50 protein-coding genes and 2 tRNA genes (2 of these 52 only partly in view) are annotated in these 55,857 nt (G+C 72.6%); 20 read left to right on the top strand and 32 right to left on the bottom strand.

Annotated elements, in window-relative coordinates:
• On the top strand, positions 1 to 52 hold the final stretch of the coding sequence (locus ACIBR0_RS06900) for a hypothetical protein (RefSeq protein ID WP_396713061.1). The gene continues 386 nt to the left of window position 1, outside the view; only the last 52 of its 438 coding nucleotides appear in the window; its start codon lies off the left edge, out of view; it ends in the stop codon at positions 50 to 52.
• Positions 53 to 61: 9 nt separating this feature from the next.
• On the opposite strand, the gene ACIBR0_RS06895 is transcribed toward ACIBR0_RS06900, so the two are convergent.
• Together ACIBR0_RS06895 and ACIBR0_RS06890 are read right to left on the bottom strand one after the other, a co-directional pair.
• Positions 62 to 700, bottom strand: coding sequence for a PASTA domain-containing protein (locus ACIBR0_RS06895; protein ID WP_396713270.1), 639 nt, complete (start codon positions 698 to 700; stop codon positions 62 to 64).
• 257 nt (positions 701 to 957) lie between these two features.
• Entirely contained in the window at positions 958 to 1,635 is a 678-nt protein-coding gene (locus ACIBR0_RS06890) for a PASTA domain-containing protein (protein WP_396713060.1), read from the bottom strand.
• 111 nt (positions 1,636 to 1,746) lie between these two features.
• Here ACIBR0_RS06890 and ACIBR0_RS06885 point away from each other — a divergent pair, with 111 nt between their 5' ends.
• The gene (locus ACIBR0_RS06885; protein WP_396713059.1) at positions 1,747 to 3,045 is read left to right on the top strand and encodes a hypothetical protein; all 1,299 of its coding nucleotides are present in this window, start codon (positions 1,747 to 1,749) and stop codon (positions 3,043 to 3,045) included.
• 33 nt (positions 3,046 to 3,078) lie between these two features.
• Here ACIBR0_RS06885 and ACIBR0_RS06880 read toward each other — a convergent pair whose 3' ends face one another.
• Together ACIBR0_RS06880 and ACIBR0_RS06875 are read right to left on the bottom strand one after the other, a co-directional pair.
• Entirely contained in the window at positions 3,079 to 4,557 is a 1,479-nt protein-coding gene (locus tag ACIBR0_RS06880; protein WP_396713058.1) for a glutamate--cysteine ligase, read from the bottom strand.
• A gap of 297 nt (positions 4,558 to 4,854) precedes the next feature.
• Positions 4,855 to 5,433, bottom strand: coding sequence for a YceI family protein (locus tag ACIBR0_RS06875; protein ID WP_357032086.1), 579 nt, complete (start codon positions 5,431 to 5,433; stop codon positions 4,855 to 4,857).
• A 102-nt stretch (positions 5,434 to 5,535) separates the two neighbouring features.
• On the opposite strand from ACIBR0_RS06875, the gene ACIBR0_RS06870 reads away from it, so the two are divergent.
• Positions 5,536 to 6,045 (top strand): MarR family winged helix-turn-helix transcriptional regulator, encoded by a 510-nt coding sequence (locus ACIBR0_RS06870; RefSeq protein ID WP_396713057.1) that lies wholly within the window; start codon positions 5,536 to 5,538, stop codon positions 6,043 to 6,045.
• A gap of 201 nt (positions 6,046 to 6,246) precedes the next feature.
• On the opposite strand, the gene ACIBR0_RS06865 is transcribed toward ACIBR0_RS06870, so the two are convergent.
• The 3 genes from ACIBR0_RS06865 to ACIBR0_RS06855 form a co-directional block, all read right to left on the bottom strand.
• Entirely contained in the window at positions 6,247 to 8,853 is a 2,607-nt protein-coding gene (locus tag ACIBR0_RS06865) for an ATP-binding protein (protein WP_396713056.1), read from the bottom strand.
• A 134-nt stretch (positions 8,854 to 8,987) separates the two neighbouring features.
• Complete coding sequence (locus ACIBR0_RS06860) at positions 8,988 to 10,136, bottom strand: acyl-CoA dehydrogenase family protein (RefSeq protein WP_396713055.1); 1,149 nt, start codon at positions 10,134 to 10,136, stop codon at positions 8,988 to 8,990.
• A gap of 68 nt (positions 10,137 to 10,204) precedes the next feature.
• On the bottom strand, positions 10,205 to 11,737 hold the full coding sequence (locus tag ACIBR0_RS06855; RefSeq protein WP_396713054.1) for an acyl-CoA carboxylase subunit beta: 1,533 nt from the start codon (positions 11,735 to 11,737) through the stop codon (positions 10,205 to 10,207).
• Positions 11,738 to 11,932: 195 nt separating this feature from the next.
• Between ACIBR0_RS06855 and ACIBR0_RS06850 the strand changes: the two genes are divergently transcribed.
• Complete coding sequence (locus ACIBR0_RS06850) at positions 11,933 to 12,289, top strand: hypothetical protein (RefSeq protein WP_396713053.1); 357 nt, start codon at positions 11,933 to 11,935, stop codon at positions 12,287 to 12,289.
• A 30-nt stretch (positions 12,290 to 12,319) separates the two neighbouring features.
• On the opposite strand, the gene ACIBR0_RS06845 is transcribed toward ACIBR0_RS06850, so the two are convergent.
• The 5 genes from ACIBR0_RS06845 to ACIBR0_RS06825 form a co-directional block, all read right to left on the bottom strand.
• Positions 12,320 to 13,240 carry a hydroxymethylglutaryl-CoA lyase gene (locus ACIBR0_RS06845; protein WP_396713052.1) on the bottom strand — a complete coding sequence of 307 codons (921 nt, stop codon included), beginning with the start codon at positions 13,238 to 13,240 and terminating at the stop codon, positions 12,320 to 12,322.
• Between the two features lie 133 nt (positions 13,241 to 13,373).
• Entirely contained in the window at positions 13,374 to 14,711 is a 1,338-nt protein-coding gene (locus ACIBR0_RS06840) for an acetyl/propionyl/methylcrotonyl-CoA carboxylase subunit alpha (RefSeq protein WP_396713051.1), read from the bottom strand.
• 129 nt (positions 14,712 to 14,840) lie between these two features.
• A complete protein-coding gene (locus ACIBR0_RS06835; protein WP_396713050.1) occupies positions 14,841 to 15,455 on the bottom strand; it encodes a TetR/AcrR family transcriptional regulator in 615 nt (204 codons plus the stop codon).
• Between the two features lie 96 nt (positions 15,456 to 15,551).
• Positions 15,552 to 18,449, bottom strand: a complete 2,898-nt coding sequence (locus ACIBR0_RS06830; protein WP_396713049.1) for a hypothetical protein — start codon at positions 18,447 to 18,449, stop codon at positions 15,552 to 15,554.
• A 122-nt stretch (positions 18,450 to 18,571) separates the two neighbouring features.
• Positions 18,572 to 20,359 carry an HSP90 family protein gene (locus tag ACIBR0_RS06825; protein ID WP_396713048.1) on the bottom strand — a complete coding sequence of 596 codons (1,788 nt, stop codon included), beginning with the start codon at positions 20,357 to 20,359 and terminating at the stop codon, positions 18,572 to 18,574.
• Between the two features lie 150 nt (positions 20,360 to 20,509).
• On the opposite strand from ACIBR0_RS06825, the gene ACIBR0_RS06820 reads away from it, so the two are divergent.
• Positions 20,510 to 21,709 carry an MFS transporter gene (locus ACIBR0_RS06820; protein WP_396713047.1) on the top strand — a complete coding sequence of 400 codons (1,200 nt, stop codon included), beginning with the start codon at positions 20,510 to 20,512 and terminating at the stop codon, positions 21,707 to 21,709.
• Here the strand turns inward: ACIBR0_RS06820 and ACIBR0_RS06815 are convergent.
• Positions 21,666 to 22,862, bottom strand: coding sequence for an FAD-dependent monooxygenase (locus tag ACIBR0_RS06815; protein ID WP_396713046.1), 1,197 nt, complete (start codon positions 22,860 to 22,862; stop codon positions 21,666 to 21,668). The genes ACIBR0_RS06820 and ACIBR0_RS06815 overlap by 44 nt on opposite strands.
• Positions 22,863 to 22,969: 107 nt before the next feature.
• Here ACIBR0_RS06815 and ACIBR0_RS06810 point away from each other — a divergent pair, with 107 nt between their 5' ends.
• Positions 22,970 to 23,575 carry a TetR family transcriptional regulator gene (locus ACIBR0_RS06810; RefSeq protein ID WP_396713045.1) on the top strand — a complete coding sequence of 202 codons (606 nt, stop codon included), beginning with the start codon at positions 22,970 to 22,972 and terminating at the stop codon, positions 23,573 to 23,575.
• Positions 23,576 to 23,588: 13 nt separating this feature from the next.
• Here ACIBR0_RS06810 and ACIBR0_RS06805 read toward each other — a convergent pair whose 3' ends face one another.
• Positions 23,589 to 24,491, bottom strand: a complete 903-nt coding sequence (locus ACIBR0_RS06805) for a sulfurtransferase (protein ID WP_396713044.1) — start codon at positions 24,489 to 24,491, stop codon at positions 23,589 to 23,591.
• A gap of 99 nt (positions 24,492 to 24,590) precedes the next feature.
• On the opposite strand from ACIBR0_RS06805, the gene ACIBR0_RS06800 reads away from it, so the two are divergent.
• Together ACIBR0_RS06800 and ACIBR0_RS06795 are read left to right on the top strand one after the other, a co-directional pair.
• Positions 24,591 to 25,106, top strand: coding sequence for a SigE family RNA polymerase sigma factor (locus ACIBR0_RS06800; RefSeq protein WP_396713043.1), 516 nt, complete (start codon positions 24,591 to 24,593; stop codon positions 25,104 to 25,106).
• Positions 25,099 to 26,355 carry a WD40/YVTN/BNR-like repeat-containing protein gene (locus ACIBR0_RS06795; RefSeq protein ID WP_396713042.1) on the top strand — a complete coding sequence of 419 codons (1,257 nt, stop codon included), beginning with the start codon at positions 25,099 to 25,101 and terminating at the stop codon, positions 26,353 to 26,355. Before ACIBR0_RS06800 ends, ACIBR0_RS06795 begins: the two co-directional genes overlap by 8 nt.
• Before the next feature lie 69 nt (positions 26,356 to 26,424).
• On the opposite strand, the gene ACIBR0_RS06790 is transcribed toward ACIBR0_RS06795, so the two are convergent.
• The 3 genes from ACIBR0_RS06790 to ACIBR0_RS06780 all read right to left on the bottom strand — a co-directional run bounded on the left by ACIBR0_RS06790 (position 26,425) and on the right by ACIBR0_RS06780 (position 28,128).
• Positions 26,425 to 26,874 carry a hypothetical protein gene (locus ACIBR0_RS06790; protein ID WP_396713041.1) on the bottom strand — a complete coding sequence of 150 codons (450 nt, stop codon included), beginning with the start codon at positions 26,872 to 26,874 and terminating at the stop codon, positions 26,425 to 26,427.
• A gap of 2 nt (positions 26,875 to 26,876) precedes the next feature.
• The gene (locus ACIBR0_RS06785; RefSeq protein WP_357029587.1) at positions 26,877 to 27,644 is read right to left on the bottom strand and encodes a GDSL-type esterase/lipase family protein; all 768 of its coding nucleotides are present in this window, start codon (positions 27,642 to 27,644) and stop codon (positions 26,877 to 26,879) included.
• A gap of 130 nt (positions 27,645 to 27,774) precedes the next feature.
• Positions 27,775 to 28,128, bottom strand: a complete 354-nt coding sequence (locus ACIBR0_RS06780) for a hypothetical protein (RefSeq protein ID WP_396713040.1) — start codon at positions 28,126 to 28,128, stop codon at positions 27,775 to 27,777.
• A gap of 153 nt (positions 28,129 to 28,281) precedes the next feature.
• On the opposite strand from ACIBR0_RS06780, the gene ACIBR0_RS06775 reads away from it, so the two are divergent.
• The gene (locus ACIBR0_RS06775; protein WP_396713039.1) at positions 28,282 to 29,085 is read left to right on the top strand and encodes a helix-turn-helix domain-containing protein; all 804 of its coding nucleotides are present in this window, start codon (positions 28,282 to 28,284) and stop codon (positions 29,083 to 29,085) included.
• Complete coding sequence (locus ACIBR0_RS06770) at positions 29,076 to 29,258, top strand: DUF397 domain-containing protein (protein ID WP_396713038.1); 183 nt, start codon at positions 29,076 to 29,078, stop codon at positions 29,256 to 29,258. The genes ACIBR0_RS06775 and ACIBR0_RS06770 overlap by 10 nt, the downstream gene beginning before the upstream one ends.
• A gap of 217 nt (positions 29,259 to 29,475) precedes the next feature.
• Here the strand turns inward: ACIBR0_RS06770 and ACIBR0_RS06765 are convergent, their stop codons facing one another.
• Positions 29,476 to 32,181: a hypothetical protein gene (locus ACIBR0_RS06765; RefSeq protein WP_396713037.1), complete on the bottom strand. Its 2,706-nt coding sequence runs from the start codon at positions 32,179 to 32,181 to the stop codon at positions 29,476 to 29,478.
• A 211-nt stretch (positions 32,182 to 32,392) separates the two neighbouring features.
• The gene (locus tag ACIBR0_RS06760) at positions 32,393 to 35,464 is read right to left on the bottom strand and encodes an Ig-like domain-containing protein (RefSeq protein ID WP_396713036.1); all 3,072 of its coding nucleotides are present in this window, start codon (positions 35,462 to 35,464) and stop codon (positions 32,393 to 32,395) included.
• A gap of 408 nt (positions 35,465 to 35,872) precedes the next feature.
• Between ACIBR0_RS06760 and ACIBR0_RS06755 the strand changes: the two genes are divergently transcribed.
• The 4 genes from ACIBR0_RS06755 (at position 35,873) to ACIBR0_RS06740 (ending at position 39,304) form a co-directional block, all read left to right on the top strand.
• The gene (locus tag ACIBR0_RS06755) at positions 35,873 to 37,651 is read left to right on the top strand and encodes a proline--tRNA ligase (RefSeq protein ID WP_396713035.1); all 1,779 of its coding nucleotides are present in this window, start codon (positions 35,873 to 35,875) and stop codon (positions 37,649 to 37,651) included.
• A 44-nt stretch (positions 37,652 to 37,695) separates the two neighbouring features.
• The gene (locus tag ACIBR0_RS06750; protein WP_396713034.1) at positions 37,696 to 38,121 is read left to right on the top strand and encodes a CBS domain-containing protein; all 426 of its coding nucleotides are present in this window, start codon (positions 37,696 to 37,698) and stop codon (positions 38,119 to 38,121) included.
• 98 nt (positions 38,122 to 38,219) lie between these two features.
• The gene (locus ACIBR0_RS06745) at positions 38,220 to 38,648 is read left to right on the top strand and encodes a SufE family protein (protein ID WP_357029564.1); all 429 of its coding nucleotides are present in this window, start codon (positions 38,220 to 38,222) and stop codon (positions 38,646 to 38,648) included.
• 20 nt (positions 38,649 to 38,668) lie between these two features.
• On the top strand, positions 38,669 to 39,304 hold the full coding sequence (locus ACIBR0_RS06740) for a DsbA family protein (protein ID WP_396713268.1): 636 nt from the start codon (positions 38,669 to 38,671) through the stop codon (positions 39,302 to 39,304).
• Positions 39,305 to 39,364: 60 nt separating this feature from the next.
• Here the strand turns inward: ACIBR0_RS06740 and ACIBR0_RS06735 are convergent, their stop codons facing one another.
• The 3 genes from ACIBR0_RS06735 to ACIBR0_RS06725 all read right to left on the bottom strand — a co-directional run bounded on the left by ACIBR0_RS06735 (position 39,365) and on the right by ACIBR0_RS06725 (position 41,060).
• On the bottom strand, positions 39,365 to 39,913 hold the full coding sequence (locus ACIBR0_RS06735) for a YbaK/EbsC family protein (protein WP_396713266.1): 549 nt from the start codon (positions 39,911 to 39,913) through the stop codon (positions 39,365 to 39,367).
• A gap of 129 nt (positions 39,914 to 40,042) precedes the next feature.
• Positions 40,043 to 40,237 carry a hypothetical protein gene (locus tag ACIBR0_RS06730; protein WP_357029558.1) on the bottom strand — a complete coding sequence of 65 codons (195 nt, stop codon included), beginning with the start codon at positions 40,235 to 40,237 and terminating at the stop codon, positions 40,043 to 40,045.
• A 37-nt stretch (positions 40,238 to 40,274) separates the two neighbouring features.
• Positions 40,275 to 41,060: an SDR family oxidoreductase gene (locus ACIBR0_RS06725; protein WP_396713033.1), complete on the bottom strand. Its 786-nt coding sequence runs from the start codon at positions 41,058 to 41,060 to the stop codon at positions 40,275 to 40,277.
• Between the two features lie 262 nt (positions 41,061 to 41,322).
• On the opposite strand from ACIBR0_RS06725, the gene ACIBR0_RS06720 reads away from it, so the two are divergent.
• Positions 41,323 to 45,906 (top strand): HAD-IC family P-type ATPase, encoded by a 4,584-nt coding sequence (locus tag ACIBR0_RS06720; protein ID WP_396713032.1) that lies wholly within the window; start codon positions 41,323 to 41,325, stop codon positions 45,904 to 45,906.
• Positions 45,907 to 45,968: 62 nt separating this feature from the next.
• Entirely contained in the window at positions 45,969 to 46,760 is a 792-nt protein-coding gene (locus tag ACIBR0_RS06715; protein WP_396713031.1) for an MBL fold metallo-hydrolase, read from the top strand.
• Between the two features lie 62 nt (positions 46,761 to 46,822).
• On the opposite strand, the gene ACIBR0_RS06710 is transcribed toward ACIBR0_RS06715, so the two are convergent.
• From ACIBR0_RS06710 to ACIBR0_RS06700, 3 genes are all read right to left on the bottom strand, one after another.
• Positions 46,823 to 47,242, bottom strand: coding sequence for a CBS domain-containing protein (locus ACIBR0_RS06710; protein WP_396713030.1), 420 nt, complete (start codon positions 47,240 to 47,242; stop codon positions 46,823 to 46,825).
• Between the two features lie 78 nt (positions 47,243 to 47,320).
• Complete coding sequence (locus ACIBR0_RS06705) at positions 47,321 to 48,307, bottom strand: L-threonylcarbamoyladenylate synthase (protein ID WP_396713029.1); 987 nt, start codon at positions 48,305 to 48,307, stop codon at positions 47,321 to 47,323.
• A gap of 75 nt (positions 48,308 to 48,382) precedes the next feature.
• Positions 48,383 to 48,982, bottom strand: coding sequence for a poly-gamma-glutamate hydrolase family protein (locus ACIBR0_RS06700; RefSeq protein ID WP_396713028.1), 600 nt, complete (start codon positions 48,980 to 48,982; stop codon positions 48,383 to 48,385).
• Between ACIBR0_RS06700 and ACIBR0_RS06695 the strand changes: the two genes are divergently transcribed.
• Positions 48,901 to 49,584: a hypothetical protein gene (locus ACIBR0_RS06695; RefSeq protein WP_396713287.1), complete on the top strand. Its 684-nt coding sequence runs from the start codon at positions 48,901 to 48,903 to the stop codon at positions 49,582 to 49,584. The genes ACIBR0_RS06700 and ACIBR0_RS06695 overlap by 82 nt on opposite strands.
• Before the next feature lie 69 nt (positions 49,585 to 49,653).
• On the opposite strand, the gene ACIBR0_RS06690 is transcribed toward ACIBR0_RS06695, so the two are convergent.
• Together ACIBR0_RS06690 and ACIBR0_RS06685 are read right to left on the bottom strand one after the other, a co-directional pair.
• Positions 49,654 to 50,208, bottom strand: coding sequence for a hypothetical protein (locus ACIBR0_RS06690; protein ID WP_396713027.1), 555 nt, complete (start codon positions 50,206 to 50,208; stop codon positions 49,654 to 49,656).
• Between the two features lie 70 nt (positions 50,209 to 50,278).
• On the bottom strand, positions 50,279 to 50,677 hold the full coding sequence (locus tag ACIBR0_RS06685; RefSeq protein ID WP_396713026.1) for a winged helix-turn-helix transcriptional regulator: 399 nt from the start codon (positions 50,675 to 50,677) through the stop codon (positions 50,279 to 50,281).
• 84 nt (positions 50,678 to 50,761) lie between these two features.
• Here ACIBR0_RS06685 and ACIBR0_RS06680 point away from each other — a divergent pair, with 84 nt between their 5' ends.
• From ACIBR0_RS06680 to ACIBR0_RS06670, 3 genes are all read left to right on the top strand, one after another.
• A complete protein-coding gene (locus ACIBR0_RS06680; protein WP_396713025.1) occupies positions 50,762 to 51,700 on the top strand; it encodes an NADP-dependent oxidoreductase in 939 nt (312 codons plus the stop codon).
• A 118-nt stretch (positions 51,701 to 51,818) separates the two neighbouring features.
• On the top strand, positions 51,819 to 52,196 hold the full coding sequence (locus ACIBR0_RS06675) for a DUF4267 domain-containing protein (protein WP_396713024.1): 378 nt from the start codon (positions 51,819 to 51,821) through the stop codon (positions 52,194 to 52,196).
• 111 nt (positions 52,197 to 52,307) lie between these two features.
• Positions 52,308 to 52,775 (top strand): SAM-dependent methyltransferase, encoded by a 468-nt coding sequence (locus ACIBR0_RS06670; protein ID WP_396713023.1) that lies wholly within the window; start codon positions 52,308 to 52,310, stop codon positions 52,773 to 52,775.
• A 172-nt stretch (positions 52,776 to 52,947) separates the two neighbouring features.
• Here ACIBR0_RS06670 and ACIBR0_RS06665 read toward each other — a convergent pair.
• From ACIBR0_RS06665 to gyrA, 5 genes are all read right to left on the bottom strand, one after another.
• Positions 52,948 to 53,020, bottom strand: a tRNA-Ala gene (locus ACIBR0_RS06665).
• Positions 53,021 to 53,066: 46 nt separating this feature from the next.
• Positions 53,067 to 53,195 carry a DLW-39 family protein gene (locus ACIBR0_RS06660; RefSeq protein ID WP_357036825.1) on the bottom strand — a complete coding sequence of 43 codons (129 nt, stop codon included), beginning with the start codon at positions 53,193 to 53,195 and terminating at the stop codon, positions 53,067 to 53,069.
• Positions 53,196 to 53,240: 45 nt separating this feature from the next.
• Positions 53,241 to 53,314: transfer RNA gene (locus ACIBR0_RS06655), tRNA-Ile, on the bottom strand.
• A gap of 254 nt (positions 53,315 to 53,568) precedes the next feature.
• Positions 53,569 to 54,492, bottom strand: coding sequence for a DUF3566 domain-containing protein (locus tag ACIBR0_RS06650; RefSeq protein ID WP_396713022.1), 924 nt, complete (start codon positions 54,490 to 54,492; stop codon positions 53,569 to 53,571).
• 4 nt (positions 54,493 to 54,496) lie between these two features.
• Positions 54,497 to 55,857 carry the final stretch of an intein-containing DNA gyrase subunit A gene (gene gyrA, locus ACIBR0_RS06645; protein ID WP_396713021.1) on the bottom strand. It continues 2,419 nt past the right edge of the window, so only the last 1,361 of its 3,780 coding nucleotides appear in the window; its start codon lies off the right edge, out of view; its stop codon occupies positions 54,497 to 54,499.

The raw sequence follows: 55,857 nt of genomic DNA, 5'->3' as shown, positions 1-55,857 counted from the left end.
CATCTCGCTGGCCGGGCTGGGCCTGGTCGGCACCAGACGCCGGATGTGGTGACCCGGCCGCTCAGTCGGTGGGTGTCGGCTCCGCGCTCGGGGTCACCGTCGGGCTGGCCGGGGTGCGCTCGCCCCGGGAGACCACCAGCGTGACCTCCTCACCCTCGGACACCAGCTCGCCCGCCTCCGGGTCGGTCTCCAGAACGGTGCCGGCGGGGCGGCCGGAGGTCCGGTACTCCACCCGGTACGCGAGACCCGACCGGTCCAGAATCCCCTGCGCCGTCGCCAACGGCAGGTTCACCAACGGGGGCATCGGCACCTCCACCGCCTCGGTGGTCGGCGGCGCAGACGGGGAACTGCTCGTGGGGGCGGCGGACGTGGTCGGCGCCCCGGTGGTCGGCGATGCGCGGGTCGGGGATTGCGAAGGCGACGATGTCGGTGTCGGAGTCGTCGCGTCGTCGGCGGACCGGAGCGCCAGCCACAACCCGCCGCCGACGAGGGCGAGCAGCAGCAGCGCCAGCACGCCCCACAGGATGGGCAGCCACCAGGGCCGGCCGCCCGGCTCCTCGGCGTACCAGTCGGCCGGCTCGCGGTAGTCCGCCGGCCGTGGCCCCGGGACCTCCGCCCGGCCGGACCAGGCCGGCGGGGTCGACCGGTCCGGCGGCAGCGGCGCGGTGCGGTCCACCGGGGCGGTGCGGTCCGCGGGCATCGGCCGGGTCGCGTCCTCCGGCGCCGGTGGTCCCGCGGCGGTCCGGTCGGCCGGTCCGGGCAGCCGTTGCGTACGGTCGGCGGGCTCGTCCCCGCTCGGGCCGGTGGGCGGGAGCGGTCGGGTGCTGTCGTCGTACTCCCCGGGGTTGCGCTCGCTCATCGCACGTCCCTTCCCGGCCCGGCGCGCGCCTCGCGGCCCCTGCCCGTCAACCTAGCGGTCCGGCGACAGAACGGCCGGGAGCGGCGTGCCGCACCGCCTCAGGGGGTCGGTACGGCTGTCGGCGTCCCGGAGGCCGCGACCTCGCACCAGATCGACACGCGGTCGTTCCAGCGCGCTGTGCTGTCGGCGGCCGGCTCCTGGCGGTTGACCACGCCGGTCCTGCGCAGGCGGTAGGAGGGATAGAAGCCATCCTCGACGAGTTCGTCCGCCGCCTCCGAACAGCTCTCGCCGATCAGGTCGGGCACCGTGGCGGCGGGGGCCGGGCCACTGACGTAGAGGGTGACCGTCCGGCCCGGCGACACCTCCTGGCCGACCTCGGGGTACGCGCGCTCCACCGCGCGCCCGGTGCCCGAGCCGAAGATCAGCCGCCAACCGAGCCGCCGGTCACGAAGCTCCTCGCGGGCCTTCTCGAAGTCCATGCCCACCACCGGTGGGACGGTCGCCCCGTCGGTGCGGGCCGGCGCGGTGGTGCGCGGTGGCGTCGACCGGGGCCGCTCCGAGGAGGGGGCGGCGCTCGACCGGGCGGTGCTCGGGGAACTGCTCGCCGGGGCCGACGCCCGTCCGGTCGCCTCGTCGTCCGCGCCGGCCAGCAACCAGCCCCCGGTGGCGCCGATCGCCGCGAGCAGCGCGACGGCCAACCCGCCACCCAGCATCAGGGTCAGCCGGTCCGGCCCGGCGTCGCCGCCCGCACCGTGCTCCGTGTTTCCATCCGTCATACCGCCACCGCCTCGCTCACCGGCGACCGTACCGGGCACGACCAACCGCGCTGCGTCACGGGGCACCCGCACGACTCGCCGCGCCGGTCCCGGGGCGCTACGCTCCCCGGCATGGCCAGACGGGGCTGGGGAGGATCGATCGCGACCGCGGTCGGTGTCGCTGCGGGCGCCGGTGCCGCCCAACTGGGCTTCGGCTACGGCCTGGGCATCATCGACTGGGCCCCGCCCGAGGGCACCGCCGACGTGGCGAGCTGGGTGGCCGGCCTGATCTGGGCGACCTGGATCGCCGCCACCTCCACCGTCGCCGGTGCCGTCTGTGCCCGCTGGCTGCGGGACCGCGCCACCGATCCCGACGCTTCCGACACGCCCTCCGACACGCTCGGGTCGCTGGCACTGGCGGTGGCCGCCGTGCTCGGCGCGTCGATCACCGTCCTGCTGGTGGCCGTACCCGCGCGGGTGGCGGTGGCGCCGGAGACCTCGTCGCCCCGGACCGTCGCCGCGACGTACGCGACCGTCGGGCTGCTGCTCGGGGTGCTGACGGCCCTCTGGGCGCTGCGCTCCCGGGCCGCCGCCACCAACGTGCTCGCCACGGTCGGCTGGCTCTGGGCGCTCGCGGTGGTCGCGGTACTGGACGGCGTCCTCGCCGGGCGTGGCCTGACCACCGCGCAGCTCGGCATCTGGCAGCTCAGTGCGAACGACCCGGCCTACTGGATCCGGGACTGGTTCTACTGGCCCGGCGCGGTGTTGTCGCTCGGGTCCGCCCTGCTGATCGGCGCACTGGCGGCCCGGAGGGCCGCGCGCCACGCCGACCGCCGGATCGGTGCCGCCGCCTCCGGGGCGGCCGGGCCGCTGCTCGTGGCGACCGCGTACCTCGTGGCCGTGCCGGGGCTCACCACGATCGACCCGCAGCAGCTGTCGGCGCACCTGATCGCGCCGTACGCCGTGATCGTCGGCATCGGCGGCTCGGTCCTGGTGGCGGCGCTCGCCCAGCGGGCGTCCCGTCGGGCCGCCGCCCGTGCCGCGGTCCCGACGCAGCGCACCGGCGAGCCGTCGACCGCCGGTGAGACGCGCGGCGACGACGCCCGCACGCCGGACGACGGACGGACGGACCCGACCGGCGCGGACACCGGCCCCGACGGTTCCACTCCGGTCACCGACACCCGGCCCGGCACCGCGTCCCCGGCCAGCGGGACGTCGACGGTCGAGGTCACCCCGATCGTCATGGAGCCGCCGACGGCGAGCCCGGTCGGGCGGACACGGACCGAGCCGACACCCACCGAGCCGGCACCGACCGCGACGATCCCCGCGCAGCGGACCGGCGCGGAGCCGGCCACCGGGGACGGATCGGACACCACGCCCGAGGCCGCACCGCCGACGCGGCGTCCCCGCGCCCCGCGCCGCCCCCGCTGACCCGCCGGCCGGGAAGACCGCCGTGGCCGGCGCTCAGTCGACCGGCCAGGTGTGCACCGGCTCGTTGCCGCGTTGCAGTTCGGCGTAGCGCTGCACCATGTGGTGCAGGGCGGCGTTACGGTCCATGCCGCGGTGCCGCTCGGCCGCCCAGACCGTCTCGGTCTGCCACACCGCGCCGTTGCGGCCGGTACGGCAGCGCTGCTCGATGATGCCGAGCAGCCGGTCCCGCTCGACCGGCGACACCCCGAACCGGTCCAGGCCGGTCGCGGCCGTGGGCAGCAGGACGTCGAGGACCAGCTTGGTCACCGGCACCTCGCCGAGGCGGGGCCAGTGCAGGACGGCGTCCATCCCGCGCCGGGCGGCGGCGTGGAAGTTCTCCTCGGCGGAGCTGAAGGTGAGCTGGCTCCAGATCGGCCGATCCGCCTCGGCCAGTCCCCGGGCCAGCCCGAAGTAGAAGGCGGCGTTGGCCAGCATGTCGACCACGGTCGGCCCGGCGGGGAGCACCCGGTTCTCCACCCGCAGGTGCGGGCGGCCGTTCATGATGTCGTACACCGGGCGGTTCCAGCGGTAGACGGTGCCGTTGTGCAGGCGCAGCTCGCCCAGCTCCGGTACGCCGCCGGCGTGCAGCACCTCGACCGGGTCCTCCTCCTCGCAGATGGGCAGCAGCGGGGGGAAGTAGCGGACGTTCTCCTCGAACAGGTCGAAGATCGAGGTGATCCAGCGCTCCCCGAACCACACCCGGGGGCGTACGCCCTGCGCCTTGAGCTCGTCCGGGCGCGTGTCGGTGGCCTGCTGGAACAGCCCGATCCGGGTCTCCGCCCAGAGCTGCCGGCCGTAGAGGAACGGGGAGTTGGCCCCGACGGCCACCTGGACGCCGGCGATGGCCTGGGAGGCGTTCCAGTAGTCGGCGAAGCTGTCCGGTGCGACCTGGAGGTGGAACTGGAGACTCGTGCAGGCGGCCTCGGGGGCGATCGAGTCGGTGTGGGTCCGGAGCCGCTCGACGCCCCGGATGTCCAGCTCGATGTCCTCGCCCCGGGCACCGACGATCTGGTCGTTGAGCACCCGGTAGCGCTCGTTGGTGGACAGGTTGTCGGCGACCAGGTGGCGCTCGGTGAGGGTGGGCAGGATGCCGACCAGCACGATCTTGACGTCCGACTTCGCCGCCCGCTCGTCGGCTCGGGAGAGGCTGCTGCGCAGGTCCTGCTCGTAGTCGGCGAAACCGGCGCCCTCGATCAGCCGGGGCAGCGCGTTCAGCTCCAGGTTGAACTGCCCCAGTTCGGTCTGGAAGAGCGGGTCCGCGATGTCGGCGAGGATCTGTTCGTTGCGCATGGCCGGCTCGGCGGCGGAGTCGACCAGGTTCAGTTCGATCTCCAGCCCGGTCATCGGCCGGTCCGCGTCGAACCCGAAGTCGTCCAGCATCAGAGCGAAGACATCCAGACAACGCCGGACCTTCTGCCGGTAGCGGACCCGGTCCTCGCGGGAGAAGGCGCCCTGCTCGACGTCCCTGCCCATGTAGTCCTCCCGGCGCGTGGCGCGTCGAAACGGTGCCGTTCCGTAGCGCGTTGTGAACTATCCACGGTAAGAGCGGGCCCCTCGCCGGGACCAGAGGCCGCAATCGGTGATCGTACGGATCGATCCGGTGACCGGCGAGGGGCGCGTGTGCGCTGGGATCACTACCCAGGTCGGAGCCCTTCCACCGGCCGGAGAGGCGAACGGGTCGTGACAATTCGCACCCTGGGACGACGCGGTCCGCGTACGGGACCGGGCCCGCGCCTGGTGCGGCGCGGGCCCGGTTTCCGGTGCGAGGGATCAGGCCTGACGAACGGCCTCGCCCTCGATCTCGATCTTGATCTTCTTGCCGACCAGCACGCCGCCGGTCTCCAGGGCGACGTTCCAGGTCAGGCCGAAGTCCTCCCGGTCGATTTCGGTGGTGGCGGAGAAGCCGAAGATGTCCTGGCCGAAGGGGCTGCGGCCGACGCCCTCGAACACGACCTCCAGGTCGACCGTGCGGGTGACGCCCTTCACGGTCAGCTCACCGGAGAGGACGAACTCGTTGCCGTCCTGGGACTTCACGCCGGTGCTGCGGAACTCCAGCGTCGGGAACTGCTCGGCGTCCAGGAACTCGGCGCTGCGCAGGTGCGCGTCCCGGTCGGCCTGCTTGGTGTCGATGCTCGCGGCCTGGATCGTGGCGGTGACCGAGGACTGCAGCGGGTCCTCGGCGACGGTGATCGTCGCGGAGGCGTCGGCGAACTCGCCGCGTACCTTGCTGACCATCATGTGCCGGGCGACGAAGCCCACGCGCTTGTGCGCCGCGTCCAGCAGGTAGGTGCCGGCGGTGGGGATGGTGAGGCCGTCCCAGTCGCGGGTAACCGGTGCGGTGCTGGTCATGTGAACTGCCCTCCGAGAAGATTTGTTTAGTAGCCCAACGACTGCCTCAGCAACTATAGCGGGCGAAACATTCCCCGTGTCAAGGACTGTTAGGATGAGCGGGTGAACGAGAACGTGTTCGACGACCCCCGGATCACCGCTGTCGGCCTGCTCGTCGAGGCGCACGCCGGGCTGTCGGCCCGGTTCGCCGCCCAGTTCGAGGAACACGGCCTCTCACCCGTCGAGTTCGAGGTGCTCACCCGGCTCGCCCGTTCCCCGGGCAACCAACTCCGGATGACCGACCTGGCGGCCCAGACCTCCCTGTCGACCAGCGGCGTCACCCGGGTTGTCGACCGGATGGAGCGGGACGGGCTGCTCACCCGCCGCGCCTGCCCCTCCGACCGGCGCAGCTCGTATGCAGTGGTCACCGCCGCCGGCCTGCACCGTCTCGACAAGGTCCTCCCGGGCCACCTGCGGATCATCGAGCAGTGGTTCACCGGTCAGCTCGACCCCGAGTCGCTGCGCGCCCTGCTCGACGGGCTGCGCCGGGTGCGGGACGCCGTCCACCCCGGTGCCACCGCCGGCAGCACCGACCCCGCCCACAGCGAGGGTGCGGCCGCCTCCGGACGGTGAGCGACGCTGCCGCGACCACCGGCAGAAAGACCGGCAGAACCACCGCCCGCGTGGGAGGTACCTCTCAAACCGGACGGACACGCCGGATCGTGCTGGCTAGTCTTCGTGCAGCGGGGGGACGCACCGGGGGGACACGGCGCGAGCGATGAGCAAGGGGTAGCAAGAGGGGGCTTCTTCGCTCGCGCCACCTCCCGGCCCGCCCTACGGGGCAGCCCGCCGGGCCGCGACCAGCGCATAGAGCAGCCCGTCCTCCTGCGGCAGCAAACGCACACCACTTCCCCGGCACGCCTCGTCCAGGCGTTCCAGCACCGCCGGGTCACCCGTGCTGGCGGCCAGCCCCACCAACGCCTCGACCACGTCCCGCCGGTCCTGCCCGTCCACGCTGACGTCCGCCGCCGCCGCGAACCACTCCGCCGCCAGGTGCCGGTCGCCCCCGTGCAGGGCCAGGTTCCCCTGGATCAGCGCGTACACGCCGTCCGCCGGATCGCCACCGCGTGCCCCGGGGACCGGGTCGCGACCGTGGAGCCCGTCGGTCCGGTGGACCGGCGAGCCGGGCGGCCGCAGTTGGGTCAGCACCTCGGCCGCCTCCGCCGCCCGCCCGTCCTGGGCCAGCGCCAGCCCCACCGTGCCGAGCACCCGGCGGCGGTGTCCCGGATCACCCAGCCCGTCCAGCGCGCGCAGCACCCGGCGGCCCTGCTCGACCGCGTCGGCGTAACGGCCCTCCAGGCGGGACACCTCGGCAAGGTTGGCCTGGGCCAACGCCCGCAGCCGCCGGTCCGCGCACTGCGTGGCGAGCCGGTCCACCGCGGCCAGGCGCCGTCGCGCCGCGGCCAGGTCACCCACCCGGATCTCGTGCCAGGACAGGTTGTTCTGCGCCACCGCCATGTCCCGCGTACGCCCGGTGCGGGCGGCCAGCGTCAGCACCGTCTCGGCCTGGCCCCGGGCCTCGTCGTGGGCGCCGATGCCGATGAGCAGCGCGCACAGCACCGTCCGCGCCTCCCCCTCGCCGATCACGTCACCCGCCTCCCGGAACGCGGCGAGCGCCGTCCGCGCCGTCGAGATCTCCTCGGCGCCCGCGCCGTGCTCGGCGGCCAGCCGGGCCACCCCGACCGACGCCCAGGCCCGCAGCACCGGGTCGGCACCGGCCGTACGCGGATCGGCCAGCAACCGGCGTAGACACTGCCGGCCCGCGACGTCGCGCCCCCGGAACCGCCACCAACGGGCCAGCCCCGCCGCCAGACGCAGCGCGGTGTGCGGGTCGTCCACGGCCGCATGGGCGAGCGCCGAGCTGATGTCGCCACTCACCTCGTCCAGCCGGTGCGCCGCGGCGGTCAGGCGCACACCGACCAGGTCCGGCGCGGTCCGGATCACCAGCCGGGTCAGCACCTCGGCGTGCCGGCGACGGATCACCGTCCACTCCCCGGCTCCGGCGGCCTGCTCGGCGGCGAAGTCCCGGACGGCGTCCAGCAGCCGGAACCGGAACGGCCCCGTCCCCCGGACACTCAGCAGGCCCAGTTCCAGGAGCCGGTCCAGCAGCGGTACCGGGTCGACCACCACCGTGCCGTCGGTGTCGCCGTCGTCGGCGAGCATCTCCTCGGCCATCTCGACCGACCAGCGGTTGCCGTACGCCGCGAGCCGGCGCAGCGCCGTCCGCTCGTGCGGGGCCAGAAGCCGGTAGCTGGTCGCCACCGCGTCCCGCAGCGTCTCGGCCACCGCCGCACGTCCGCCGTCCGGTCCCACCGGCTCCGCCGGGTCCCAACCCGGCCGTTCCGCCGCACCCGACGACGTGGCCAGGTCGAGGACCCGGTCGCCGTACCGGTCGAGCAGTTCGTTGAGGTCGAGGATCCGGGCCCGCGCCGCCATCAGCTCGATGGCCAGCGGCAGTCCGCCGACGCGCCGGACCAGCGCGGCCAGCGCCGGCAACTCGTCCGGGGCAGGCGGCTCCCGGCGGACCTGGGCCAGCCGGGCGGTGAAGAGCGCCACCGCCGGGTAGTCGGCCAGGCCCGCACCGTCCGTCGGCGGTACGTCGAGCGGCGCGACCGGGCGGACCCGCTCGCCCGGCAGGCCGACCGGGTGGCGTCCAGTGACCAGCACCCGCAGCGACGGCGCCGCGCCGGTGAGCCGGCGTACGGTCTCGGCGACCGGGTCCGGCGCCCGCTCCACCGCGTCCATGATCAGCAGCGCGGGTCGGCCGTCGAGGTGGGCCGCCAGTTCCGGCAGGCGGGCCACGCCGAAGACCGCCAGCGAGGCGGCGAGGACGTCGGCGCTGTCCGACCCCGTACCGATCAGGACGCCGGCCACGCCCCCGGGATGCCGGTCGGCGACGGCGTGCGCCACCGCGAGGGCCAGTGCCGTCTTGCCGACGCCGGTCAGCCCGACCAGGCTCACCAGTCGGAGCGCGGAATCGGCGGTCAACATCCCGACCAGCTCCGCCACGTCCCGTTCCCGACCGACCAGGGTCACCGGGGGCGGGAGCGCCACCGTCGTACCGGCGGGCGGCTCCGTGCCTGCTGCCGGCTGGGCGGGTGGGGCCGTCCGGGGTGCCGGTACCGGGCCGCGCGCCGCGGCCAGGAAGGCCGACCGGGCCGGGTCGACCAGGCCGAGCGCACCGGCGAGCAGTTCGACGGTGGTGCGCTGCGGGCGCGATGCGCGACCCCGCTCCAGGTCGCGGACCGTCCGTACGCCCACGCCGGCCCGGGACGCCAGCTCGGCCTGCGTCAGGCCGGCAGCGAGCCGGTGCCCGCGGAGCAGATCGGCCAGTGCGGTGGGCAGACCCGGGCTCCGCCAACTCTCAAGATCGGGAGTCATGGGCACGAAGAGTACGGAGCACCTCCGACCGGCGGCAGCCGATCGTCGTCCTGCCGACGACCCGCTGCGGATATCCGACACCGCCGGAGGGACGGGGGGCCCGGGCACCGCGTGGCACGGGCCCCACCGGTACGTCACATACCGAGATCGCGCGCGATGATCATGCGCTGGACCTCGCTGGTGCCCTCGCCGATCTCCAGGATCTTCGAGTCCCGCCAGAAGCGGGCGACCGGGTACTCGTTCATGAAGCCGTAGCCGCCGTGGATCTGGGTGGCCTCGCGGGCGTTGTCCACCGCGACGGTGCTCGCGTGCAGCTTGGCGATCGCGGCCTGCCGCTTGAACGGCTCCCCGTCGAGCATCCGGGCGGCGGCGTCGTAGTAGGCCAGCCGGGCGGTGTGCGCCTTCATCTCCATGTCGGCGATCTTGAACTGGATCGCCTGGTAGTTGCCGATCGGCTGACCGAAGGCCTGGCGCTCCTTCGCATACTTGATCGACTCGTCGACGCAGCCCTGCGCCAGACCCACGGCCAGGGCGGCGATGGCGATCCGGCCCTCGTCGAGGATCCGCAGGAACTGGGCGAAGCCCCGGCCCCGCTCGCCGAGCAGGTTCGCCGCCGGCACCCGGCAGTCGTCGAAGGTCAGCTCGTGGGTGTCCGAGGCGTTCCAACCGACCTTGGAGTAGGCCGGCGCGACCGTGAAGCCCGGCGTACCGGACGGCACGATGATGGTGGACAGCTCCTTGGAGCCGTCCGGACGCGTGCCGGTGACGGCGGTGACCGTGACCAGCGCGGTGATGTCGGTGCCCGAGTTGGTGATGAACGCCTTCGACCCGTTGATCACCCACTCGTCGCCGTCCAGCACCGCCCTCGTCTGGGTGCCACCGGCGTCCGAACCGGTGCCCGGCTCGGTCAGCCCGAAGGCGGCGAGCGCCTCACCGCTGAGCAACCTCGGCAGCCACTGCGCCTTCTGCTCCTCCGTACCGAACCGGTAGATCGGCATGGCGCCCAGGGAGACCGCCGCCTCCAGGGTGATCGCCACGCTGGAGTCGACCCGGGCCAACTCCTCCAGGGCCAGGCAGAGCGCGAAGTAGTCGCCGCCCATGCCGCCGTGCTCCTCGGCGAACGGCAGGCCGAACAGGCCCATCTTGCCCATCTGCCGGACGACCTCGTACGGGAAGGTGTGCTTCTCGTAGTGCTCACCGATGACCGGGGCGATCACCTCCCGGGCGAACTCCCGCACGCTGGACCGCAGCGCCTCTTGTTCCTCGCTGAGCCGGAAGTCCATCTGATCCTCCTGTCGTGGATGGGCCGCCGGGCGCTCGTGACGCCGGGACGGGTGATGCGAGGTCCGGCTCAGACGGGGGTGACGCCGTGCCGGCGCTTCGAGAAGTGCCGTTCCTTGCCCCGGGCGGCGGCGAACCGGCGGACCAGCTCGGCGCGCAGCTCGTGCGGCTCGACGATCGCGTCGACCACCAGCTCGCTGGCCAGGCGCACGATGTCGATGTCCCGCTCGTACTCCTCGCGCTTCGCCGCGACGAACGCGGCCCGCTCGGTCTCGTCGGCGATGGCCGCGATCTTGTTGGCGTAGACGGCGTTGACCGCCGCTTCGGCACCCATCACGGCGATCTTCGCGGTGGGCAGGGCGATCGTCGCGTCCGGCTCGAACCCGGGGCCGGCCATCGCGTAGAGACCCGCGCCGTACGCCTTGCGGACCACGACGCAGATCTTCGGTACGGTCGCCTCCGAGATCGCAGTGATCATCTTGGCGCCGTGCCGGATGATGCCCTGCTTCTCCACCGCGCTGCCGACCATGAACCCCGGCACGTCACTGAGGAACAGCAGCGGCACGTTGAACGCGTCGCAGAGCTGCACGAAGCGGGTCGCCTTATCGGCGGAGTCGACGAAGAGCACACCGCCCTTGAACATCGAGTTGTTGCCGACCACGCCGACGACCTCGCCGTTGAGCCGGCCGAAACCGATGGTCAGCTCCTTGGCCCACAGCGCCTGGATCTCGAAGAAGCTGCCGTCGTCGAGCAGGCCCTTGACGTACCGGCGCATGTCGAACGCCTGCCGCTCGCTCGCCGGCACCAGCGCCGCGAGGTCGACCTTCGCGGACGCCTCGGCGGCCGGCGCCGCCGGCGGTGCCTGCTGCCAGTTCGCCGGCAGGTACGACAGGTAGCGCTTCACCACGTCGAGCGCCTCGGCCTCGGTCTTGCAGAGGAAGTGCCCGACGCCGGACTCGGCGCAGTGCACCTTGGCGCCGCCCATCGCCTCCAGGGTGGTCTTCTCGCCGGTGACCATCTCGACCATCCGGTCCGACCCGAGGTACATGCTGGCGTTGCCGTCCACCATGGCCACCACGTCGCAGAACGCCGGAATGTACGCCCCACCGGCCGCGCTCGGCCCGAACAGCGCGCAGACCTGCGGGATCGACCCGGAGGCGCGGACCTGGTTCCAGAAGATCTTGCCCGCACCGCGTCGGCCGGGGAACAGGTCGACCTGGTCGGTGATCCGCGCGCCGGCCGAATCGACCAGGTAGACCATCGGCACGCCGGTGGAGTACGCCCGCTCGATGATCCGGATGATCTTCTCGACGGTGCGCGCGCCCCAGCTGCCGGCCTTGACGGTGGAGTCGTTGGCCATCAGGCAGACCTGCCGGCCGTCGATGGTGGCGGTGCCGGTGACCACGCCGTCGGCCGGGAGACCCTCGGCCATCGCGTTGGCGTAGAGACCGTCCTCGACGAAGGAGCCCTCGTCCACCAGGAGCGCGACCCGCTCCCGGGCGAAGAGCTTGCCCTTGGCGGCGTTCGCCGCGTGGTACTTGTCCGCACCGCCGGCCCGGGCGCGCTTGCGCAGCTGCTCCAGTGCCTCACCGTCGAGCGTCACGCCGACTCCCTAAGCCGCCATCGAGCCGGCCCGCCTCGTGGGCGGACCGACTTACCTGAACGATCGTTAGGCTAACGCATGGAGGGGGTCTCCGACGACCCACCCGGGCGTTCACCGCCCCCATGGCGCGGCGGTTCGCGGTCATACTTCGTCCACACAGCCGACCCGCACTTCCGAATCGATGGGAGCAGCGGAATGAACTCCGCCGAGAACCACTCGACCCCGTCCGCCGCCGCCGTCGCCGTGCGTACGTCGATAGCCACGGTTCTCGCGCTCGTCGCCGGCGTGATGCTGGCGGCGGTCGCGTGGGCGCTCGTGTGGTTCGCCCCGCAGGCCACCAGTCCCCGCTACTGGGACGCCGGTTTCCACCGATACATCCCCGACACCAGGGTGTGGTGGTGGTCGGCGGCGGCGTCATCCCTGCTCACCGTCGGGTTCACCGTCACTTCCTTTCAGCGACGCAGGGCGTCCGGACGGTGGTGGATCTGGCCACTGTCGGCGGCCATCTTCATGATCACCGCGCTGCTGACCGTCAACCGGGTGCCGGTATGACGGTCCGCCGGCGCCCGCCCGGCCGGCCGGTCACGTCGGCAGCGGCGTGAGGCGGGTCCGGGGGCCGGCGCGGAGGACGCCGGACGGGAGGGTCTTGCCGACCAGCGACTCGGCCAGCTCGGCGACCTCGATCAGCGCGTCCAGGTCGATGCCGGTGTCGATGCCCATGTCGTGCAGCATGTGCACCGCCTCCTCGGTGGCCAGGTTGCCGCTGGCCCCCGGGGCGTACGGGCAGCCGCCGAGGCCGCCGACACTCGCGTCGAACTCCGTCACGCCCAGCTCCAGGGCGGTCAGCATGTTCGCCAGCGCGGTGCCCCGGGTGTTGTGGAAGTGCAGCAGCACCGGGACGTGCGCGTTGCGGTCGCGGACGGCGGTCAGCAGCTCGCGGACCCGCCGGGGCGTACCCATGCCCGTGGTGTCGCCGAAGGCCACCCGGTCCGCGCCGTCCCGGACCACCCGGTCCACGATCGCGGCGACCCGCGCCGGGTCGGTGTCCCCCTCGTACGGGCAGCCGAAGCTGGTCGCCACGATCACCTCGGCCTGGGCCCCCGCGCCGTGCAGCAGGTCGATCAGTTCGGCGATGTCGTCCAGCGACTCGTCGGTGGAGCGGTTGACGTTGCGACGGTTGTGCGTGTCGCTGGCCGAGACCACCACCTCGATCTCGGTGAACCCGGCCGCGAGGGCCCGCTGCGCGCCCCGCGTGTTGGGCACCAGCGCGGAGTAGCGCACGCCGTCGGCCTTCTCGGCCCGGCGCCACACCTCGTCGGCGTCCGCCATCTGCGGGATCGCCTTCGGGTGCACGAAGGACACCGCCTCGATCCGCCGCACGCCGGTACGCGACAGCGCGTCCAGCAGCCGCACCTTAGCGTCGGTCGGAATCGGCTCCTCGTTCTGCAGCCCGTCCCGAGGCCCAACCTCACGAAGAGACACAACTTCCGGCAGCCCCGCCATAAGCGCTCACCTCACTGATCCAGGAATCCCCCCAGCATGCCACCCCCTCCACCCCTCCTGTTGATCAAGGGGTTTGCGCCGACCGGGGGACCGGATTCTGACGCAAACCCCTTGATCAACGCGGAACAAGGGGTTAGCGCATGCGGGAGACGATGCCGGTGTCGTAGTCGCCCGTCAGGAACTCCTCGTTCTCCAGCAGCTCGGCGAAGAACGGGAGGTTGTTCTTCGGGCCTGCCAGCTGGAACTGGGCCACGGCCGTTCTCGCGCGTTCGATCGCCTCGGCCCGGTCAGCGCCGTTGACGATGAGCTTGGCCATCAGACTGTCGTAGAACGGGGTGACGGTGTTGCCCTCGACGTAGCCGGAATCCACCCGGACGCCCTCGCCCGTGGGCTCGACCCAGGTCCTGATGGCGCCGGGACCGGGCAGGAAGCGCTTCGGGTCCTCGGCGTTGATCCGCAGCTCGATGGCGTGCCCGCGCGGAGCGAGCGCGTCCGGGTCGAAGGTCGGCGCGAGACCGGCCGCCACGCGCAACTGCTCCTCGACGAGGTCGACGCCGTACACCAGCTCGGTCACCGGGTGCTCGACCTGGAGTCGGGTGTTCATCTCCAGGAAGAAGAACTCGCCGGTCGTGGGATCGAGAAGGCACTCGACCGTGCCCGCGTTGCGGTAGCCGACCGCCTCGCCGGCGCGTACCGCCGCCGCCAGGAACCGCTCCCGCAGCTCCGGCGACACCGCCGGGGACGGGGACTCCTCCACCAGCTTCTGGTTGCGCCGCTGCACCGAGCACTCCCGCTCGCCGAGGGCCACCACCCGGCCGTCGGCCAGGCCGAGGATCTGCACCTCGACGTGGCGCACGCGGGGGAAGTACCGCTCGATGAGCACCGAGCCGTCGCCGAACATCCGCTCGGCGAACGCGCGCACCTTGTCGTACTCCGTGGCGAGCTGGCCCTCGTCGTTGGCCACGGCCATGCCCATGCCACCGCCACCGGCCGCGGCCTTGACCATCACCGGGTAGCCGATCTCGGTCGCGGCGGCGACCGCCGCCGCGAGGTCGGCGGCCGGGTCGGTGGTGCCGGGCGCGACCGGCACGCCGGCCGCCGCCATCAGGTTCCGGGCGTTGATCTTGTCGCCCATCGCGGTGATCGCGTCCGCGCCGGGTCCGACCCAGATCAGGCCACTGCTCTGCACGGTACGGGCGAAGTCGGCGTTCTCCGACAGGAAGCCGTAGCCCGGGTGGATGGCCTGCGCGCCGGTCGACTTGGCGGCGGCGAGGATCGCCTCGACGTTGCGGTAGCTCTGCGCGGGGTTGGCCGGGCCGACGCAGACCGCCTCGTCGGCCTCGGTCACGAACGGCAGGTCGGCGTCCGCCTCCGAGTGCACCGCGATCGCGCGGATCCCGAGCCGCTTCGCGGTACGGATGATCCGGCGGGCGATCTCGCCCCGATTGGCGACCAGCAGTGACTCGATCATCTTTCCTCCAGCGTCCGGGGGTCGGGACGGAAGCTAGGGAATCACGACCGGCACGTTACTCACGAGTCGGGCGCAAGGAAGGGCCCCCTCTTAACGCCTGGTGTAGAGGAAGGGCCCCCTCTTAACAGCTCAGGCCTGGGCGGTGGGCGCGAGGAGGGCGGCCAGGGTGGCGCCGCGGAGCAGTTCGGCGCGACGCCGGCGGTCCACCTCGCCGCCGAGGAACGGCGTCGAGTTCATCAGGCCGAACGCGGCGTGGGCCAGCACCCGCGCCTCGCCGTCGGGCAGGCCGGGGTGCAGGGCGGTCAACGTGGTGACCCACTCCTCGACGTAGAGCCGCTGGAGCCGGCGGATCCGGCGGCGCGGCTCCTCCGGCAGCCGGTCCAGCTCGTGCAGGTGCAGCGCGATGACGGCGGGGTTGGCGAGCGCGAACTCGACGTGGAAGTCGATCAACGACTCCAGGGCGGCGCGCGGGTCGTCCGGCTGGCCGGCGGACCGTTCCCGGCCGCCGGCGAGCAGCCCCTCGCTGACCGGGATGAGCGCGGCGACCAGCATCGCCTCCTTGCCCGCGAAGTGGTGGTAGAGCGCCGGGCCGGTGACACCGGCGGCCGCGCCGATGTCGTCCATCGAGACACCGTGGTAGCCCCGCGAGGCGAAGAGACCGACCGCGATCTCCAGGATCTCGTCCTTCCGGGACCGCCGCCGAGCCGGCCCCGTCGCGCCCCGCGCCTGCTGCTCCACCGTCACCGGCCAAGCGTAGACCGGACCACCCGGTGCATGGGTTACCGGTCGGTTGCGGCCGTCCGGGCCGGTGCGGACGTGTCCCGGCCCGGGCGTACGGACTCAGTCGTCCTGGTCGATGCCGTGCTGCTCGCGCAGCGCGGCGGCCTCCGACCCGCGGTCCAGGTCGTCCAGCGCCCGCGCCAGCAGCCAGGCGGTCTGCTGCGCCGGGCGGGTACCGGCGGGCAGCCCGCCGAGCACCTCGCGGAGCAGTCGTTCCGCCTCGGCCGGCCGCTCCAGGCGGAGCAGGACCTCGCCGGCGAAGGCCTCCACCTGCGCGGCCTCGCCGAACGCCTCGATCGTCCGCAGCCGCGCGGCCACCCCGTCGAGCCGGTCCAGCGCCTCGATGAGTCGACCGGCACCCGTCAGCACCCGCGCGCCGTGCTCGGCGAGCAGGGCCAGCTCGTACGTCACCACCGGCGCCGGGTCGGGCTGGGCGGCGAGCGTCGCGGCGAGCCGGTCCGCCTCCTCGACGGTGTCGACGGCCGCCTTCAGGTCCCCGGCCCAGTGCCGCGCGGATGCCTCCCGGCGGCGGGTGCGCAGCTCGTCGACGGCCATCCCGGCCTGCCCGTACGCCGTCGCCGCCGCCGCGAACCGCTGCGCGGCCACCGCGTCCCGGTCGGCGTCGTACAGGATGCCTCCCGCCTCCTCCAGCACCTGCGCCCGGTGCGGCAGGTTGTCCGGCGAGTCCAGGTTCGTCGCGAGCTGTTCGAGCAGCGCGAGCGCGGGGTCGATCTCGCCGAGCCCCTCGTAGATGCCGGCCAGGAGGTGCCGGCACCGGTCCGCCTCGGCCTGCGCGCCGAGCCGGTCCAGCCCGATGACCGCCTCCTCGGCCACCTCGGCCGCCTCGCCCAGCCGACCGACGGTCCGGTACGCGTTCGCCAGCTCCCACCGGAGGAACGCGTCCCCGGGGTTGCCCCGCTCGACGCAGAGCGTCACGGCCTCGACGAAGTCGTCCACCGCCTCCGGGGCGCGGTCGGCGGACATCAGCGCCCGGGCCCGGGTGAGCCGCACCGACAGCAGCGCGTCGTCCGGCGCGACGGCGAGGGCGTCGTCACAGGCGGCCACCGAGTCGGCCGGGTCCTGGGCGCACACCGCGTACGCCAGGCAGGCCGCGGTGGTCAGGTCGTCGGCTCCCAGCTCGCTGCCGAGCCGGCGGGCCCGCCCGGCTTCGGCCAGGGCCTCCTCGGCGCGGTCGAGCTCGTCGAGGGCCCGGGCGCGGTGCAGCGCCACCCGGGCGTCGAGATAGGCGTCGTCGCCCGCACCGGCCGGTACCCGGTCGAGTGCGGCCAACGCGTCCGACCAGCGTTGGTGCTCCATGAGGGCCAGCGCCGTCAGGTCGTGGACGAAGGCCCGCTGCCGGGCGTCACCGCGTACGTCGAGGACGTCGGCGGCGGCGCGGAGCAGCTCCAGCCCTTCGTCGGCGGTCTCGTCCGCAGTCGCGAGGTCCACGCCGAGCCGGGCGGCGACGACCTGCGCGCGGACCTCGTCGCCCAGCTCCCGCCAGGCGGCCAGCGCCGCCCGGTGCGCGGCGATCGCACCCGGCACGTCCTGGGCGTCGCTCAGCTCGCCGGCCCGCAGTTCCGTGCGGTGCGCCGCGGTCCGGGCCGGCAGGTCGGCGTCGGCGAACCGCTCGTCCCAGGCGGCCAGCGCGGCCCGGAAGCCCGCCAGGTCGTGGGAGCGCCGGCGGTCGGCGGCGAAGTCGAGCAGCTCGTCGGCGTTCGCGTCGACGGGCACCGGCACGGCCGGTACGCGGTCCGCGACCCGCGCGGCGGCCCGCACCGTCGTCGCCGGATGCGCCGACCCCGCCGACGCCGATTCCGCCTCCGCCGACGGTGTCCCGCTGGGGCGGCGGGGCCGGCGGAGACTGGCCGAGAGCGGCACGTGCTCGCCGGTCGGCTCAACCGCCAGCCGCTGCGTGATCCACTCCGACTGGTGGGTGGTGCCGTTGCGCTCGTCGAAGCGGGCGGCGAGCGCCGTGGCGCGCGCGGTCAGCTCGGTCACCAGCTCCGCGGCGCTCACCTCCCCGGGCGGGCGATCACCGGCCGCACGGCGGTGCAGGGTGAGGTCGCCGACGCGGCGGAGCGCGGCGGCGGCGGTGGCCGCGAAGTGCATGGCGGCGGCCGGTGACGGCGCCCGGTCGAGCCAGTCCAGGTGCCGCTCGACGATCTCGACGGCCCGGGCCTCGTTGCCGGTCAGCGTACAGAACTCGACGTGGTCACCGATCTCCCACAGGTCCGAGAGGTTGCCCCGCTGCCGCCGGTACGCCTCCCGGTGCGCGTGCCGCGCCTCGTCGAAGCGGCCCGTACGCACGTAGGGCAGCAGAAGCGCGGTGAGGATGGTCTGCGGCTGCTCGGTGCAGGACAGCCGGCCGGCGAGCACCGGCTCGGCCAGCGCGACCGCCTCCTCGTCCCGGCCGGTGGAGGCGAGATGGTTGACGGTGGAGGTGGGGTCGCAGCCGGCGCAGTCGGACAGCTCGTCGCGCGGGGTGCTCTGCCAGAGCCGGTACCAGTGCTCGGCCGCCTCGGCGTCACCGACGTGGTCGGCGACCCGGAACCGGTGCTTGTGGACGGCCTGGAGGCTGTGGCCCGAGGTGCGGTAGCGCCGTTCCATGTCGTCGAGCACCGCGTACGTGCGGTCCAGGGGCAGCTCGGGGAACTTCAGCATGCCGTTGACCATGTACTTGAAGTGCCAGAGAAGCTGGTGGGTGTGGCGCTGGTGGTAGGGCTGCGGATCCCGGTCGAACTCGGACAGGCACCACGCGAAGGTCACGAAGGACTTCGCCGGCTCGCCGCCGTAGGTGTACGCGCTGGTCGCCTGCATCCGGGTGACGAACGCCAGGTGCCGGTCGTCGGACGCGTCCACCCGGCGCAGCAACTGCTCCAGGGCGGCGATCTGCCCCGCCCCGTACGGCATGCCCTCGATCTGGCGGAGCACCCGCCACAGGTCCTCGTCGCTCACGGTGCCACCTCGGTTCGCGACTGCGGGGCTCGCAGAACCGGCTCACTCCTCGCGCTCACGACGTCACCTCGGTTCGCGACTGCGGGGCTCGCAAAACCGGCTCACTCCTCGCGCTCACGGTGTCACTCCCGTCCTGGTACGGCCCGGCCGAGCAGGCCGAGGAAGGAACTGTTCAGCAGGGCGGCGTCGGCCGCGCGGATCGGGTGGTGGCCGAGCAGGAGGGCCTGGCCGTAGAGCGCCTCGACGGCGAGGCCGACCAGCTCCGGGTCGGTGAGGGTGGTGATGCGCCGGACCAGCGGGTTGCGGTGGTTGAGCACGAGCTGCGGCCGGTCCGGAGGTGCCGAGGAGGCGAGCGCGTCGAGCACACCGCCCCACAGCTCGTCGGCCTTGTCCCGGCTCGCCGCGAGCTGGTCGTTGAACGCCGCCGACCGGCTCACCAGGTAGAGGGCGGGCAGGGACACCGGGTCGTACGCCCGGATCACCACCTCGCACCCGGACCGTTCCAGCGCACCCTGCGCGGCGGCGACGAACGGCCGCAGCCCCAGCTCGACCTGGGGGTCGAGGCTCTCGAAGCGGGTGGCCAGGTCGCTCGGCTCCAGCCGTTCGATGAGCACCGACCGGTCCACCGTCGGGAGGCGCTCGATCAGCTCCGTGTCGTACGTGTAGCCGGCGTTGACGACCGGCAGGTCCTGGGCGGCGGCCACGGCGGCGAGCTGGCGGAACTCGTCGAGGCTGGCCGCGTACCGGATGAGGCCGTGCCGTTGCCGGAACTCGGCCAGGGTGAGCGTGCCGACGTTGGTGTCCATCGGCCACCACTTGTCGACCAGGTCCAACATCTCGTCGTCGTGCACGGCCAGCGCCTTGACCCCGAGGTGGTGGATCTGGAGGAACTCGGCGAGCCGGCGCGGGTCGTGCCGGGCCAGCCGGACGAGCCAGCCGCGTACCTGGTCACCGAGGGCCTCCCGGGTGGCGGCGAGCAGGGTGTCCTCGTAGAGCGCCTCGCGGCTGGCGGTCGGGCGCAGCTCGGTGGCGTCGACCACGCAGTGGGCGAAGAAGGCCCAGTCCGGCAGGAGACCGTCGGCGTTCTCGGTGAGCAGCATCCGCTTCAGGTACACGCGGTGGCCGGCACGCGCCGCCGGGTTCACCGGCGTGGGGAGGATGAACGCGACACCGGTGAGGCCGGCCTCCGGTACCGACAGCGGCAGGACGTCGAACGGGGCATAGCCGAGGTGTTCGCGGGCGTACCGGATGAGGGCGGGCCGGTCGACCGGCGCGCCGGGGGTGGTCGGCCACGGCGGCGGCCCGGAGGTGGTCACCACGTCCCCGACCCGGACGTCGACTGGCAGCAGGGCACCGAAGAGGCGGGCCAGGTCGACGACGGTGGGGGTGGCGAACCACTGCTCGGCGTCCCGCCGGGGCACCAGGGTCACCGTGGTGCCCGGCTCGGCGCGGCCCTCGCCCGGCGCGGCCGGCGCGACCGCGTACCGACCGTCGGAGTGACCCGTCCAGTGCACCGTCGGGTGGTCGCCGTGCCGGGTGACCACCCGGATCTCGTCGGCCACCAGGAAGCAGGAGAGCAGGCCGATGCCGAACTGGCCCAGGAACTCGTGGCGGGAGAAGCCCAGCTCGTCCCGTTTGGAGCTGCGGCCGATGGTGGCCAGCAGCTCGTGCACCTGCGCCTCGGTCAGGCCGATGCCGCTGTCGTGCACCCGCAGGGTGCCGTCGCCGGTCCGCTCCGGCGGTTCGATGTGGACCGAGGCGGGCGCACCGGGATCGGTCGCCCGGCGCGCGGTGATCGCGTCCACCGCGTTCTGCATGAGTTCGCGTACGTAGACGCGCGGGCTGCCGTAGAGGTGATGACTGAGCAGGTCGACCACGCCCCGGAGGTCGACCTGGAAGGTGTGGTCCACGCAGTGTGCTCCCCGGTCCGATGCCGGCGCCAACCGTACCGACGATCACCGGCGCGCGCGTCCCCCTTTCGCCGCCACCGCTCCGTCGACCCGACCGGACCGTCGGCCCGACTTGACCCTCGAGCCGGTCGAGGTCGGAGGGTCGCCGGCATGACCGCACCCGTTCCGGCCCGGGACTTCCGCCTGCTCTGGTCCGCCACCGTGGCGTCCCGGTTCGGCGACGCCCTGCGTACGCCCGCACTGGCCCTGCTGGCCGCGACCGTGACCCGCGATCCCCGGGTGATCGCGGCGGTGGCCGTGGCCGGGCAGGTGCCGCCGCTGCTGCTCGGCCTGCTCGGCGGCGTGTACGCGGACCGCTGGGACCGGCGGCGGACGATGGCGTTGGTGGACGGGGGACGAGCGGTCGTGGTGGCCGGCCTGGCGGTCGCGGTCGCCCTGGGCCGGGGCGGCATGGTGGCGCTGCTGGTGACGGCGTTCCTGCTCGCCGCACTCGGCACCCTCTTCGACGCCGCCGCCTTCGCGATGCTTCCGTCGGTGGTGCCGCCGGAGGACCTGCCCCGCGCCAACGGCCGGCTCGCCGCGGGCACGGCGGTGGCCGGCGGCCTGATCGGCGCCCCCGCGGCCGGCGTGCTGTTCGGCGCCGCCGCCCCGCTCCCCTTCGCCGCGAACGCCCTGACCTTCACCCTCGCCGCCCTCCTGACCCTGACCCTCACCCGCACCCGTCGGACGGGCGGGGCCGGGGCCCGGGGCCGGGGGGTTTGGGGGGAGGGGTTGGAGGGGTTGCGGTTCGTTCGGGGGGACGGGGTGTTGTGGCCGTTGACGCTGGTGACGGCGGGGAGCAACCTCGCCATCGGTGGGCTGCTGGCGGTGCTGGTGCTGTACGCGCTGGAGGTGCTGCGGGTGCCGCCGGCCGGGTACGGGCTGTTCGCGGCGACGGCGGTCGTGGGCGGGGTGGTCGGGGCGCTGGGGGCCGGACGGCTGGCCGCGCGGCTCGGCACGCTCCCCGCGTTGCGGGTGGTGCTGGTCGCGCAGACCGTGGCCCTCGTCGGGTTCGCGCTGGCCCGGCACCCGGTGGCCGGTGGCGTGGCGTTGGCCGTCTTCGCCGCCGGAGGTGCGGTGTGGAACAGCCTGCGGGCCGCGTACGGCCAGCGTCACGTGCCGCCCGACCTCCTCGGTCGGGTGGGTGCCGCCCAACGCCTGGTGGGGCTGGTGACCGCTCCGGTGGGCGCGGCGCTCGCCGGGCTGGCCGGCGCGGCGTACGGGGTGGCGCCGGTGGCGGGGGCGGCGGCGGTGGTCTTCGCGGTGGTCACCGTGGCGGGCTGGCGCGTACTGCGTCCGGTTCCGAGGTGACCGCCGGCCGGTGGGCCAGGCCGGAGAGGCGCAGGGCGATCCGGCGGCGGGCCGGCGGGAGGCTGGAGAGCAGACGCAGCAGCAGGTTCCGGGCCGGCCGGGCGGCGGACGGCACGGTGGCGAGCCGGGTGAGCCGGTCGGCGAAGGCCACCACGTCCTCGGCCATCGGGCGGCGCCGCGCCGCGTACCCGTCGAGCAGCACCTCGGGCCCTCCGGCGAGCACGTCGGCCAGGGTGGTGCCGAGGTCGACGGCGTCGACGATGCCGAGGTTCATGCCCTGCCCGCCGGCCGGGCTGTGCACGTGACCGGCGTCCCCGGCGAGCAGCACCGGGCCGGCCCGGAAGGTCGCCGCGACGCGGTGGTGCAGCCGGAAGCGGGACCCCCAGAGCACCTCCTGGATGCGGTGCGGTCGCCGCGTCGGACCGCGCTCGTCGAGCAGCGCCTGGAGGTGGGCGACGTCCGGATCGGCGGGCGCCTCGTCGACCGCGGCCACCAGCCGGACCACTCCGTCGGGCAGCGGCGCCCAGACCAGCGGGCCGGCCCGGTCGAGGAAGAGCGACACCTGGTCGTGCGGCAGCGAGCTGGTGACCCGCACGTCCGCGAGGACGAACGACTCCCCGCCACCGGCGGGTCCGGCGAACGGGATCCCCGCCCGCTCCCGCACGGTGCTGCGCATCCCGTCCGCCGCGACGACGTACCGCGCCCGCACGGTCGCGCCACCGGCGAAGGTGGCGACCGCGCCGGCGTCGTCGAGGTCCAGGCCGGTCAGCTCGTACGGCCGCAGCACCCGCACGCCGGCCGCGTCGAGCCGGTCGGTGAGCACCTCCTCGGTGACCGCCTGGGAGACCATCAGCGCGTACGGGTGCACCGACGGCAGGTCGTGGAACGGCACGGTGAGCAGCACGCGGTCGCGGTCGCGCACGGTGAACCCCGGGGAGAGGATCCCGCGCGCGACCAGCGGCGCGCCGGCCCCGACGCGGTCCAGCTCCTCCAGGGTGTACGCGTGCACGACCGCCGCCCGGGAGGTGACCGGCGGTCGTGCGAGCCGTTCCACCACGTTCACCCGGACACCGCGCAGGGCCAGTGTCAGCGCGGCGGTCAGCCCCGTCGGCCCGGCGCCCACCACCAGCACGTCCGTCTCTTCCGGCAGCATGGGCACCTCCGTGACCGCATTGCCAACACGTGTTGGCCAACTGTTGTTGGCAACGTTAGGCGCACCGGCACTGGCATGTCAACAGGTGTTGGCATACGGTCGTGGGCATGAAGGAGGCCCCACCCCTGGACGCCGAACACGCCGACGCCGCGCCGCCCCGCAGCCGACGCTCCGACGTCACCCGCGCGGCGATCCTGCGGGCCGCCCGGAACCGCTTCGCCGAGGACGGCTACGACCGGGCCACGATCCGGGCCATCGCCGCGGACGCGCGGATCGACCCGTCGATGGTGATGCGCTACTACGGCAGCAAGGAGGGTCTGTTCGCGGCGGCGGCCGAGTTCGATCTGCGCCTGCCCGACCTGTCCGGCGTGTCACCGGACACCGTCGGTGAGCTGCTGGTCCGGCACTTCCTGCACCGCTGGGAGGGCGACGCGACACTGGCGGCGCTGCTGCGGACGGCCAGCACCAACCCGGGCGCGGCCGAACGGATGCGCGGCATCTTCGCCGACCAGCTCGGCACTGCGGTGGCCCGATTCGCGCTGGACCCCACCGAGGCGCCCCGGCGGGCGGGGCTGGTGGCCAGCCAGATCCTCGGGCTGGCCCTGACCCGGTACGTGCTGCGCCTCCCCCCGATGGTCGACGCCGACCCGGCGGAACTGGTCGCCTGGGTGGCGCCGACCATCCAGCGCTACCTGCTGGGCAGCCGGGACTGACCGCCCGCCGTCGTCAGCGGGACAGGCCGCCCGGCTGGTCGCCCTTCGCGACGGGGGCCCGGACCAGGTTGCCCCATTCGGTCCACGAGCCGTCGTAGTTGCGCACCTGCGGGTAGCCCAGCAGGTGACGCAGCACGAACCAGGTGTGGCTGGAACGCTCACCGATCCGGCAGTACGCCACCACGTCGTCGGACGGGTCGAGCCCGAGCTGGTCGGCGTAGATCGCGCGCAGCTCCTCAGCCGACTTGAACGTGCCGTCCTCGTTCGCCGCCGACTTCCACGGCTTGTTGACCGCGCCCGGGATGTGGCCGCCGCGCAGCGCGCCCTCCTGCGGGTAGTCCGGCATGTGCAGCATCTCGCCGGTGTACTCACCCGGCGACCGCACGTCCACCAGCGGCCGGCCGGCGGCGACGTGCGCCATGACCTGCTCGCGGTACGCCCGGATCGGCGCGTCGTCGCGCTGCGGCACCGGGTACTCGGCGCGCGGCCGGGCCGGCTTGTCCCGGGTCAGCTCACGCCCCTCGGCGATCCACTTCTGCCGGCCGCCGTCGAGCAGGCGCACGTCGGCGTGGCCGAAGAGCGAGAAGACCCAGAGGGCGTACGCGGCCCACCAGTTGAAGTTGTCGCCGTAGAAGACGACGGTGTCCCCGCGGCCGATGCCCTTGGCCGCGCACAGCTCGGCGAAACTCTCCGCGTCGAGGTAGTCGCGGGTGACCTGGTCGTTCAGCTCGGTGTGCCAGTCGACCTTGATGGCACCCGGGATGTGGCCGGTGTCGTAGAGCAGCACGTCCTCGTCGGACTCGACGACGACGAGGCCCTCGTCGCCCAGGTGCTCGGCCAGCCACTGCGTGGTGACGAGACGCTGCGGGTCCGCGTACGACTGGAGTCGGGGATCGGGATCGTTCGGCACAGACATGATCCCCAAGGTACGCCGCAAACCGCGCCGGCAACGGGTGCAGCGGATGCGACCCCCCGCACGTGACAGTGGGGAGATCCGCCGAGCACGAGGACCGACATGACCGAACGGCACCGCCCCGGGGCGTCCCCGCCGCTGGACTTCACCGGCTTCTACGAGGCGCACTTCCACCGCCTGGCGGTGCAGCTCTACGCGTACCTGGGGGATCACGCCGAGGCGCAGGACCTCACCCAGGAGGCGTTCTGCCGGGTGCTGGAGCGGTGGGACCGGATCGGCGCGTACGACGATCCGTCCGCCTGGGTGCGGCGGGTCGCCTGGAACCTGGCCACCAGCCGGCTGCGCCGGGTACGGACCGCCGTCCGGCACCTCGCCCGGCAGCGGGAGGAGCACGTGGCCGGCCCCGGACCCGACCGGGTGGCGCTCACCGTAGCGCTGGCCGCCCTGCCCGCGAACCAGCGCCGGGCCGTCGTCCTGCACCACCTGGCCCAGCTCAGCGTCGCCGAGATCGCCGACCAGCTCGGCGCGCCCGAGGGCACGGTCCGGTCCTGGCTGACGCGAGGCCGGGCGGCGCTGGCCAGCCACCTCACCGACCGGCAGGAGGCCCACCGTGCGTGAGACCGACCTGGACGACGTGTTCACCGAGTTCGAGGCGCGGACCGCGCCGACCTTCCGCCCACCCGGGGTCGCCGATGCCGCACGCCGGGTCCGGGATCGGCGTCGCCGTCGGCGCGGCCTGCTGGCCGGCGTGGCGGCCCTGCTCCTGGCCGGGCCTGGCGGCGCGTACGCGATGGCGGGCCGCGACGACGCGCCGACTCCGCCCGCACCCGACCCGAGCGCGTCGCCGGACGACCGGCTCGTCGAGCGGACGGTGGCGGTGCCCGGCGTGCCCGGCGAGCTGCGCCAGTTGCAGTTCGTCGACGCCCGGCACGGCTGGGCGCTCTTCGACACCTGCGACCGCGAGGACGTCGGGTCCACCGACTGCCGGCGCGACCTGGCGCGCACGGCCGACGGCGGTGTCACGTGGCAGAGGACGGCGCTACCGGCGGCGGCGGACGAGCCGAATCTGGCCGGTCCCCCGTATCTCCTGCCCCTGGACGGCCGACGGATAACCGTCGTCATCGGCGACCGGTACCTGGTCTCCACCGACGGCGGCGCCTCCTTCACCGACCATCCCGTCAGCACTCCGCCGGAGGTGATCGACCTCGCGCTGGCGAGCGACAGCGGCTATTCGCTCCGGTGCCCGCAGGACCAGGGCGTCTTCTCCGGCCCCTCGTGTCCCCGCCCGCGGCTCGTCGGAATCGGCGGGGCACCGGTCCCGGTGCAGCCCCCGCTGAACCTTCGGTCGGAGAGCGACAAACAGCTCGTTGAGGGCGGCGACGGCCGACTGTGGGTGACCGCCCGGGAGGGCGACCGGCTGACCATAGCGGTCAGCGACGACCGGGCGGCAACGTGGCGGACGCTGCCCGCGGTGGCCGGTGCCGCGCGTCTGCTGGTCTCCCCGGACGGTCTCGACGCCTGGCTGGTCGGCATCAGTGACACCTCGTTCAGCGCGACCGACCCCAACCGGCTGTGGAAGCTGGTCGGTGACCGCTGGCAGGAGCAGCCCGGCCTGCCGGACGACACGTCCACGGTGGCCGCGGCGAACGGCGGGGTGTTGCCGGTGACCAGCGCCTACGGCGGTGGCGGTTACTGGTACGACAAGCGGTACGTCGACGAGCCCGCCCTGGGCGGGCCGGTGCGGGCCGACGACGAGTCCGCGTCGGTGCAGGTCCTTCCCGACGACACCATCGTCGTGACCGGCCAGACGGGCACCTTCCTCGGCACCGGATCGGGCGTCGACCGCTCCTGGACACGGCTCTCCTGAGCCGCTGCGGACACGCGGCCGGTCCACCACACACGGGGGTGGTGGACCGGCGCGCGGTCGCCGGTGGGGTCAGGCGCGGCGGTGGACGAGCCGACCGGCCAGCACGGTCACCAGGCAGGTGCCGTCGTCGGCGAAGACGGCCAGGTCGGCGCGACCGCCCGGGGCCAGCGTGGGCGGCACCGACGCGTCCTCCAGCACCAGCAGGTCACTGCGGTCGACGGCAGCCCGCAGGATCGGGTCGACGACGTACTCGGCCAGCACGGCCGTCACCCCGAGCCGCAACAGCGCGTGGATCCGCTCGCGGGGCGTGGGCGCGGGTGGCAGCGGCGCGTCGTGCACCCGCCCCGGGCCCAGGGTGCCCGGCCAGCGGCGGACGCGCGCGCCCGCGTACTCCTGACAGAGCTGGACCAGCGGGCCGACCGCGACGATGCGGTCGGCCCGGACCGCGACGGCGGCCGCTTCCGACGGCGGGCCGCCGGGGGCGGTACGCAGGAGAGGCGCGGTGTGCAGGGTCAGCACGGTCAGTCGGTGACCGGAGTCAGCGAGGGGCGCTTGGCGGTGACCGTGTCGCCGGAGGAGCGGCCGGTCAGCCGGCGCTTGATCCACGGTGCCAGGTGCCGGCCGACCCAGCGCACGTCGTCCGCGCGGGCGGCCAGCCACGGCTTCGGCAACGGCCGCTCCGGAACGAGCAGCCAGTCCTCCTCGCAGCCCACCCCGAGCGCGGTCAGCACCTGCCCGGCGACCCGCCGGTGGCCTGCGGCGGAGAGGTGCAGCCGATCGGTGCTCCACAGCATCGGGTTGAGGAAGGTGTCGTCGGCGTAGAGGTCCACGAGGATCGCGCCGTGCCGCTCGGCCGTCTCGCCGACCGCCTGGTTGAGCAGCTCGATGCGGGGGGCGACGAGCCGCTGCCCGGGCAGGCGGGCCATCACGTCGGCGAACCGGAACAGGACCACGTCGGCGCCGCCGGAGCGCAGCCGCCCCACCACGTCGTCGAAGCGGGCCACCAGAGCGTCCGGGTCGAAGGTCCGGCGCAGCACGTCGTTGCCGCCGGCCGCGAAGCTGATCAGATCCGGCTTCATCGCCACCGCGGCGGGCACCTGCTCGGCCACCACCCCCGGGAAGAGACGCCCCCGGATGGCCAGGTTCGCGTACCGGAAGTCCGGTCCCACCTCGGCCGCGAGCCGCGCGGCGACCAGGTCCGCCCAGCCCCGGTAGGTGCCGTCCGGGTACGCGTCGTCCATGCCCTCGGTGAAGCTGTCCCCCACCGCGACGTAACTACGCCAGCGCATTCCCACCTCCCAAGGAAGGGCACCTTCTTAACGCCTGCGGTAGAGGAAGGGCCCCTTCTTAACAACGGACAGTCTGGCACCGGCACCGCGACGGAGTGATCCCGCGCGCCGGGGAACGTGGCGGAGGTCATCACCGGTCCGACGTCGGCGACCCGATGGCGGGTCGGCGGTACGGACCCCACGCCACGAACCGCTCGAACAGCTCACGCGGCGTCGGGCCGTCGTGCGGGTTGAGCCGGAACAGGTCGTGCGTCGCCTCGTGGTACAACCCCGACAGGTAGACGGCCAGGTCGACCGGCTGGTCCGCGTACTCGACCTTCAGCAGCAGCCGGGCCTCCGCGCACGGCCACGGCCGCCCGCAGGCCCGGCACAGCCACAGGGGCCGCAACGGCACGTGCGGCGGGCGGTCCGCGGGATGGGCGCGGGGCCGATCGGCGTACGGCCCGAGCCGGGGTACGGGAAGCGAGCGGACCGGATCGCACACGTGGACCTCCTCGGGGCGGAATCACTGCGTGACAGTCTGCTGAGGACGCCGCTACTGTCGGAAGGCGTCAACGCCGGTGCGGGGGCCCCTCGGGAGGCGCCGACGGTCGGCGGACCCGCCCGCCGGGGGCGCCGGGACGATCGTGGAGGAACTGTGGAAGGTGAACCGACCTCGGAGCTGATCCGGGCCCAACTTCGCCGGCTACGGCTGAACGCCGAGCTGAGTCAGGAGGAGTTCGGGAAGCTGGTCCACTACTCGGGGTCCCAGGTGTCGGCCGTCGAGTTGGGGCAGCGGCCCCTCGACCGCCTGTTCCTCAAGCGCGCCGACGAGGTGCTGGGCACGGACGGGCTGTTGATGTCCCTGCTCAAGCTCGCCGAACGGGACGGCCAGCCGAGCTGGCTGCGCCCCTGGCTGGAGGCCGAGCAGAACGCACGTCAGCTCCGCTGCTACCACCCGACGCTCATTCCGGGGCTGTTGCAGACGGAGCACTACGCCCGTGCGGTGATCCGGGCCGACGACATGCTGAGCGACGGCGAGGTGGAGAAGCGGCTCGCGGTGCGGATGGACCGGCAGTCCGTCCTGGCCCAGCCCGATCCGCCGAAGTTCGTGGCGGTGATCGAGGAGGCGGTCCTCCGGCGGGCGGACGAGGGGTTTCGGGGCCTGATGGTGCAGCAGATCGCTCATCTGATCGAGTGCGCCGAGCGCCCCCACATCAGCGTGCACGTCGTCCCGGCGGAGGTCAGTGCGCACGTCGGGTTGGCAGGACCGTTCACCCTGGCGCATGGTTCCGATGGCGGATGGGTCGGGCACCTGGAGAGCCAGCTCAGCGGCACGACGGTCGACAGGGATGAGGAAGTGGCTATCCTGCTCGCGAGGTGGGAGAGCGTCCGCAGTGAGGCCCTGCCTCGGAGGCAGTCGACGCTGCTGATGAAGGAAGTGATGACGCCATGGACCTGAGCGGCGCGATCTGGCGCAAGTCCACCCGCAGCGGCAACGGCGAGTGCGTCGAGGTGGCCGACAACCTGCCGGGGGTCGTCGGCGTACGGGACAGCAAGGACCCCGCCGGGCCGGTCCTGACCTTCGCACGTGGTTCCTGGCGGGTGTTCCTCGACGGCACCCGGCGCCGCTAGGCACCGACCCGTCTGAGGCCTGATGATCGACTCGATGTCACTGACATCGGGGTGTCCGGGTGGAATTTCGGCCCGACTTCAATGACATCGAGTGGATCTACGTCGGGGCGGGCCGGATCGCGCCGGGATGGTTCCGGCATCGAGCGACGGCTCCGACATGACGATGGCCCCGGCGCTGAGCACCGGGGCCATCGTCGTACAGATGACATCGCTCCGGTCAGGTGACCTCGAAGCTCCGGCTGTCGCTCTGACCGGCCAGGTTGTCGGTGTCGGCGGGCCGGTAGACCCGGTAGGTGTGGGTGCCCCTCGTGGAGGGCGTCACGGTGAACACGTAGCTGCTCGTCGACGAGAGCGTCGCACTGGCCACCGTGGACCAGACGCCGTTGACGTTTTGCTGCAGGTACACCCTCTGCCCGGCGTGGGCCGGCGACACGCTGCCCGACATCGTGACCGAGCCGCCGAGCGCGAAGGACGTCCTCGACACCGTGGCCGTCACGTCGGCCCTGACCCCCACCGCACGGGCGCCGCTCTCCGAGCCCAGATGGGTCGAGGAGTCGCGCAGCACCCACTTGTAGTCCAGGCTCCACGACGGCTTGTGGTTGTAGGTGACACCACCGTTGCTGCTGGTGGTCAGCGTGGTGATCAACGTCCAGACGTCGGTACCCTTGCGCCGCCCGTACAGCCGCACCGGAACATCGGGGATCCCCGCACCGTCGCCCGCGCGGACCACCGTGCCGAACACCGTCACCATGGACCAGTACGTGATCTCCGTGGCGTTGGCCGAGACCGTGGTCCTGCTGCCCACCAGCGTCACGCTCGCCGCGGCGGAGACGTTGCCGCCGCGGTCCCGCACCCACACGCCGAAGGTGTACGTCGTACCCGACGCCAACCCCGACGCCGTGACACTGCCTCCCGTGCCCTCGTACACCGCCGTACCGCTGGTCGGCGACGACGGCGGCGTGGTCCCCGTGGACCTCCGCACGATCACCTGGTCGAGATCGGTGATCGACGGCAGCGTCCACGACAGGGCGGCCGAGCCGACGCCACCCGTGGCCTTGAGGTTCGTCACCGCCGGAGGAGGACCGGCCACCACCGTGACGCCGTGCCGGGTGCTCATCGAGCGGGTGCCGCCGGCCGAGACGCTGCGGACGTTCAGGAGGAACTGGCCGGTGGCAGGTGGAGTCCAACTGAGCGTCGCGGTGCCGTCGGCGCGGGCGGGAAGGGTGGTGTAGGGCGCGTAGTTGACCGAGTACTCGTACGCGGTCGTGTCGGGCAGGCGCGGAGTGAAGGTGAAGGTGCCCGGCGCGAGCCGGACGGTGCCGTTGGCGGGGAACTCGGCCGAACTGACCTGGGGTCCGTTCGTGGCCGACCAGGCCACGACGCCGTTCTCCGTCTGCACCCCGGCGGCGTTGCGGGCGACGACGTGGACGTAGTTGTGGTCGTGCCGGGTGGGCGTGAAGCCGAAGGTGACGCTGCCGTCGGCGGAGGGCTTGAGGACCCGCGTCGTGGCCGCGTCGCTGTTGAAAGTCGCCACGAAATCGACCACGTTCGTCATCCGGGTGGTGGCCCGGAAGGTGGCCGGGGTACCGACCGCGTCACCGCCGGTGCGGGTCACCGTAGGTGCCGCACCGTCGACTCTGATCCATTGATAGCGCGGCTCGGACAGCGTGCCGTCCGCGCTCCGGCTCTGGATGAGCATGCCGTCGACGCCGGTCTCGGTGGCCGTCCAGGTCAGGTCGGCCGTGCCGTCCGCGCGGGCCGGGACGACGGTCTTCTCGACCGGTCGTTCCTCGATGCTGGAGTATCGCAGCCAGTACAGGTACGCCTCGACCTGCGGCGCGCGCGGTGCGAAGTGGAGGGTGCGCGAGGACCCGATGATCGTCTCGCCCTGGCCCGCGTCACCGGTGACCGTGGGACCGTTGTCGACGACGAAGGTGTAGGCCCGGTCGGCGTGGACCGTGCCGTCCCGGGTGACGCTGTGGACGTAGAGGGTCTGCCGACCACCACGTGCCGGGGCGATCATGACGGTCGCCTTCCGGTCCGCGCCCACCGGCACGGTGCCCGACGGGCCGTCCTCGTCGATCCGCCACTCGAACGACGCGGTGTCGGCGACCGTGGCGGTCAGCTCGAACGCGCCGGGGATCCCGACGTTGTAGTCCAGGTTGGAGCGGCCCAAGTCGGGGTACGCGGCCGAGAAGACCGCCGGCCGGGTCTCCTTGACGTGGAAATCGTGGTAGGCCGCCTGGGACCGGTTTCCGGCCCGGTCGACCGCGTACACCACGAGTGAGTGAGATGAGGCCGCGCGGGGAGTCCACCGGATGGTCGCCGAACCGCCCAGCCCGTCGGCGTCGACCGTCGACTCGGTGGGATTGTCAGACAGCTCCGAGGAGAGGAACCGGTAGTCGTAGCTGACCGTGTCCTCCGACGCCGCGGTCAGCGTGAACACACCGGGCACGCCGATCGCGCCGCTGGCGTCGTCCCAGCTTCCCGCGGGATATTCGGCGGAGCTGACCGTCGGTGCCGGGCCACCCGTGCGGTCGATCGTGAAGTGGCACGTGCTGCTCCACGACGAGGCGCCCGCGCCGTCGAGGACCCGCACCCGCCAGGCGTACGTGACGCCGTCGAGCTGCTTCGCGTTGTCTTCGAGCTGGACGTAGACCTCGTCGCTCTGGTCGCCGACGTTTCGAAGCCACTGCTGCGGGTGCTCGGGATCGGCGACGTCCCACACCTGGAAGTCGGCCTGCAGCGCGGCCCCCGCACCGGCACGGTCGAAGGTGCCCCGCAGCACCACGGCTTGCGCGTCGTTGAGCCGGACCGGGCTCAGGTAGGGCCCTGGCGCGGCGGTGGCACACGGCTGGTTGGCGGTCTTCAAGTCTGTCGGCGCGCCCACGGCGGCCGCGGCCGGGCCGCCCGTCAGACCCACCGCCGCTCCACAGGCCAGTGTCGATGCGACGATCAGCGCCGTTGTCCGCGAATGGGCGCGCGGAGGTGAAGGCATTCGTTCTCCCCGTGATGGACGAGCGTTCCTGGTCGCCCGCGCGGACAGGATCGCATGTCGGTACGACCTGCGTGGTCCCGCATCGACGACGATGGCCCCGGCGCTGAGCGCCGGGGCCATCGTCGTGCCAGATGATTCAGTTGACGGTGACGGGGATGATCTTCGGTGGCTGTTGCAGCTGCCCGTAGTTGTCGACCGCCCTGATCGAGACGGTGTAGGCACCCGCCGGGACCACCGGAGACGTGTAGGCGAAGTTCGACCCCGGCGAACCCTGGCTGGTCAGGAAGGCCGCGATCCAGGTCGAGCCGCCGCCGAACACGCCGGAGGAGTTCATCACCTGCCCGGAGGCGTTGACGATCTGGATGTCCACGCGCAGCATCCCGACGTCGTCGACGGCACGTCCGGTGACCACGATCCTCGAATCGGTGTAGACCTGACCGTCCTGCGGGGTGAGGCTCGGTTCCAGCCGCGGGTCGAGGTCGCCCGGGTAGACGAGGTACCGAGCGGTGGCGCCGGAGGTCGAGCCGTCCAACTGGCCCGCCGTGTCGACGGCCCACGCCTCGACGCTGTACTCGCCCTTGGTCGGCAGGGTGATCGGCAGGGTGAACGTGGTGCTCGTCGCGCCGGGCGAGGCGAGTGTGGCGTTCACCGTGGCGAAGCTCGCCGCCATGGTGCCGTTCGGCTGCACGTACCGGCCGGTGTCCAGGTCGCGCAGCGCCACCCGCACGCCCTGCACCCCCTTGTCGTCGGTCGCGGTGCCGGCGAGATTCAACTGCAACTGCTCGACGTTCTGCTCGACACCGGTGAAGCTCAACAGGCCGTTCGGGAACGCGTCACCCGGCACCTGCGCGGTGACGCTGAGCCGGCCCAGGTTGGCGTTCGGCGTCGTCAGACCCAGGTTGTCGGTGGCCCGTACCCGGAAGTCGTACACACCGGGGCTGAGCGGCACCGTGGTGTAGGACCAGTTGTACGACGGGGCGCTGAGGTTCGTCGGCGAGATCCGGTGGTAGGCCGTGATCGAGTCGGTGCCCCACGTGCCGTCGGCGGCCAGCGACTCCCGGGTGGTCGCGTTGCGGAGGTAGATCTCGACCGACCGCACGGTGCCGTCGTCGCTGGCGGTGCCGGAGAACGTGATCGTGCCGCCCGGTGCGACGGTGATCGGCGCGGCAGCGGTGGGCGGTGTCATCGGCACGGGGGTGCTGATCGTCACCGCCGGCGGAACACCGGTGGACGAGACGGTCCAGTCGCGGGTGGCACCGCGCAGGTCACTCTGACCGGCCGTGTCGATGGCGGTGGCCGTCAGCTTCCACTCGCCCTCGATGGGGAGGTTCACCTCCAACTGCCAGGTGGTGGACAGCGCACCGACGACGTCCGGCTCGCCGCGGAACGTGTTGTAGACCGGGGCGACCGTTCCGTCGTCCTGCAGGTACCGGTTGTCTGGCGTGCGCAACGAGTAGGTCATCGCGCTGACGCCCTTGTCGTCGCTGGCGGTGCCGGTGGCGATGAAGCTCGTGGTGGTGAGCAGGCCACCGGACGGCGAGCTGATCGACGTCGACGGCGGCAGGTCGTCGTACCGGAAGGTCTCGATCTTCTTGACGGCCTTCGAGGGGTCGCTCGCCCCGTCCCGGGCGACCGTCCTCGCCTGCACCAGGTATTCGGCGGCGGGCAGCGACACCGGGAGGGACCACGACGTCGAGGTGGCGCCCGGCGCGGCGATCGTCGCGTTGATGGTGTTGAAGGCACCCCACGTCACGAGGTCGTCCTGCAGGTACTGCTTGGAGCCACGGTTCTGGATCTCGATCTGGACCCGGTTGACGCCGGCCGGAGCCTTCGCCCCACCGTCGAGCGCGAACGTCTGGTTGGCGGACTTCACCGCTCCCTCGATGGGCGTGACGATCGTCGTGTCCACGGCCGACGGTGCCGGCGCGCGGGAAAGGTCGAAGAATCCGACCCGTCCCACCGTCTTGTCGCCCTTGACGTTGCCGTCGCCCCCGACGAAGAGCCCGCGCGAGGTGGCCAGCATGGCCTTCTCCCCCTCGTACGAGTTGGAGCCCGGGTTCCACTCGAGGGCCGTGCCGGTGGCCGGATCGAGCGCGCCGAGGTGGTCACGGCGAACCACCTGGTCGCCGAGACCGTAACCGCTCAGGCCCTGGCCCGTGCCGTACCCGACGTTGTCGAGGCCCGGCCACGGGACGTTGGAGGTGGGCGATTCCTGCCAGCTGAAGTGGCCGCCGACGTACACGGCCTTCTCGGTGACGGCGACCGAGTAGATGCTGTCGAAGTGACGGGAGATCCAGATCGGCTCGACGTTGTCGTTCCCGGTCACCGGGAAGGCGATCGCGGTGTCGTTGATCGGCGGGCGGTCGCCGCCCGAGCCGCTGGTGACGACGAAGTAGGAGTCGTTCGGTGCGATGTCACCGGCGAAGACCCGCTGGATGCCGCCGACGAAGGAGAGGTTGTCCTCCCACAGCCGCGTCCGCCAGGGCAGCAGAGCCTTCGTGGCGGTGCTGACCAGACCGACGCCGTAGCGGTCCTGGCCGGCGATCTGGCGACCGGTGTGGACGACCAGCAGCTTGCTGAGGTCGTGCGTCAGCTTGAGTTGCTGCACGGTGAGCATGCCGCCGACGCCGATGCCGCCGGACAGCGGCAGGTTGAATCCGGTGTCCACCGCGCCCGTGGTCGGGTTGAGCGCCACCAGAGCGCTGCGGCTCACGCCGTTCACCGTCGCGAACTGGCCACCCACGTAGACCGCGGTGCTGCTCACCGCCAGCGCGGTGGCGCGGGCGCTCGCGTTCGCGGTGAACGTGGTGATCGGAGCCCCGGTTACCGGGTTGAGCCGGACGATCTTGCGTTTCGTGACACCGCCGACGGTGTTGAACGACCCGGCGACGTAGAGCGACGCACCGTCCGGGGATGCCTCGACGGCGGCGACGGCTCCGTCGAAGGTCGGCCGGAAGCCCGTGTCGACCTTGCCGGTGTCGATGTTGTACGAGGCCAGGTACCGCTGGGCGATCGGCGTCGCGCCGACGTTGGCGATCGAGGTGAAGGAACCGGCGATGAACACCCGGTTTCCGATCACCTCGATGTCCGTGATCTCGCCGTTGGTGATCCTCGGGACATCGGTGCGCGGCGCGGTCGGCACCAGCCCGGTGTGCCCCGGCACCGCCTGGGCGGCGAGGGCGACAGTGCTGGCGAGCTTCTCCGACACCGTGCCCGCAGAAGCCGGTAGGCCCGTGAACACCACAGCCCCGGCAACCAGGCCCGCGACGACGCGGCTCCGTATGTGCATCGAGAACCCCCTGTAAGCGCCCGCATCGCACCACCGGGTCGGCCCCGGCGACGTCCACCTGCCGGCGTGCCGGAGGTCACCGTAGGAACAAGTAGCCTCGTGGCGATATGGCGGCTCGCCGGAACCGCCCGCTCGTTATCAATTTCGGCCGCACCGGTCGGCACCGGCACCTTCGGATCCACCCCCGGTCCACCAATCGGATCGACGCCCGTCCACCCAGCGGGTCGTCGCTGTCTGATCGACCCAGTCGACGCCGGCGGCGGGCCCCGAGCGACGACGTGTCTGAATAGGATCGCCCGCCGGACCGCACGGTCGTACGCTGCGGCAATGCTGCTGCGCATGTCGACCCTGCTGCTCCGGACCCTGCGCGAGGACCCGGCCGACGCGGAGGTGCCGAGCCACCGGCTGCTGCTCCGCGCCGGCTACGTCCGCCGCGCCGCACCGGGCGGCTACACCTGGCTGCCGCTCGGCAAGCTGGTGCTGGACCGGGTCACCGCGGTGGTCCGCGAGGAGATGACGGCGATCGGCGACCAGGAGGTGCACTTCCCGGCACTGCTGCCGGCGGAGTCGTACCGGACCAGCGGGCGCTGGACGGAGTACGGGGACGACATCTTCACCCTCGCCGACCGGCGCGGTGCCGAGCACCTGCTCGCTCCCACCCACGAGGAGTTGGCGGCGCTGCTGGTGAAGGACCTGTTCACCTCGTACCGGGACTTCCCGGTGACGTTGTTCCAGATCCAGACGAAGTTCCGCGACGAGGCCCGGCCCCGGGCCGGTCTGCTGCGCGGGCGTGAGTTCCTGATGAAGGACGCCTACTCGTTCGACCTCGACGAGGCGGGGCTGCAGGCCGCGTACGACCGGCACCGGGCCGCCTACCAGCGGATCTTCGCCCGGCTCGGCCTGGAGCACACGGTCGTGCACGCGATGTCGGGCGCGATGGGCGGCTCGGCGTCGGAGGAGTTCCTGGCCGTCGCCGAGGTCGGTGAGGACACGTACGTCGGCTGCACCGCCTGCGACTACGCGGCGAACACCGAGGCCGTGACCACTCCCGCCCCGGCGGCGAGCAACCCGGACGCCCGGCCGGCGTCCGAGGTGCACGACACCCCGGAGACGCCGACGATCGCGTCCCTGGTCGAGCTGGCCAACACCCGCCGCCTGGCCGGCCGGGACGACTGGACCGCCGCCGACACCCTGAAGAACGTGGTGCTCACCGTCCGCCGGCCCGGCGCGGAGGAGGCGGAATCGCTGGTCGTCGGGCTGCCCGGAGACCGCGAGGTGGACCTCAAGCGGTTGGGGGCGACGCTCGCCCCGTCGACCGTGGCGGTCTTCGACGCCTGGGACGCCCACCCGGAGCTGGTCCGCGGCTACATCGGCCCGCAGGTCATGGCCAAGCTCGGCATCCGGTACCTGGTCGACCCCCGCGTGGTGGCCGGCACCGCATGGCTGACCGGCGCCAACGAGCCCGGCCGGCACGCCACCGACGTGGTCTGCGGGCGGGACTTCACGCCCGAAGGCACGATCGAGGCGGCCGAGGTGCGGCCCGGCGACCCCTGCCCGGCCTGCGGCACCGGCCGGTTGACCATGCGCCGGGGCATCGAGATCGGCCACATCTTCCAACTCGGCCGCCGCTTCACCGACGCGTTCGCCGTCGACGTGCTCGGCCCGCAGGGCAAGCCGGTCCGGCCCATCATGGGCTGCTACGGCATCGGGGTGTCCCGCGCCGTCGCCGCGATCGCCGAACAGCACCACGACGAGCGGGGACTGGTGTGGCCGGCGTCGGTCGCGCCCTGCGACGTACACCTGATCGCCGCCGGCAAGGGCCCGCAGCTCGACGCGGCGCTGGACCTCGGCGGACGCCTCGCCGCCGCCGGCCTGCGCGTGCTGGTCGACGACCGGACGCACGTCTCGGCCGGGGTCAAGTTCACCGACGCCGAGCTGGTCGGCATCCCGCGCGCCGTCGTGGTCGGCCGCCGTCTCGCCGAGGGGTACGCGGAACTGCGCGACCGGGCCACCGACGAGCGCGTCGAGGTGCCGGTCGACGGTCTGGTGGAGATGCTGGTCGAGACGGTACGGGCCGAGCGCGGACGTGGTGTAGTCGACGCGTGACGGGGTAACGCATCCCGATCGGCTGGATGACGCGGAGGGCTCTCATGACCGGTTACCGGGTAAGTGACGTGATGACGAAGCAGGTCATCTACCTGCCGGCGGAGACCACACTGGACGAGGCGGCCCGGGTGATGAAGGAGGCGGACATCGGCGACGTGGTGGTCACCGAGGGCGCCACCCTCGCCGGCATGCTCACCGATCGGGACATCGTCGTCCGCGCGGTCGCCGAGCGCAGCGACCCGGGCACCACCACGATCGGCTCGATCATCACCCGCGAGGTGGTGATGATCGAGCAGCATTCGACGACCAACGAGGCTGCCGCGCTGATGCGCGAGCGTGGCATCCGACGGGTACTGGTCTGCGACAGCGAGCGGAAGCTGGTCGGCATCGTCTCCCTCGGCGACCTGGCGATGCAGCTCGACCCCCAGTCGGCCCTCGGCGAGATCAGCGAGCAGGCCCCCACCGTGTGAGGTGCAAGGAAGGGCCCCTTCTTAACGCCTCCGGTAGAGGAAGGGGCCCTTCTTAACGCCCCACGTCATGTCGCGCCGCCCGGCGGTAGCCTGGCGGGATGCCCGAGATGCCGACCCGACTGGCCGAGATCGTCGACGAGTTCGCCGCCGCACCCCGCGACCTGGTGCTGGAGATGCTGCTGGAGTACGCGGACGTCATCCCGCCACTGCCGGCCGAGCACGCCGACCGGGAGGGCATGGAACAGGTGCCCGAGTGCCAGACGTCCTTCTTCCTGCGTGCCCGGGTGACTCCGGAGAAGACGGTGGAGACGCTGTTCGACTGCCCGCCCGAGGCGCCGACGACCCGGGCGTTCGCCGGCATCCTCGCCGAGGGGCTGGAGGGCGCGTCACCGGAGCAGGTGCTCGCGGTCCCCGACGACCTGTACCAGCGGATGGGCCTGGCCCAGGCGATCTCTCCGCTGCGGGTGCGGGGCGGCACGGCGATCCTGGCCCGGCTCAAGCGGCAGGTCCGGGAACAGACGAGCTGACCAGGAAGTTGATGCCGATCATGGAGATCGAGATCTATGCCGACGTGGTCTGCCCGTGGTGCTACATCGGCAAGCGCCGGCTGGAGCAGGCCCTGGAGTCGTACGACGGTGAGGTCACCGTCCGGTACCGCCCCTTCCAACTCGACCCGTCGCCGGTGCCAGAGCCCCGGCCGCTGGTCGACGCCCTCGCCGACAAGTTCGGCGGCCGGGACCGCGCCCGGCAGATGTTCGGGCACGTGACGGAGGTCGCGGCCGGCGTCGGCCTGAAACTCGACTTCGACCGGGCGCTAGCGGCCAACACGTTCGACGCGCACCGGCTGGTCTCCTGGGCCACCGACCAGGGCCGGGCGGCCGACATGGTCGACACCCTCTACCGGGCCCACTTCACCGCCGGGGTCGACGTGGGCTCGCGGGAGGCGCTCGCCGCGCTCGCCACCGAGATCGGGCTGGACGGCGCCGAGGCCCGTCGCTTCCTCGACTCCGACGAGCGGGTGGCCGAGGTCCGCGAGGAACTCGCCGCCGCCCGGCAGCTCGGCGTGACGAGCGTCCCGACCTTCGTGCTCGCCGGCAGGTACGCGGTGACCGGCGCCCAGGAGCCGGAGACCCTGCTCGCCGCCCTGACCGAGGTGCGGAACCGTGAGTCGGGCACCCACTGACGCCGGAGGTATCGACGCACGTGATGTTTCACGTGCAACGGTATCGACGCTGACGACGATCTAGGCCGGTCGGGCCAGGCCCTCCAGAACCCGCGCCCCGGGCAGCGCGCCGAGCGCCGGTCCGGGAAGTGCGATCTTGCTGTGCCGTACGCCGGACCCGATGATCACGTGCGGCGCGGCGATCACCCGCGAGTCCACCAGGATCGGCCAGTGCTCCGGCAGCCCGATCGGGGTGATGCCGCCGTACTCCATGCCGGTCAGCTCCACGGCCTCGACCATCGGCGCGAAACTCGCCTTGCGGACGTCCAGCTCGCGGCGGACCACACCGTTGACGTCGGCGCGGGTGGTGGCGAGCACGACGCAGGCCGCGTACCGGACGACGCCCTCGCGCTTGCCGGCCACCACCACGCAGTTGGCCGAGACGTCCAGCCCCACCTCGTACGCGGCGCAGAAGGCCGCCGTGTCGGCGAGGTCGGCGTCGATCGGCGCGACCAGCACGTCGTCGACGTCCACCGGGGCGTCGGCGGGCCACTGCGCGAGTGCGGTGGCGACCGGCGGTGCCAGCAGGTCGAGGCGGGTACGGGCGGGTTCGGTCTTCAGCGTCCCCATCACGGTTGCGATCCTCGCACCCACCGCCGAACTCCGCGCGTCGGGCGGCACGCCGCTGCCGTGCAGGTTGTTAAGAAGGGGCCCTTCCTATACCGCAGGCGTTAACGGGGGGCCCTTCCTTACACGCCCTCAGCTGCCGGTGAGGAAGCCGTTCTCCCGCAGCAGGGTCCGGTCGCGCGCGGCGGCCAGTTCCTCCGCCCGCTGCGCCTGGACCCGGCGTACCTCCACCTCCTCCAGCGCGTGCCGGATGGCGAGGCGGATCACGCCGTAGAGGAAGACGAATCCGAAGACGTACAGAATCACGGTGGTGACCAGGGCCAGCATGCGGTCACGTTAGGCAGGACGCGAATCCGTACGCGGCTCATCTTGCCCCGGATCCCCCGTACGTGTCGGTCAGGTACTCCGGCCACGTACGGGTTCCGCGCGGCGTCGCCCCGGTGACCAGACCACCGCCGCGCAGGGATCGGCCGAGCGCGCCGGGAATCCGCACCGGCAGCAGCGGACGGCGGGACCGCCGGGCCGCGTTCCAGGTGCGTACGGCCTCGTCGAAGCGGATCACCGCGGGCCCCCCGTACTCCTCGATGTCGTGCAGGGGACCGGCGGTGAGCCGCGCGACGAGCCGGTCCGCGACGTCCCGGGGGTCGACCGGTTGGGCGAGCACCGCCCGATCCCCGACGACCGGGCCGAGTCTGCTCGCGCCGCGCAGCAACTCGTCGAGGAACGCGGGGAACTGGGTGGCCCGCAGCACCGTCCACGGCACCGACCCGGCCGCCACGACCTGCTCGGCGGCGAGCTTGTGGCGGTAGTACGGAATCGGCACCCGGTCCACGCCCACGATCGACATGTAGACCAGATGGCGCACGCCCGCCTCCCCGGCGGCCACGACCAGCCGGCGGGTGCCGAGCACGTCGACCTGGTGGACGCGTCGTCCCTGGGTCGCTGCCGAGGCCAGGTGCAGCACGGCGTCCACCCCGGTCACCGCCTCGGCCACCCCCGCACCCGTGGCCAGGTCCACCACGACCCACTCCGTCGTCGGGTCGGTACGCGGCCGGCGGCTCGTCGCCCGAACGACCCACCCCTCTTCACGCAGCCGCGGCAGCACCACCGCGCCGAGCCGCCCACCGGCACCGGTCACCAGGATCCGCATCGTCCCCTCCTCTGTCACCCGCCCGCCGCCGCGATGACGGGACGAGACCGGTCGACGTGACCGGCTGTGCGGCGGGTCACCGCACCAGCATCGCCGTCCATTCCTGCCCGAGGTGGCCGAACTTCGTGCCGCTCCGGGGGCATAACGGTCGGTCCGCCGGGAAGCCAGGCCGCCGGGACGGACCCGCGGGAGGCGAGATGGCGTACGGCAGGAGCGGCAGCGGCGGAGGGCCTGGCCGGCATCTGTCCGGTCGTACGCCTCGATGACCTCGCTGGGCCGCGTCGCCGGTCGATTGCTCCCGCCGGTCGGCGTGCCGCACCTGGTCGGTGAGGCGGCCCGGACCGCCGGCACGGCAGCGGTCAAGCTGGCCCGTGCCTCCGGCCTGACCCGCCGCCGCGTCTGGTCCCGGCCCGGCCGCCACCACATCGAGGTGCACGGCGTCTGCCAGGACGGCGGCGACGCCCTCGCCCGGCAGGTCGAGGCGGCACTGGAACGGATGCCGGGGGTGGCCTGGGCCCGCGTCAACGCGCCCTCCGGCCGCGTCGTCGTCGCCGTCGAGGAGCCCGAGCCGCGGATGCGCGACCTGATCGCCACGGTCGCCCGTACCGAACAGGTCTGCCCGCACGAGCCCGACCCCGACATCCCGCCGCCGCATCCGCCGGAGGAAGGCCCCCGGACGCCGCGCACCCTCGGCGCACTCGCTTCCGACGCGCTCGGCCTGACCATCTCCGCCGCCACCCGGATCCTGCCGTTCACCCCTGTCCCGGGTGAGGTCGCCGGCCTGCTCGGTGCCGTCGACCTGCACCCCCGGCTGCACGCGCTGGCCAACCGGGGACTGCGCGCAGACCCCCGCGCCGACCTGATCTTCCCGCTCGCGGAGGCGGTCGTGCAGGGCCTCACCGGCGGATGGTCCGGCATCGTGCTGGACGGTGCCCAACGGGTCGTGCAGTGGGGTGAGGCGCGGTCGCAGCTGCGTGCGTGGGCGAAGGCGGAACCCCGCCTCACCGGTGACCCCGACCGCGCGGTCGCCCGCAACCCCGATGGTGACCGGCCCCGGCCGAAGCCCGACGGGCCCGTCGAGGCGTACTCCAGCCGGATCCTGGCCACCGGCGCGGCGGCCGCGGCGGCCGCGGTGCCGCTGGTGGGCGGCAAGCGGGCCGCCGCGGTCGGTCTCTCCGCCCTGCCGAAGGCGCCCGTGTCCGGGCGGGAGGGGTACGCCGCACAGCTCGGTAACCTGCTGGCCCGCCGGGGTGTGATCGCGATGGACCGCGGCGTGCTGCGGGAACTGGACCGGGTCGACACGCTGGTGCTGGACACCGCCGTCCTCGGCTCCGGCCGGGGGGCCCTCGCCGACCTGGCACCGCTGGACGGCGCCGACGCCGGGGAGGTGGCCGCCCGCGCCTTCGCCCTGTTCGACCCGGACGCCCCCGACGAACGCCGGCAGGCCGACGGCTGGCGGCTCGGCCCGGTCGACTCGATCGACGCCGAGGACCCCGGGGACACGCCGGAAAGCGCCCGGCTGCGCGCGGCCGGCGGCCGGGTGCTGGGCCTCGCCCGCGCCGGCCGCCTGACGGCGGTGCTGCGGGCCGAGACGGAGGCGGCCCCGGGCGCGGACGTGCTGCCCACCGCCGCTCGGCGGGCCGGCCTGCGCCTGGTGGTCGCCGGTGCGGACACCGACCGGTACGGCTTCGCCGACGAAGTCCTGCCCGGCGGTACCGACCTGGTCCGGACGGTGCGGGACCTGCAACGCGAGGGGGCGGTGGTGATGCTGGCCAGCAGCGACCGGGCCGCGCTCGCGGCGGCCGACTGCGGGCTCGGGGTGGCTGCACCGGAGGACCCGCCGCCGTGGGGCGCGCACCTGCTCGTCGGCCCCGACCCCCGGGTGGCCGCGCTGGTCGTCGAGGCCGCCGGGGTGGCCCGGCGGATGACCACCCAGAACATCCGGCTCGCCCTGGCCGGCGTCGGCCTCGGCGCGCTGTCCGCGTTCACCGCCGACAAGGAGCAGTTGCCGAGCCGGACCCTCGCCGCGGTCAACGGGGCCGCCGCGCTGGCCTTCGCCCACGGCGTGTGGCGGGCGCACCGCCTGCCGGACCCGACCACCACGCCGGCTCCGCGTACCGCCGTTCCGTGGCACCTGATGCCGGTGTCGACCGTGCTCGACCACCTGCACACCGGACCGGACGGGCTCGACACGGCCGAGGCGGCCCGCCGGCGGGGCACCGCCCGCGACTACCAGCCCGGGTCGTCCAGCCTGCTCCGGGCGTTCCTCGACGAGCTTTCCAACCCGCTGACCCCGGTCCTCGCGGCCGGCGCCGTGCTGTCCGCGTCGTTCGGGTCGCCCGTCGACGCCGCCCTGGTCGGCGGGGTGGTCGGCGGGTCGGCCCTGATCGGCGCGGTGCACCAGCGCAACACCGAGCGGTCGCTGGCGGAACTGCTGTCCCGCTCGGCGGTCACCGCCCGGGTCCGCCGGGACGGCGGCGAGCAGGTGCTGGCCGCCGAGGACCTGGTACCCGGCGACGTGGTGATCCTGGAGCCCGGGGACGCCGTACCGGCCGACTGCCGGGTCCTGGAGGCCGCCGGCCTGGAGGCGGACGAGTCCTCCGTGACCGGCGAGTCGCTGCCGGTGGGCAAGACCGTGGACCCGGTCGCGGCGTCGGACGTGGCCGAGCGCCGCTCGATGCTGTACGAGGGAACGACGGTGGCCGCCGGACACGGCGTGGCCATGGTGGTCGCCACCGGCGCCGACACCGAGGCGGGCCGGAGCATGGCGCTGGCCCGCGACGCCGCACCCACCAGTGGTGTGGAGGCCCGGCTGGGTGGGCTGACCAGCAAGTCCATCCCGCTGGCGATCGGGTCGGCCGTGGCGGTCGCCGGAGCCGGGCTGGCCCGGGGCGTACCGCTGGCGGAGACGGCCGCGACCGCCGCGAACCTGGCCGTCGCCTCGGTGCCCGAGGGGCTGCCGTTCCTGGTCAGCGCCGCGCAGTTGGCCGCCGCCCGGCGGCTCGCGGAACGCGGGGCGCTGGTCCGCAACCCGCGCACCATCGAGGCCCTCGGCCGGGTGGACGTCCTCTGCTTCGACAAGACCGGCACGCTGACCGAGGGCCGTCTCGTGCTCTCCGGCGTCGGCGACGGCGACCGGTACGCGGCCGTCGACCGGCTCGACGAGCACCTGCGCACCGTCCTGGCGGTGGCGCTGCGGGCCACCCCCGCCGCCGACGACCCGGAGGACCTGCCGGAACAGACCGACCGGGCGGTACGCCGGGCCGCGCGGGAGGTCGGTGCGGTCGAGCAGACCGGGGCGGCGGCCTGGCAGCAGGTGAACGTGATGCCGTTCGAGCCGTCCCGCGGCTACCACGCCACCGTCGGCACCTGCGACGGCGGGCTGCTCCTGAGCCTGAAGGGCGCACCCGAGACCGTGCTGCCCCGCTGCGTCAACCGGCGCACCGAACGGGGCGTGGTGCCGGTGGACGACGCCGGGCGGCAGGAGCTGCACCGGGAACTGGACCGGCACGCCGGCGCCGGGCAGCGCGTCCTCGCCATCGCCGAACGTACCGTCGACGACGAGTCGATCACCGACGACGCCGTACACGGCCTGACGTTCGTCGGCATCCTCGCGCTCGGCGACGGGATCCGGGCCAGCGCGGCCCCGGCCGTGGCGGACATCCGACGGGCCGGCGTGCACACCATCATGATCACCGGCGACCACCCGGCCACCGCCGAGGCGATCGCCTCGGTGATCAGCGACGGGAACGGCCAGCGGGTGGTCAACGCCGCCGACCTCGAAGACCTGGACGACGAGGCGCTCGGGGAGCGGCTGGTCACCACCGACGTGGTGGCCCGGTGCACACCCGCCCACAAGGTCCGGATCATCCAGGCGTTGCAGGCGTGCGGCCGGACGGTCGCGATGACCGGGGACGGCGCGAACGACGCCCCCGCCATCCGGCTCGCCGACGTGGGCATCGCCCTCGGCCAGCGGGGCACCCCCGCCGCGCGTGCCGCCGCCGACCTGGTCGTGATGGACGACCGGCTGGAGACCATCATCGCCACGCTGGTCGAGGGCCGGGCCATGTGGTCGTCGGTCCGGCACGCGCTGAGCATCCTCGTCGGCGGCAACCTCGGGGAGATCGCGTTCAGCATCGTCACCGCGGCCGCGACCGGCCGTTCCGCCCTGAACGGCCGCCAACTGCTGCTCGTCAACCTGCTCACCGACCTGGCACCGGCCCTGGCCATCGCGGTCCGGCCACCCCGCCCGGAACACAGCGAGAACCTGCTGCGCGAGGGACCCGACACGTCGCTCGGCTCGACCCTGGACCGGGAGATCGCGCTGCGGGCCACGTCGACCGCGCTCGGGGCCACCGCCGGCTGGATGCTGGCCCGCTGGACCGGCCGGGAGCGGCGGGCCGCCACGGTCGCCCTGGTGTCGCTGGTCGGCACACAGCTCGGCCAGACCCTGCTGGCCGGTGGCGCGACCCCGGGCGTCCTGCTCTCCACCGCCGGCTCGGTGGGTGTGCTGGTGGCCGTCGTGCAGACCCCGGGGCTCAGCCACTTCTTCGGCTGCACCCCGCTGGGCCCGGTCGGCTGGTCCATCGCCACCGGATCGGCGCTGGGCGCCACCCTCGCCAACAGCGGCATCACCCGGCTCGTCGAGCGACTGCCGCAGCCACCGGCGCCCGGCGTCGACCTGCTCAACCGCCTGCACCTCTGGCCGACCCACGACGAGCCGTCCCCGGACGGCGGGGACCCGTCGTCGGACGGGGGCGATCCCTCCCGTGCCGGGCGCAAGGACCGCCCGACCGAGAACCGCCCGACCGGGCAACGCCCGGCCGGGGCGCCGCGCCGCGCGTGACCGTCCGCACCCCGCATGGTCGCCACGATCACGGGTACGGATCGATGACGGAGGTGAGGTTCGTGACGGAGCAGGCGGACGTGACGTTCATCGGTACCGCGACCACGGTGCTGCGGCTCGGCGGGTTCACCCTGCTCACCGACCCGAACTTCCTGCACCGCGGCGAGCGGGCGTACCTGGGCAAGGGTCTGTGGTCGCGGCGCCGCACGGACCCGGCGCTGGAGATCGCCCAGCTGCCGGCGCTGGACGCGGTGGTCCTGTCCCACCTGCACGGTGACCACTTCGACCGGGTGGCGCGCCGCGAGCTGGACCGTGGCCTGCCGGTCGTCACCACACCCGCCGCCGGCCGGAAGCTCCGCCGCTGGGGCTTCCGTGCCGCGCAGGGGCTGCCCACCTGGCAGTCGACCGAGCTGCACCACGGCGGCGCCACGCTGCGACTCACCTCGATGCCGGGCAGACACGGGCCCGGGGCGCTGGACCTGCTGCTGCCCGACGTGATGGGCACCATGATCGACCTGGAGTGCGGTGGCGAGCGGCTGTTCCGCCTCTATGTCACCGGGGACACCCTGCACCGGCCGCTGCTCGCCGACATCCCCCGGCGGTACCCGGACATCGACGCGATGCTCATCCACCTCGGCGGCACCAGGATCGCCGGCATCCTGCTCACCATGGACGACCGGCAGGGCGCCGACCTGGTGGAGCTGATCCGGCCGAAGCTCACCGTGCCGATCCACTACGACGACTACCCGGTGTTCCGCTCACCGCTGGGCGACTTCGTCGCCGAGTCCCGCCGGCGCGGTTTCGCGGCGTCGGTCCGCACCGTCACGCGCGGCGAAACCGTGCCACTCCGGTAAGGAAGGGCCCCCTGTTAACGCCTGGCGTTGTACAGGGGGCCCTTCTTAACTCGTACGGGGCGTCAGCTGCGCTCGGAGATGGCCTCGATGAGGTCACCCACTGGACGCTCGGGCAGGGAACGGGCCACGTCGGCGACGGCCACGATGCCGACGAGCTCGTGCCCGTCGATCACCGGCAGCCGGCGTACCTGGTGCTGACCCATCGTCCGCAGGATCTCGGCCGCGTCGTCGTCCGCGCCGATGGTCACGGCCTCGCCCTGGGCCAGCTCACCGGCGGTGACGCTGGCCGGGTCACGACCCTCGGCAAGGACCTTCACGACGATGTCGCGGTCGGTCAGCATGCCCTTCAACCGGTTGTCGTCCCCACAGATCGGCAGCGCGCCGACGCCCAGCTGGGCCATCTGCTTCGCGGCCGTCCGAAGGTCGTCCTGCTCACGGATGCAGGTCACGTCGTTCGTCATGATCTCGCGTGCGGTCGGCATGGGGATGCACCTCACTTTCGGGGGGTTGTTGCTGTTCTCCTACCCCCGTCGCCCCGGGCCATGCACGCGGCGTCCCGCTCAGGTGGCGGGACGCCAGGTCGCGGCGGCGCGGCGCAGCCGGTCGTTGATCGCCCGGCCCACGCCCACCTCCGGCACCGGCTCGACCACGATCTCGTCGACGCCGGTGCCGTCCAACTCGTGCAGCGCCTCGAACAGCCGCGCCGCCGCCTCCGTCAGGTCACCGGCCGGGGAGAGCACCTCCACCGCCGCCCAGGTGCCCGCCGGGCGGTCCCGGAACGCCAGGAAGCCCCGCCGGCCCCCGCCGGCCGCCGCCGGCTCCGCGCCGGACACCAACCGCAGCAGCGTACGCGGCGCGTAGTGCGCGGCCAACGTTCCCGGCGCGACGGGCTGGCCGGAACTACCCGGGCGTACGGTCACCGGGCCGGCCGCCTCCTCCAACGCCTCGACGGGCAACGCGCCGAGGCGCAGCACCACCGGCCGCTCACCCCGGGCGTCCACGATTGTCGACTCGATCCCGCAGCGTGTCGGGCCGCCGTCGAGCACCACGTCCACGGCGGCGCCCAGCCCCCGTACGACGTGCTCCGCCCGGGTGGGGCTGAGCTGGCCGAACCGGTTGGCGCTCGGCGCCGCCACCGGCACGCCGGCCGCCGCGATCAGAGCTCGCGCGTGCTCGTGGTCCGGTACCCGTACCGCCATCGTGTCCAGGCCGGACGTCACGATCGGCGGAACCGCCGCCGGCCGGTCCACGATCAACGTCAGCGGTCCCGGCCAGAACCGCTCGGCCAACGCGGCCACCGCCGGCGGCAGCGGGCCGACCAACTTCTCCAGCTCCGCCGTGTCGGCCAGGTGGGTGATCAGTGGATCGAAGCTGGGCCGCGCCTTCGCCTCGAAGATGCGGGCGGCAGCCCGGGCGTCCAGCGCGTTCGCCCCGAGGCCGTAGACGGTCTCGGTGGGAAAGGCCACCAACCCGCCGGTACGCAGGACGGACGCCGCCTCGGCGATGCCGCTGTCGGCCGGGAGTACGCGCGGGGCTCCGGTGCTCACCCCTCCGACGCTAGCCTGCCGGCCACGACGTACCGCGCCCGACCGCACGGAACGTGACCCGGAACCGGGTGATCGTCAGGGACAGCGGCGTGGGCGCGTCCGCCACCCGGTCACGCGGGCGCCGTCGGCGTCCTTGTTCACGAAGTTGGCGGTCGACAGGCCGGCGATGTCGTCGGGCGCCGCTTCGGCCTGGAAGCCCTGGGCCCGCAGAGCCGCCGTCAGCGCAGCCCCCTTGACGGTGTCCCTCCCACCCACGTAGACGACCCTGCCGGGTTTGGCGGTGCCGTGGATCGACAGCGCGTGGGGGCGCTGACGGATCAGGATCAGGCACTCCTCGACGTCCCAGTTGGTGCTCGTCACATGCAGTCTCGGGTAGTTGCCGGCGGGGAGCCTGCCCTTGAAGTGACATTCGGTGTGCCTGCCATCGGCGATGGCGGTCGCGATCTCACTGGTACGCAACTCGATCGAGCCACCGTGCGGGGCGACCACGATCAGCGGCGACTCGGTGATCTTCCAGCTGAGCTCCCAGCCGGCCTGCTGTCCACCACGATGGACGGACAGCGCGTCGACCTGAACCGTGGTAGACGTCAGCCATGCGAACGACCTTCGTTCTGCTGACGAGCCCCTTCCTCGGGCCGTCGGTCTGGGAGCCGGCCGCGTCGGTGCTCGTGGCACGCGGACACGACGTCGTCGTTCCGTCGCTCCCACCGCTCCCGCTGCACAGTCCCGACGAGGTGCTGTGCGCGCTGCGGGACTGCCTCCCGGAGCAGGGTGAACCGGTCCTGGTACCGCACAGCAACGCCGGCCTGTACGTCCCGGCGCTCGTCGCCGCACGGCCGGTACGGGCCGCCGTGTTCCTGGACGCCGTGCTGCCCCCGGCGAGCGGTCGCATCCCGGTCGCACCAGAAAGGCTGCGCGCGACACTCCGGAGCCGTGTCGGTGCCGACGGCCTGCTGCCGTACTGGAGCGAGTGGTGGTCGGACTCCGACGTCGCCGCGCTCTTCCCGGACCCGCAGACCCGCCGTCGGGTCGAGGCTGACCAGCGGCGGGTGCCCTGGGACTATCTCACCGCCGACGTGGTCGTTCCCCCCGGCTGGGACTCGGTCCCCACCGGCTACGTGGCCTTCGGAACGACGTACGCCGACGAACTCCAGCGGGCGGCGGACCGTGGGTGGCCGGTGCGGTGTCTGGACGGTCGTCATCTCCACATGACGTGCGATCCGGAGGTTGTCGCTTCGACCCTGATCGAGGTCGCCACCGAACTGCGCCGGCGTTGACGCCAGGTGTCGGGGCAGGGCTCAGCCACTCGCGCCCCCGCCCCTCACGCGCAAGATCCACACCGGCCGTCACGGCGAGTGTCGGCTCGCATCGGTCCCACGCCTTACCTGGCCGTTCCGACGCCGTCGCAGGGCCACTGCCGCCACTCCGGCCGCGAGGACCGCGAGCATCGCACCGACCACGAACCACCAGCGGCTCGGCGTCTGCTCAGGAGCGGGTGTGACCGCGGCAGGCGTCGAGACCGCTGGGGCCGCGGACGGTGTGGCCGGCAACTGGCGGATCCCCGCGCACAGCCCGGTGCCGCCGCCGCTCGAATTCACCCGGTACCGAGTGCCAACGCGGAAGTCGTAGCCGCAGCTCACCTCGCTGCGCCCCACGCGCAGCCTGAGCGTGTCCCCCGATCCGGAGCCGCCCTTCTCGACGGTATCGACCGCGAGTTGCACCCCATCGCCCGTCACCCGCGTGACGATGCCGACGACGATGTTTTCGGCCTGCTCGTCCTGCTCGGCCGGGCTCAACGAGGCGCACGAGCAGGCCCAGGCGGGGTCTGCCGCTGAAACGGCCAGAACGAGCTTGAGGCCGAGCGTGGCCAGGGCGACGAGAATTGCGCCGCGCAACTTCATGCCATGACTGACGGGTCCGCGCGTCCGGGGGTTCCTTCCGTCGTGATCTCATCGCGGTGGGTACCGCTCGTCAGCTCCTCGCGTCGAACTGGGTGCGGGCGTGAAAGACGCGGTCCATGTGTGCCTCTGCCCAGGTCTTGATCGCGACCATCACCGGGAACAGATCATGGCCGAGCGGGGTGAGCGCGTAGTCGACGCGCGCAGGCACCGACGCCGTCACCGTACGGGCGATGAGACCATCGCGCTCCAGTATGCGCAGGGTCTGGGTGAGCATCTTCTGGCTGACGCCGGCGATGCGGCGGGCGAGCTCGCTGTGCCGCTGCGGGCCGTTGGCGAGCGCCGCGATCACCAGGGCCGCCCATTTGTCAGTGAGGGTGCTCAGCAGTTCCCGCGTCGGGCAGCCCGCCAGGAACGCGTCATAGTCGCGTTTGGCCTGATCTCGTCGTTGTCCGGCGGTCGTCGTCGTCATCTGCCACCCCCTTGCCGGTGCCCTAGGCACTTCCAGGTGCCTACTTACCAACGGTGCCCGAGCATACCTACCGTATTGGCGATCATGACGTTCAGCGGAGGGTACGACATGCGCGCAGTCAGCTATGCACAATTCGGAGGGCCGGAGGTTCTACAGGTGGTGGACTTGCCGGTGCCGCAGCCGGGACCGGGGCAGGTGCGCGTACGGGTCGCCGCGTCGGTCGTACACCCGGTTGATCTCTTGGTTCGCGCCGGCCGATTCCCTGCGCCACTGCCGACCGAGCCGCCGTATGTCCCCGGTTGGGACGTCGCAGGCACGGTCGACGTCGTCGGTGCGTCCGTCGGGGATCTCGCTGTGAATGACGACGTCATCGGCTTCTCACCCTGGTTGCGCACCACGGTGGGCGCCCACGCGGAGTATGTGGTCCTCGATGCCGCATGGCTGACCGCAGCGCCCGTCGGCATTCCCGCCGCCGAGGCCGCGACCCTGCCTACCAACGGTCTGGCCGCCGCCCAAGCCCTCGAGCTGCTTGCGCTCCCGGCAGGGTCGTCCGTGCTCGTCACCGGCGCCGCGGGACAGGTCGGCGGGTTCACCCTCGCGCTGGCCCGCGTCGCCGGCCTGCAGGTCACAGGGATAGCCGGGGCGGGCGACCGCGAGTTCGTCGAATCGCAGGGCGCGATGTTCCTGCCACGATCAGGGGATCCGGTCGCGGCAACGGCGGCCACCTTCGACGCGGTTGTCGACCTCGCACTGATCGGCTCGTCACTGATGGACCTGGTCAGGGACGGCGGCGGTTACGTGGCAGCCTCACCCCCGCTGCGCCCGGAGCCCACGAGGGGAATCCGGGCGTTCGCGCTGAACGTGCTGCCGGACCGTACCAGGTTAGGCGAACTGGTGAAATTGGTAGAAAGCGGCGATATCCCGCTGCGGGTCGCCGATGTTTACTCCTTCGCCGACGCCGCAGCGGCCCACAACCGGCTGGCCCAAGGCGGAATGCGCGGAGGCGTAGTCCTCGTTCCGTGACCTGCCGCGCTGGATCGCCGCCACGCCAAGCACCTTGCTGCCGCGGGACCAGGCGCGGTGCCAGCGGCTACGCGCGCGTCTTCGTCGCTAGAACCGCTTCACTTCAAAGGGACATACCATGCTCATCACCATCGCCAACATGCTCGCCGGACTGATCGGCGCAGGCATCATCCTCATCGGCGCGCGTGAACTCTGGGCGCCGCAGGCCGCCGCAGGCTTCGGTATCCCCGGCACGCCGACCGAGGACCCCAACTTCCAGGCATGGTTAGCCGTCAAGGCCGTACGCGACATCGCTTCGGGAGTCTTCATCTTCATCCTGCTCGTGGGCGCGACACCCCACCTGCTCGGCTGGTTCATGCTGGCCGCCGCAGGCATGCCCGCCGGCGACGCACTTATCGTGTTGCGCAGCAAAGGACCCAGGGCCACCGCTTACGGCGTCCACGGAGCCACCGCCGTGGTGATGCTGGCGATCAGCGTGCTCCTGTTCGTCGGATAGCCCGTCGCCACGCAGCAAGTCTGCCGATCCTCCGAATGCGGTCTGCCCGGCCTGTCACGGCGTGGTCGAGGACGGCGCTGATCCCCACACTCGTAGCCCCTGGAAGGAATCATGCTCAGTTTCGACATCACCCCGATAGGTACCGTCCAGAACGCGAGGACGGACGTCCAGCACACAGACAACTGGGGCGCCGTCCGCAGCACGATCACCGTCGACGAGCGCTTCGGCGATGCGTGCCTCCAGGGCCTGGAGGACTTCTCGCACGTGGAGATCCTCTTCATCTTCGACCAGTTCCCGGACCACGGCGCCTACCGCGAGCCCCGCCCAAATCGCGGCCGTCCCGACCTCCCGCCCGTCGGCGTCTTCGCCGGCCGCGGCCCTCGCAGGCCCAACCGCATCGGGGTGACGTGCTGCGCCATCGAATCCGTCCACGGCCGCGAACTGACGGTGGTGGGCCTCGACGCGGTCTCCGGCACCCCGGTCATCGACCTGAAGCCAGTGATGGCCGAGTTCCTACCGGACAACGTCAAGCAGCCGGAATGGGTCAGCCGCCTGATGTCGGAGTACTTCCAGCCGTGAGGCGAGACAGCGGCGCTCGACCTGACTCCCGATCAGCGCACCGATCTCTCGTCTCCACAGGCACGCCACCAACAGCCTGAGCAGAATCGTCCAACGTCGTTGCGCCGAACCATGAAAGCCCAGCTCGCGAACGAGCTCGGCTTTCGTCGATCGGAGATATCCGATGTGCGGGTGGAGCCCAGGGGACTCGAACCCCTAACCCCTGCCTTGCAAAGGCAGTGCTCTGCCAGTTGAGCTAGGGCCCCGGGGCGGACGACGCCGCCAGGTGCTGGCGAGGTAGGAAGAGCAGGATCAGCGCAGGTCGGGAGCGGTGGTCGCCTCGTGCCAGAGAGCCCGCTCGTCGTTGGACGCCTTCACCCTGCGGGCCACGACAGCGGCCACACCGACGACGCCGACCAGGATCAGCAGCTTCTTGAACATTGGGGCTACCCCTCACGCTCGACGTGCCGTCGGACGGATGTGCGGTGGGGCTAGCTGGAATCGAACCAGCGACCTCAGAGTTATCAGCTCTGCGCTCTAACCGACTGAGCTATAGCCCCGTGTAGCGACGAGCAAGGTTAACCCATGCCGCCAGCCGCTCCCAAATCGGGGTCCGGCCGGCCGTCGCCCTGAACCTACCGGACCTTTGGCGCCCCGCCCACCGACTTACCGGCGACACCAGAAGATCGACTCGACGTCACTGAAGTTGGGGTGTCGGAGCGGCGCGGACACCGCGACTTCAGTGACGTCGAGTGGGTCAAGCGATGCCGGGGCGACCGCACAGGAGTGCGGCCGGCCCCGGCGTTCGGGTGGTTCAGTCGCGCTCGGCGAGGGTCAGCTCGATGCCGCCCACCAGGTCCGCGCAGACGTTGTAGACGAACGCCCCCAGGGTGGCGAGCGCCGTGAACAGCACGATGTTGACCAGGCCGATCAGCGCCGAACTCAGGATCACGCCACGGGCGGTGACCTGGAAGCCGCTGGCGCTCTGCCCGCCGCCGGCGTTGACCAGGTCCCTCAGGCTGTCGTTGACGCTGGTGAACACGCCCATCGCGTCGAGGGCCAGGTAGAGCACCGACGTGGCGACGACCACCACGATGAAGAGCACCACCGAGACCGCGAAGGCGAACTTCATCACCGACCACGGGTCGATCCGCTTGAGGTTCAGCCGGGCCCGGCGCGGTCCGCGGGACGCGGCCGAGCTGACCGAGGTACGCGCAGCGCGTACCGCCTCACCCACGCGGGCGGCCCCGACTGCGGCCGCACCCCCGAGCCCCGGCGGCAGGCCGCCGCCCTGGTTGGGGCGACCCGGAGTGGTCGGTCGACCGCCGTCCTGCTGCGGCCTCGCGGCACCGGTCACGCGCGGCTGCGTCCCGGTGGCCCCGGTCACCCGCGGCTGGGTGCCGGTGGTGCCGGTCGGGGTCGCCTGGCCGGCGCGCACGGTGATCGGCTGGGTGGTCGCCGGCCGGGCGGCTGTCGACGTGGCGGTGCCCCCGGCACTCGGCGCGTCGACCTTCGTCGCGTCGGCGTTCTCCGCGGCGTCCTTGTCGTCGGTCGACTTGTCCGGTGGCGGTGTCATTCCCGGCGCCCGGGTGAATTTCGGGGCAGGCGCGTCGGCGGGGACGGTTGCCCGGCCCACGGCCGCGCGGCCGGTCGCTGGTGTGCCGGTTTTCGCGGCCTCCTCGTCGACCGGGTTGGCCGAGGTCCCCGTGTTCCCCGACTTCGCCTGTGTCTCCGTCATTCAACTAGTCCTGTTCGTCAGGCTCGTCGGCATTGCGAGCAATCGCCACGATAGTCACGCCATCCGGAAGGTCCATCAGCTTGACCCCCATTGTGTTCCGGTCACGCGTGCGGCGTACAGGCTTCACCGGAGTCCGGATGACACCACCGTTGCTGGTGATCGCGAACAGCTCGTCGTCCGGGTCGATCACCACTGCCCCGACCAGACCACCGCGCCGCTCGGTGATCTTCGCAGTCAACACGCCCTTACCTCCCCGGCCCTGAACCGGGTATTCCTCGATCGGGGTGCGTTTCGCGTATCCCCCGTTCGTGGCCACCAGGACGTCCAGACCCTCCCGGACGACCTCCATGGCCAGCAGCACGTCGTCCTCGCTGAACCGCATGCCGATCACACCGGACGTCGCCCGGCCCATCGGCCGCAGCGCCTCGTCGGTCGCGTTGAACCGGATCGCCTGGGCTTTCTTCGAGACCAGCAGCAGGTCGTCCTCCGGTCCGACCAGGGCGGCACCGACCAGCTCGTCCTCATCGCGCAGGTTGATCGCGATGATGCCGCCGGAACGGTTGGAGTCGAACTCCTCGAGCCGCGTCTTCTTCACCAGGCCGTTCTTCGTGGCCAGTACCAGGTAGGGCGCCACCTGGTAGTTCGGAATCTCGATGATCTGTGCGATCTGCTCGTCCGGTTGGAACGCGAGCAGGTTGGCCACGTGCTGACCCTTCGCCACCCTACTGGCTTCCGGAAGCTCGTACGCCTTGGCCCGATACACCCGGCCCTTGTTGGTGAAGAACAGCATCCAGTCGTGCGTGGAGCATACGAAGAAGTGGCTGACGATGTCGTCCTGCCGCAGGCTGGCACCGCTGACACCCTTGCCGCCGCGCCGCTGCGAGCGGTAGAGGTCGACCTTGGTGCGCTTGGCGTACCCGGTGCGGGTGATCGTGACGACCACGTCCTCCCGCGCGATGAGGTCCTCCATCGAGACCTCGCCGTCGAACGGGATGATCTTCGTACGCCGTTCGTCGCCCCACTTCGCGACGATCTCGCCCAGCTCCTCGGAGACGATCCGCCGCTGCCGCTCCGGCTTGGCGAGGATGTCCTTGAGGTCGGCGATCTCCACCTCCAGCTTGGCCAGGTCGTCGAGGATCCGCTGCCGCTCCAGGGCCGCCAGGCGACGCAGCTGCATGTCGAGGATCGCGGTCGCCTGGATCTCGTCGATCTCCAGCAGCCGGATCAGGCCCTGCCGCGCGTCCTCGACCGTGGGCGAGCGCCGGATCAGGGCGATCACCTCGTCGAGGGCGTCCAGCGCCTTGGACAGGCCGCGCAGGATGTGCGCCCGCTCCTCCGCCTTGCGGAGCCGGAACGCGGTCCGCC

The organism is Micromonospora sp. NPDC049497, assembly GCF_044465805.1.
Taxonomy (GTDB): domain Bacteria; phylum Actinomycetota; class Actinomycetes; order Mycobacteriales; family Micromonosporaceae; genus Micromonospora.
This window is presented reverse-complemented; position numbering and strand designations above follow the sequence as displayed.

What these genes read in the sequence shown, in the direction of transcription:
- ACIBR0_RS06840 (WP_396713051.1), bottom strand. Translation starts at nt 14,711, where the DNA reads ATGATCGAGTCACTGCTGGTCGCCAATCGGGGCGAGATCGCCCGCCGG.
- ACIBR0_RS06820 (WP_396713047.1), top strand. Translation starts at nt 20,510, where the DNA reads ATGACCGCACCCGTTCCGGCCCGGGACTTCCGCCTGCTCTGGTCCGCC.
- ACIBR0_RS06800 (WP_396713043.1), top strand. Translation starts at nt 24,591, where the DNA reads ATGACCGAACGGCACCGCCCCGGGGCGTCCCCGCCGCTGGACTTCACC.
- ACIBR0_RS06890 (WP_396713060.1), bottom strand. Translation starts at nt 1,635, where the DNA reads ATGACGGATGGAAACACGGAGCACGGTGCGGGCGGCGACGCCGGGCCG.
- ACIBR0_RS06755 (WP_396713035.1), top strand. Translation starts at nt 35,873, where the DNA reads ATGCTGCTGCGCATGTCGACCCTGCTGCTCCGGACCCTGCGCGAGGAC.
- ACIBR0_RS06740 (WP_396713268.1), top strand. Translation starts at nt 38,669, where the DNA reads ATGGAGATCGAGATCTATGCCGACGTGGTCTGCCCGTGGTGCTACATC.
- ACIBR0_RS06670 (WP_396713023.1), top strand. Translation starts at nt 52,308, where the DNA reads ATGCTCAGTTTCGACATCACCCCGATAGGTACCGTCCAGAACGCGAGG.
- ACIBR0_RS06710 (WP_396713030.1), bottom strand. Translation starts at nt 47,242, where the DNA reads ATGCCGACCGCACGCGAGATCATGACGAACGACGTGACCTGCATCCGT.
- ACIBR0_RS06875 (WP_357032086.1), bottom strand. Translation starts at nt 5,433, where the DNA reads ATGACCAGCACCGCACCGGTTACCCGCGACTGGGACGGCCTCACCATC.
- ACIBR0_RS06865 (WP_396713056.1), bottom strand. Translation starts at nt 8,853, where the DNA reads ATGACTCCCGATCTTGAGAGTTGGCGGAGCCCGGGTCTGCCCACCGCA.
- ACIBR0_RS06720 (WP_396713032.1), top strand. Translation starts at nt 41,323, where the DNA reads ATGACCTCGCTGGGCCGCGTCGCCGGTCGATTGCTCCCGCCGGTCGGC.
- ACIBR0_RS06680 (WP_396713025.1), top strand. Translation starts at nt 50,762, where the DNA reads ATGACGTTCAGCGGAGGGTACGACATGCGCGCAGTCAGCTATGCACAA.
- ACIBR0_RS06660 (WP_357036825.1), bottom strand. Translation starts at nt 53,195, where the DNA reads ATGTTCAAGAAGCTGCTGATCCTGGTCGGCGTCGTCGGTGTGGCCGCT.
- ACIBR0_RS06745 (WP_357029564.1), top strand. Translation starts at nt 38,220, where the DNA reads ATGCCCGAGATGCCGACCCGACTGGCCGAGATCGTCGACGAGTTCGCC.
- ACIBR0_RS06845 (WP_396713052.1), bottom strand. Translation starts at nt 13,240, where the DNA reads ATGGCGGGGCTGCCGGAAGTTGTGTCTCTTCGTGAGGTTGGGCCTCGG.
- ACIBR0_RS06895 (WP_396713270.1), bottom strand. Translation starts at nt 700, where the DNA reads ATGCCCGCGGACCGCACCGCCCCGGTGGACCGCACCGCGCCGCTGCCG.
- ACIBR0_RS06675 (WP_396713024.1), top strand. Translation starts at nt 51,819, where the DNA reads ATGCTCATCACCATCGCCAACATGCTCGCCGGACTGATCGGCGCAGGC.
- ACIBR0_RS06685 (WP_396713026.1), bottom strand. Translation starts at nt 50,677, where the DNA reads ATGACGACGACGACCGCCGGACAACGACGAGATCAGGCCAAACGCGAC.
- ACIBR0_RS06650 (WP_396713022.1), bottom strand. Translation starts at nt 54,492, where the DNA reads ATGACGGAGACACAGGCGAAGTCGGGGAACACGGGGACCTCGGCCAAC.
- ACIBR0_RS06810 (WP_396713045.1), top strand. Translation starts at nt 22,970, where the DNA reads ATGAAGGAGGCCCCACCCCTGGACGCCGAACACGCCGACGCCGCGCCG.
- ACIBR0_RS06860 (WP_396713055.1), bottom strand. Translation starts at nt 10,136, where the DNA reads ATGGACTTCCGGCTCAGCGAGGAACAAGAGGCGCTGCGGTCCAGCGTG.
- ACIBR0_RS06695 (WP_396713287.1), top strand. Translation starts at nt 48,901, where the DNA reads ATGCGAACGACCTTCGTTCTGCTGACGAGCCCCTTCCTCGGGCCGTCG.
- ACIBR0_RS06785 (WP_357029587.1), bottom strand. Translation starts at nt 27,644, where the DNA reads ATGCGCTGGCGTAGTTACGTCGCGGTGGGGGACAGCTTCACCGAGGGC.
- ACIBR0_RS06730 (WP_357029558.1), bottom strand. Translation starts at nt 40,237, where the DNA reads ATGCTGGCCCTGGTCACCACCGTGATTCTGTACGTCTTCGGATTCGTC.
- ACIBR0_RS06735 (WP_396713266.1), bottom strand. Translation starts at nt 39,913, where the DNA reads ATGGGGACGCTGAAGACCGAACCCGCCCGTACCCGCCTCGACCTGCTG.
- ACIBR0_RS06815 (WP_396713046.1), bottom strand. Translation starts at nt 22,862, where the DNA reads ATGCTGCCGGAAGAGACGGACGTGCTGGTGGTGGGCGCCGGGCCGACG.
- ACIBR0_RS06880 (WP_396713058.1), bottom strand. Translation starts at nt 4,557, where the DNA reads ATGGGCAGGGACGTCGAGCAGGGCGCCTTCTCCCGCGAGGACCGGGTC.
- ACIBR0_RS06690 (WP_396713027.1), bottom strand. Translation starts at nt 50,208, where the DNA reads ATGAAGTTGCGCGGCGCAATTCTCGTCGCCCTGGCCACGCTCGGCCTC.
- ACIBR0_RS06770 (WP_396713038.1), top strand. Translation starts at nt 29,076, where the DNA reads ATGGACCTGAGCGGCGCGATCTGGCGCAAGTCCACCCGCAGCGGCAAC.
- ACIBR0_RS06805 (WP_396713044.1), bottom strand. Translation starts at nt 24,491, where the DNA reads ATGTCTGTGCCGAACGATCCCGATCCCCGACTCCAGTCGTACGCGGAC.
- ACIBR0_RS06850 (WP_396713053.1), top strand. Translation starts at nt 11,933, where the DNA reads ATGAACTCCGCCGAGAACCACTCGACCCCGTCCGCCGCCGCCGTCGCC.
- ACIBR0_RS06885 (WP_396713059.1), top strand. Translation starts at nt 1,747, where the DNA reads ATGGCCAGACGGGGCTGGGGAGGATCGATCGCGACCGCGGTCGGTGTC.
- ACIBR0_RS06750 (WP_396713034.1), top strand. Translation starts at nt 37,696, where the DNA reads ATGACCGGTTACCGGGTAAGTGACGTGATGACGAAGCAGGTCATCTAC.
- ACIBR0_RS06725 (WP_396713033.1), bottom strand. Translation starts at nt 41,060, where the DNA reads ATGCGGATCCTGGTGACCGGTGCCGGTGGGCGGCTCGGCGCGGTGGTG.